Origin of the sequence: Chryseobacterium ginsenosidimutans, assembly GCF_039536845.1 — a bacterium.
Lineage (GTDB): Bacteria > Bacteroidota > Bacteroidia > Flavobacteriales > Weeksellaceae > Chryseobacterium > Chryseobacterium ginsenosidimutans_B.
This window is the reverse complement of record NZ_BAAAZJ010000003.1, coordinates 907,443-965,113: the sequence shown is the minus strand read 5'-3', so window position 1 is coordinate 965,113 and position 57,671 is coordinate 907,443. Positions and strand designations below refer to the sequence as shown.

General features: G+C 33.8%; 52 protein-coding genes, 1 tRNA gene and 1 pseudogene (1 of these 54 only partly in view). 27 read left to right on the top strand and 27 right to left on the bottom strand.

Going from position 1 to position 57,671, the window contains the following annotated elements:
- From ABD745_RS04465 to ABD745_RS04455, 3 genes are all read left to right on the top strand, one after another.
- Positions 1–376, top strand: the 3' portion of a protein-coding gene (locus ABD745_RS04465; protein ID WP_344825854.1) for a hypothetical protein. Its footprint begins 14 nt before the window's first position; the window shows 376 of its 390 coding nt (coding positions 15–390); its start codon lies beyond the left edge, outside the window; the stop codon is at positions 374–376.
- A gap of 94 nt (positions 377–470) precedes the next feature.
- The gene (locus ABD745_RS04460; protein WP_344825850.1) at positions 471–2,759 is read left to right on the top strand and encodes a cation:proton antiporter; all 2,289 of its coding nucleotides are present in this window, start codon (positions 471–473) and stop codon (positions 2,757–2,759) included.
- A gap of 287 nt (positions 2,760–3,046) precedes the next feature.
- Positions 3,047–3,892: a prephenate dehydrogenase gene (locus tag ABD745_RS04455; RefSeq protein ID WP_344825847.1), complete on the top strand. Its 846-nt coding sequence runs from the start codon at positions 3,047–3,049 to the stop codon at positions 3,890–3,892.
- Between the two features lie 485 nt (positions 3,893–4,377).
- Here the strand turns inward: ABD745_RS04455 and ABD745_RS04450 are convergent, their stop codons facing one another.
- The 7 genes from ABD745_RS04450 to ABD745_RS04420 form a co-directional block, all read right to left on the bottom strand.
- Positions 4,378–5,796, bottom strand: a complete 1,419-nt coding sequence (locus ABD745_RS04450; protein WP_344825844.1) for an L-serine ammonia-lyase — start codon at positions 5,794–5,796, stop codon at positions 4,378–4,380.
- Between the two features lie 126 nt (positions 5,797–5,922).
- On the bottom strand, positions 5,923–7,266 hold the full coding sequence (locus ABD745_RS04445; protein ID WP_344825841.1) for an ammonium transporter: 1,344 nt from the start codon (positions 7,264–7,266) through the stop codon (positions 5,923–5,925).
- A 107-nt stretch (positions 7,267–7,373) separates the two neighbouring features.
- Positions 7,374–8,015: an alpha/beta hydrolase gene (locus tag ABD745_RS04440; protein ID WP_344825838.1), complete on the bottom strand. Its 642-nt coding sequence runs from the start codon at positions 8,013–8,015 to the stop codon at positions 7,374–7,376.
- An 86-nt stretch (positions 8,016–8,101) separates the two neighbouring features.
- Positions 8,102–8,731: a YceI family protein gene (locus tag ABD745_RS04435; protein WP_047402520.1), complete on the bottom strand. Its 630-nt coding sequence runs from the start codon at positions 8,729–8,731 to the stop codon at positions 8,102–8,104.
- Positions 8,732–8,809: 78 nt separating this feature from the next.
- A complete protein-coding gene (locus ABD745_RS04430) occupies positions 8,810–9,376 on the bottom strand; it encodes a YceI family protein (protein ID WP_344825832.1) in 567 nt (188 codons plus the stop codon).
- Between the two features lie 154 nt (positions 9,377–9,530).
- A complete protein-coding gene (locus ABD745_RS04425; protein ID WP_344825829.1) occupies positions 9,531–10,580 on the bottom strand; it encodes a glucokinase in 1,050 nt (349 codons plus the stop codon).
- A gap of 114 nt (positions 10,581–10,694) precedes the next feature.
- The gene (locus ABD745_RS04420) at positions 10,695–11,258 is read right to left on the bottom strand and encodes a hypothetical protein (RefSeq protein WP_344825826.1); all 564 of its coding nucleotides are present in this window, start codon (positions 11,256–11,258) and stop codon (positions 10,695–10,697) included.
- A 292-nt stretch (positions 11,259–11,550) separates the two neighbouring features.
- On the opposite strand from ABD745_RS04420, the gene ABD745_RS04415 reads away from it, so the two are divergent.
- Entirely contained in the window at positions 11,551–12,933 is a 1,383-nt protein-coding gene (locus ABD745_RS04415; protein WP_344825823.1) for a DUF1800 domain-containing protein, read from the top strand.
- Between the two features lie 105 nt (positions 12,934–13,038).
- Positions 13,039–14,223 carry a DUF1501 domain-containing protein gene (locus ABD745_RS04410; protein ID WP_344825820.1) on the top strand — a complete coding sequence of 395 codons (1,185 nt, stop codon included), beginning with the start codon at positions 13,039–13,041 and terminating at the stop codon, positions 14,221–14,223.
- A 61-nt stretch (positions 14,224–14,284) separates the two neighbouring features.
- Here ABD745_RS04410 and ABD745_RS04405 read toward each other — a convergent pair whose 3' ends face one another.
- The 4 genes from ABD745_RS04405 to ABD745_RS04390 form a co-directional block, all read right to left on the bottom strand.
- Positions 14,285–14,422, bottom strand: coding sequence for a hypothetical protein (locus ABD745_RS04405; protein ID WP_344825817.1), 138 nt, complete (start codon positions 14,420–14,422; stop codon positions 14,285–14,287).
- A 60-nt stretch (positions 14,423–14,482) separates the two neighbouring features.
- The gene (locus tag ABD745_RS04400; RefSeq protein ID WP_344825814.1) at positions 14,483–15,502 is read right to left on the bottom strand and encodes a helix-turn-helix transcriptional regulator; all 1,020 of its coding nucleotides are present in this window, start codon (positions 15,500–15,502) and stop codon (positions 14,483–14,485) included.
- A gap of 112 nt (positions 15,503–15,614) precedes the next feature.
- Entirely contained in the window at positions 15,615–15,947 is a 333-nt protein-coding gene (locus ABD745_RS04395) for a hypothetical protein (protein WP_344825811.1), read from the bottom strand.
- Positions 15,948–15,992: 45 nt separating this feature from the next.
- A complete protein-coding gene (locus tag ABD745_RS04390) occupies positions 15,993–16,325 on the bottom strand; it encodes a HopJ type III effector protein (RefSeq protein WP_344825808.1) in 333 nt (110 codons plus the stop codon).
- Between the two features lie 679 nt (positions 16,326–17,004).
- Here ABD745_RS04390 and ABD745_RS21530 point away from each other — a divergent pair.
- Together ABD745_RS21530 and ABD745_RS04380 are read left to right on the top strand one after the other, a co-directional pair.
- Positions 17,005–17,805, top strand: coding sequence for an RtcB family protein (locus tag ABD745_RS21530; protein ID WP_425549786.1), 801 nt, complete (start codon positions 17,005–17,007; stop codon positions 17,803–17,805).
- 147 nt (positions 17,806–17,952) lie between these two features.
- The gene (locus ABD745_RS04380) at positions 17,953–18,699 is read left to right on the top strand and encodes a nucleotidyltransferase domain-containing protein (RefSeq protein WP_344825805.1); all 747 of its coding nucleotides are present in this window, start codon (positions 17,953–17,955) and stop codon (positions 18,697–18,699) included.
- 59 nt (positions 18,700–18,758) lie between these two features.
- Here ABD745_RS04380 and ABD745_RS04375 read toward each other — a convergent pair whose 3' ends face one another.
- Entirely contained in the window at positions 18,759–20,387 is a 1,629-nt protein-coding gene (locus ABD745_RS04375) for a reverse transcriptase/maturase family protein (RefSeq protein ID WP_344825802.1), read from the bottom strand.
- 357 nt (positions 20,388–20,744) lie between these two features.
- Between ABD745_RS04375 and ABD745_RS04370 the strand changes: the two genes are divergently transcribed.
- Positions 20,745–21,929, top strand: coding sequence for a hypothetical protein (locus ABD745_RS04370; protein WP_344825799.1), 1,185 nt, complete (start codon positions 20,745–20,747; stop codon positions 21,927–21,929).
- 16 nt (positions 21,930–21,945) lie between these two features.
- Complete coding sequence (locus ABD745_RS04365; RefSeq protein ID WP_344825796.1) at positions 21,946–23,034, top strand: nucleotidyltransferase domain-containing protein; 1,089 nt, start codon at positions 21,946–21,948, stop codon at positions 23,032–23,034.
- Between the two features lie 67 nt (positions 23,035–23,101).
- On the opposite strand, the gene ABD745_RS04360 is transcribed toward ABD745_RS04365, so the two are convergent.
- Complete coding sequence (locus ABD745_RS04360) at positions 23,102–23,536, bottom strand: cold shock domain-containing protein (RefSeq protein WP_047402505.1); 435 nt, start codon at positions 23,534–23,536, stop codon at positions 23,102–23,104.
- Positions 23,537–23,967: 431 nt separating this feature from the next.
- On the opposite strand from ABD745_RS04360, the gene ABD745_RS04355 reads away from it, so the two are divergent.
- Both ABD745_RS04355 and ABD745_RS04350 read left to right on the top strand, forming a co-directional pair.
- Positions 23,968–24,408 (top strand): MarR family winged helix-turn-helix transcriptional regulator, encoded by a 441-nt coding sequence (locus ABD745_RS04355; RefSeq protein ID WP_344825791.1) that lies wholly within the window; start codon positions 23,968–23,970, stop codon positions 24,406–24,408.
- 5 nt (positions 24,409–24,413) lie between these two features.
- Entirely contained in the window at positions 24,414–26,840 is a 2,427-nt protein-coding gene (locus tag ABD745_RS04350; protein ID WP_344825789.1) for a TonB-dependent receptor domain-containing protein, read from the top strand.
- Between the two features lie 59 nt (positions 26,841–26,899).
- Here ABD745_RS04350 and ABD745_RS04345 read toward each other — a convergent pair whose 3' ends face one another.
- From ABD745_RS04345 to rpsO, 3 genes are all read right to left on the bottom strand, one after another.
- Complete coding sequence (locus tag ABD745_RS04345; protein ID WP_344825786.1) at positions 26,900–27,253, bottom strand: hypothetical protein; 354 nt, start codon at positions 27,251–27,253, stop codon at positions 26,900–26,902.
- A 94-nt stretch (positions 27,254–27,347) separates the two neighbouring features.
- Positions 27,348–29,612, bottom strand: coding sequence for a polyribonucleotide nucleotidyltransferase (locus ABD745_RS04340; protein WP_344825783.1), 2,265 nt, complete (start codon positions 29,610–29,612; stop codon positions 27,348–27,350).
- A 238-nt stretch (positions 29,613–29,850) separates the two neighbouring features.
- Complete coding sequence (gene rpsO, locus ABD745_RS04335; RefSeq protein WP_034704056.1) at positions 29,851–30,120, bottom strand: 30S ribosomal protein S15; 270 nt, start codon at positions 30,118–30,120, stop codon at positions 29,851–29,853.
- Between the two features lie 173 nt (positions 30,121–30,293).
- Here rpsO and ABD745_RS04330 point away from each other — a divergent pair, with 173 nt between their 5' ends.
- The 3 genes from ABD745_RS04330 to ABD745_RS04320 all read left to right on the top strand — a co-directional run bounded on the left by ABD745_RS04330 (position 30,294) and on the right by ABD745_RS04320 (position 33,317).
- A complete protein-coding gene (locus ABD745_RS04330) occupies positions 30,294–30,845 on the top strand; it encodes a pyruvate decarboxylase (protein ID WP_344825774.1) in 552 nt (183 codons plus the stop codon).
- A 385-nt stretch (positions 30,846–31,230) separates the two neighbouring features.
- Entirely contained in the window at positions 31,231–32,553 is a 1,323-nt protein-coding gene (mgtE, locus tag ABD745_RS04325) for a magnesium transporter (RefSeq protein ID WP_344825771.1), read from the top strand.
- A 26-nt stretch (positions 32,554–32,579) separates the two neighbouring features.
- A complete protein-coding gene (locus tag ABD745_RS04320) occupies positions 32,580–33,317 on the top strand; it encodes an ABC transporter substrate-binding protein (RefSeq protein WP_344825768.1) in 738 nt (245 codons plus the stop codon).
- Positions 33,318–33,604: 287 nt separating this feature from the next.
- Here ABD745_RS04320 and ABD745_RS04315 read toward each other — a convergent pair whose 3' ends face one another.
- The gene (locus tag ABD745_RS04315; protein WP_344825765.1) at positions 33,605–34,054 is read right to left on the bottom strand and encodes a GAF domain-containing protein; all 450 of its coding nucleotides are present in this window, start codon (positions 34,052–34,054) and stop codon (positions 33,605–33,607) included.
- A 12-nt stretch (positions 34,055–34,066) separates the two neighbouring features.
- The gene (locus ABD745_RS04310; protein WP_344825762.1) at positions 34,067–35,494 is read right to left on the bottom strand and encodes a TonB-dependent receptor; all 1,428 of its coding nucleotides are present in this window, start codon (positions 35,492–35,494) and stop codon (positions 34,067–34,069) included.
- 54 nt (positions 35,495–35,548) lie between these two features.
- Here ABD745_RS04310 and ABD745_RS04305 point away from each other — a divergent pair, with 54 nt between their 5' ends.
- From ABD745_RS04305 to ABD745_RS04280, 6 genes are all read left to right on the top strand, one after another.
- Complete coding sequence (locus ABD745_RS04305) at positions 35,549–36,316, top strand: MBL fold metallo-hydrolase (protein WP_344825759.1); 768 nt, start codon at positions 35,549–35,551, stop codon at positions 36,314–36,316.
- Positions 36,317–36,391: 75 nt separating this feature from the next.
- A tRNA-Leu gene (locus tag ABD745_RS04300) sits at positions 36,392–36,471 on the top strand.
- 179 nt (positions 36,472–36,650) lie between these two features.
- A complete protein-coding gene (locus tag ABD745_RS04295; RefSeq protein ID WP_344825756.1) occupies positions 36,651–37,274 on the top strand; it encodes a phage integrase SAM-like domain-containing protein in 624 nt (207 codons plus the stop codon).
- Positions 37,275–37,607: 333 nt separating this feature from the next.
- Positions 37,608–37,862, top strand: coding sequence for a hypothetical protein (locus tag ABD745_RS04290; protein WP_344825753.1), 255 nt, complete (start codon positions 37,608–37,610; stop codon positions 37,860–37,862).
- Between the two features lie 24 nt (positions 37,863–37,886).
- On the top strand, positions 37,887–38,312 hold the full coding sequence (locus ABD745_RS04285) for a hypothetical protein (protein WP_344825750.1): 426 nt from the start codon (positions 37,887–37,889) through the stop codon (positions 38,310–38,312).
- 130 nt (positions 38,313–38,442) lie between these two features.
- Entirely contained in the window at positions 38,443–38,961 is a 519-nt protein-coding gene (locus ABD745_RS04280; protein WP_344825747.1) for a hypothetical protein, read from the top strand.
- A 152-nt stretch (positions 38,962–39,113) separates the two neighbouring features.
- Here the strand turns inward: ABD745_RS04280 and ABD745_RS04275 are convergent, their stop codons facing one another.
- The gene (locus ABD745_RS04275; RefSeq protein WP_344825744.1) at positions 39,114–39,551 is read right to left on the bottom strand and encodes a hypothetical protein; all 438 of its coding nucleotides are present in this window, start codon (positions 39,549–39,551) and stop codon (positions 39,114–39,116) included.
- A gap of 77 nt (positions 39,552–39,628) precedes the next feature.
- The gene (locus ABD745_RS04270; protein ID WP_344825741.1) at positions 39,629–40,087 is read right to left on the bottom strand and encodes a hypothetical protein; all 459 of its coding nucleotides are present in this window, start codon (positions 40,085–40,087) and stop codon (positions 39,629–39,631) included.
- Positions 40,088–40,627: 540 nt separating this feature from the next.
- Between ABD745_RS04270 and ABD745_RS04265 the strand changes: the two genes are divergently transcribed.
- A complete protein-coding gene (locus ABD745_RS04265; protein WP_344825738.1) occupies positions 40,628–41,632 on the top strand; it encodes a terpene synthase family protein in 1,005 nt (334 codons plus the stop codon).
- Between the two features lie 18 nt (positions 41,633–41,650).
- Positions 41,651–42,643 (top strand): terpene synthase family protein, encoded by a 993-nt coding sequence (locus tag ABD745_RS04260; RefSeq protein ID WP_344825735.1) that lies wholly within the window; start codon positions 41,651–41,653, stop codon positions 42,641–42,643.
- A gap of 190 nt (positions 42,644–42,833) precedes the next feature.
- Here the strand turns inward: ABD745_RS04260 and ABD745_RS04255 are convergent, their stop codons facing one another.
- Positions 42,834–43,709, bottom strand: coding sequence for a hypothetical protein (locus ABD745_RS04255; protein WP_344825732.1), 876 nt, complete (start codon positions 43,707–43,709; stop codon positions 42,834–42,836).
- Between the two features lie 160 nt (positions 43,710–43,869).
- Positions 43,870–44,880: a phage tail protein gene (locus tag ABD745_RS04250; RefSeq protein WP_344825729.1), complete on the bottom strand. Its 1,011-nt coding sequence runs from the start codon at positions 44,878–44,880 to the stop codon at positions 43,870–43,872.
- Between the two features lie 210 nt (positions 44,881–45,090).
- Here ABD745_RS04250 and ABD745_RS04245 point away from each other — a divergent pair, with 210 nt between their 5' ends.
- Positions 45,091–45,501: a hypothetical protein gene (locus ABD745_RS04245; protein WP_344825726.1), complete on the top strand. Its 411-nt coding sequence runs from the start codon at positions 45,091–45,093 to the stop codon at positions 45,499–45,501.
- Between the two features lie 740 nt (positions 45,502–46,241).
- Here ABD745_RS04245 and ABD745_RS04240 read toward each other — a convergent pair.
- The 4 genes from ABD745_RS04240 to ABD745_RS04225 form a co-directional block, all read right to left on the bottom strand.
- On the bottom strand, positions 46,242–47,255 hold the full coding sequence (locus ABD745_RS04240) for a hypothetical protein (protein WP_344825723.1): 1,014 nt from the start codon (positions 47,253–47,255) through the stop codon (positions 46,242–46,244).
- Between the two features lie 154 nt (positions 47,256–47,409).
- Positions 47,410–48,423, bottom strand: a complete 1,014-nt coding sequence (locus ABD745_RS04235) for a hypothetical protein (protein ID WP_344825720.1) — start codon at positions 48,421–48,423, stop codon at positions 47,410–47,412.
- Between the two features lie 717 nt (positions 48,424–49,140).
- Complete coding sequence (locus ABD745_RS04230) at positions 49,141–49,770, bottom strand: response regulator transcription factor (protein WP_344825717.1); 630 nt, start codon at positions 49,768–49,770, stop codon at positions 49,141–49,143.
- A 6-nt stretch (positions 49,771–49,776) separates the two neighbouring features.
- Entirely contained in the window at positions 49,777–52,767 is a 2,991-nt protein-coding gene (locus ABD745_RS04225) for a sensor histidine kinase (RefSeq protein ID WP_344825714.1), read from the bottom strand.
- A 775-nt stretch (positions 52,768–53,542) separates the two neighbouring features.
- On the opposite strand from ABD745_RS04225, the gene ABD745_RS04220 reads away from it, so the two are divergent.
- The 4 genes from ABD745_RS04220 (at position 53,543) to ABD745_RS04205 (ending at position 57,257) form a co-directional block, all read left to right on the top strand.
- Positions 53,543–54,121 (top strand): TetR/AcrR family transcriptional regulator, encoded by a 579-nt coding sequence (locus tag ABD745_RS04220; protein WP_344825711.1) that lies wholly within the window; start codon positions 53,543–53,545, stop codon positions 54,119–54,121.
- A gap of 81 nt (positions 54,122–54,202) precedes the next feature.
- Positions 54,203–54,991: an SDR family oxidoreductase gene (locus tag ABD745_RS04215; protein WP_344825708.1), complete on the top strand. Its 789-nt coding sequence runs from the start codon at positions 54,203–54,205 to the stop codon at positions 54,989–54,991.
- Positions 54,992–55,626: 635 nt separating this feature from the next.
- Complete coding sequence (locus ABD745_RS04210) at positions 55,627–56,466, top strand: helix-turn-helix domain-containing protein (protein WP_344825705.1); 840 nt, start codon at positions 55,627–55,629, stop codon at positions 56,464–56,466.
- An 80-nt stretch (positions 56,467–56,546) separates the two neighbouring features.
- Positions 56,547–57,257, top strand: coding sequence for a siderophore-interacting protein (locus ABD745_RS04205; protein ID WP_344825701.1), 711 nt, complete (start codon positions 56,547–56,549; stop codon positions 57,255–57,257).
- Positions 57,258–57,435: 178 nt separating this feature from the next.
- On the opposite strand, the pseudogene ABD745_RS04200 reads toward ABD745_RS04205, so the two are convergent.
- A pseudogene (locus ABD745_RS04200) lies at positions 57,436–57,671 on the bottom strand (hypothetical protein); the annotation flags it as partial.

Genomic DNA, 57,671 nt, shown 5'->3' with positions numbered 1-57,671 from the left:
TTATGCATGCGGAATTCTCATATCCGGACTCTGCTTTTCACAGGAAACTGATTCTAAAATCAAAGCGTCTTTTTTTGATGGAATTATTGTAGCAGGATATGTGGATCATGGAGCTTTTATTAATTTTACAGGTCCGAATATCAGTTTTAAAAGCAAAGATTTAAAAGTAATTTTAGGAATGCTTCCTTCACTCAGAATCAAGGAAGACCAATCGGAAGGAACAAAAAACAGCCCGATTACACCGAATCTCGGAGCCGGTTTGACGATAGTTTACAAAAAAATTGCACTGCAGCTTCCATTCTATTACAACACCAAAACTTCTATACAAAACGGAGTCTGGAAAATGGGAGTCGGACTAGGTTATTCATTTAAGTAGTTTCATTACATTATTCGTGACATTTGTTACATTTCGAATAAAAAAACATTTACCATAATTATATTCTTATCAACTTTGCAAAAATATTGGAATTATGAACTTGGGGAAATATAAAAATATTATTTTTTACATCAGTACAATTGCATTTTTTTCATGCTTAATGTATTGGTTTTTCATTGAAGGAAAAACATTAGAAATAGGAGAAAACATTACTCCAAGCAAAGCGACAGGCTCTACAATGTGGGAGAATTTTGCAGATTCTTTCATGACGAATCTTCACCACCCTCTAGCCCTCCTTCTTGCTCAGATCGTTACCATTATTATGGTGGCAAAACTGTTTGGGTGGATCTGTGTAAAACTAAAACAGCCTTCCGTAATCGGTGAAATGATTGCCGGAATTGTTCTTGGCCCATCACTTTTCGGATTGTATTTTCCGGAGCTTTCAGCCTTTATTTTCCCGAAAGAATCTCTTCCCAACTTACAGTTCCTGAGCCAGATCGGCCTGATTCTCTTCATGTATATTGTCGGAATGGAACTGGATTTAAGTGTTTTAAGAAAAAAAGCGCACGATGCAGTTGTGATCAGTCACGCAAGTATTATTATTCCTTTTGCATTAGGAGTCGGGCTTTCATATTTTATTTATAAAGAATTTGCACCGGACGGAATTCAGTTCAGTTCATTTGCATTATTTATCGCCATTGCGATGAGTATCACCGCATTTCCTGTTTTGGCAAGAATTGTTCAGGAAAGAAATCTTCACAAAACAAAAATAGGAACCGTCGTTATTACCTGTGCAGCAGCAGATGATATTACAGCGTGGTGTATTTTGGCAGCCGTTATTGCTGTTGTAAAAGCCGGATCTTTTTCAGGATCGGTATTCGTTATTCTGATGGCAATACTGTATGTTTTCATTATGATCAAAGCGGTGAGACCATTCCTTATCAGAATCGCCGAATCTCAAAAAGGAAAAGGTTTCATCAGCAAAGCATTGGTTGCTGTATTTTTCTTAATATTGATTATCTCATCATACGCAACAGAAGTTATCGGAATTCATGCTCTTTTTGGAGCATTTATGGCAGGTGCAATTATGCCTGATAATGTAAAATTCAGAAATCTATTCATAGAAAAAATAGAAGATGTTGCATTGGTTCTCTTACTTCCGCTTTTCTTTGTTTTTACAGGATTAAGAACTCAAATCGGATTACTGAATGATCCTCATCTTTGGAAAATAGGAGGATTCATTATTCTAACTGCCGTTACAGGAAAATTTGTAGGAAGCGCACTTGCAGCAAAATTTTTAAAGTTAAGCTGGAAAGACAGTCTTACCATCGGCGCATTAATGAATACAAGAGGGCTTACCGAGCTCATCGTACTGAATATCGGTTACGATTTGGGAGTTTTAGGTCCTGAATTATTTGCTATGTTGGTTATCATGGCACTTTTTACAACTTTTATGACAGGACCTTGTCTCGACCTTATTAATTATCTTTTTAAAGGAAAAAAATCAATGATAGAAGATGAACAGGATGATGATAATGATGCAAAATACAGAGTTCTTGTATCTTTCGAAACGGCAAAATCCGGAAGTACCCTCTTGAAACTTGCAAATAATCTCACCCATAAAATGAATGGCAATAAAAGTGTAACCGCCATGAATATTGCTCCTGTTGACGAACTTCACGCTTTTGATATCGATGATTTTGAAAAAGAACAGTTTAAAAATGTAATTGAAACTTCGCATGAGCTTCAGCTTGAAGTCACCACCCTTTTCAAAGCTTCAACAGACGTTGAAAATGATCTGACGAATATTACCAACAAAGGGAATTACGATCTTCTTTTAATCATGCTTGGAAAATCGATGTATGAAGGAAGCTTACTGGGAAGATTACTAGGATTTACTACAAAAATCATTAATCCTGAAAAATTATTAAATACCGTAAAAGGAAAAGGAAATATTTTCAACAACTCTCCTTTCGATGATGCGACTTTACAGGTTTTGGATAAAGCAACCATTCCTGTTGGAGTTTTGGTGGAAAAAAACTTTACTTCTGCGGACAGAGTTTTCGTTCCTATCTTCAATTTAAGCGATTTTTATTTGCTTGAATATGCAAAAAGACTGATCAATAATAACAATTCACAAATTATAATTCTGGATGTTGCAGGACAGATCAGAAATAATATTGAGGTGAAAGAACTCATCAGAAGTATAGAACAAGTTGCACCCAATCATATCACCTTATATAACGAGAAAAAGATCGAAAAGGAATTCCTTAATTCACAAGACTTAATGTTAATCAGCAGCAAAAGCTGGAAAAACCTGATCGATACGAAAAGCCTTTGGTTATCGGATATTCCTTCAACATTGATTATCTCAAACCCATAAATTTGTTTTTAAGAGTGAATTGTGAATTTTGCAACTCAAGTGAAATATCAAACTTGATTCTACAATAAAGTTAATTTCATATTCAAAAAAAAATAAAACCTGACTGCAAAATTCACTTTTCATTTTTTTATTTCAATTAAAAAAAAATTCATACCTTCGTTTGGTGATTACAAATAACAAAGCATATTATTACGGAATTTTTAACTCAGATTTGGGATAAGGATTTCTTATATACAGAACAAAAACCTCGTCCTTGGGCGGGGTTTTTTATTTTAAAAATTTAAAAGATGAAAATAAGTATTATAGGTGTAGGGTTGATCGGAGGCTCGATAGCTTTAAAATTAAGACAAAAGGGCATCGCAGATTTTATCTATGGAATTGATAACAGCAATGAACACCTCAATGAAGCATTAGACCTAAAAATAATTGATGCAAAAGTTGATCTGGAATACGGAATTAAAAATTCAGATCTGATAATTGTTGCGATTCCGGTAGATGCTGCGAGACAATTATTGCCCACTGTTTTGGATTTAGTTTCAGACAATCAAACTGTAATGGATGCAGGATCTACAAAAGCAGGAATTGTAAATGCTGTAAAGAACCACCCGAAACGATCAAGATTTGTTGCTTTTCATCCGATGTGGGGTACGGAAAACAATGGTCCGAAATCTGCTATCTCAGACAGTTTTTCCGGGAAGGCGGGAGTGATCTGCAATAAAGAGCAATCTGCTGCTGATGCTCTACAATTGGTTGAAAAAATTGTTGAAAGCTTAGATATGCATTTAATTTATATGAATGCAGAAGATCATGATCTTCATACTGCTTATATTTCACACATTTCACATATCACATCTTATGCTTTAGCGAATACTGTTTTAGAAAAAGAGCGTGAGGAAGAAACGATTTTCCAATTGGCGAGTTCAGGTTTTTCGAGTACAGTTCGTCTCGCAAAATCCCATCCTGAAATGTGGGTTCCGATTTTTAAACAAAACAAAGAAAACGTTCTGGATGTTTTGAATGAGCATATTTCCCAGTTAAGAAAATTCAAAGCCGCTTTGGAAAAGGAGAATTATGAATATTTAGGAGAATTGATTTCTAATGCTAATAAGATTAGAGGAATTTTGGATAAGTAATTCCATTTTCCTTTGTCTTGAAGCAAATATTTTAAAACAATTTGAATAATTAAGAGCCTGTTTAAAATATGGTTTTTATATTTTCTTAAAAGTGAAAGCTTTTTGTCTCGAAAGACTTAGGACCTTTTCAAACGGAATCCATTGTTCTTTTTAACGCAAAGATTATATTTACATTCCTCATTATTTTTAGAAGGCAAAGGCAAATAAAATTTGCTTCGCGAAGCATGAGAACAGCGCTTCATCAAATCAACTTGTTGATTCATCTTTGCTCACTTCAATTAAATTAACATTGAATTAAAGCTTTGCGTTAAAAAATTAGTCGTGATTTTTAAAATGTTTGAATTAGCTTTAAAGTATAAAACCAGTATACATTTTTATTTCTAATCATTTTTTAGTCTTGTTGTTATCAAAAAAGAATTTAATATTATCTTAATAAAAAATCCTCAGTCGTTATTGATCTGAGGATTTTTCTATTATGAATATCTTTAACATTCCGGAACGTTCACCGCAATCGCCAATCCGCCCTCGGAAGTTTCTTTAAATCTGTCACTCATCGAAAGTGCTGTTTCCCACATGGTCTGAATAACCTGATCCAAACTTACTTTTGCTTTTGAAGGATCACTTTCCAATGCGATATTTGCTGCTGTAATTGCCTTTATGGCACCCATTGTATTTCTTTCGATACAAGGAATCTGAACCAATCCTTTGATCGGATCACAAGTTAAGCCCAGATGGTGCTCCATAGCGATTTCTGCCGCCATTAAGACCTGTCCGACACTTCCACCAAGAATTTCCGTAAGACCTGCTGCTGCCATTGCCGATGAAACACCGATTTCCGCCTGACAACCACCCATTGCTGCAGAAATTGTTGCATTTTTTTTGAATAAAGTTCCGATTTCACCTGCAACGAGTAAAAATCTTACAATATCATCTTCACTTGTAAAATCTGTAAAAGCCTGAGAATACATTAAAACCGCCGGAATTACACCACTTGCACCGTTGGTCGGAGCCGTGATAATTCTTCCGAAGCTTGCATTTTCTTCATTTACAGCCAGTGCAAAACAGGCGATCCATTTATTAATATTGGTGAAATTTTCTTCAGCTTCAACAACCTGCTGAAACCATTCATCTTTATTTTTATAAATTTTTTCGCCTAATAATTTTCTGTTCATTCCGGCTGCTCTTCGGGTAACATTCAAGCCACCGGGAAGGATTCCTTCCTTATTGACCCCTTTATAAATACATTCTTTGATCTGCTGCCAGATATAAAGTGCTTCCTTCCTCGTTTCTTCTTGCGTTCTCCAGCTTTCTTCATTAATTAAAATTAAATCTGAAAACCTTTTAAAACCAAATCTCTCGCAATATTTTATAATATCAGAACCGTGATGACAAGGATAAAGTGTTCTCACACATTCTTTCTCAATAGAATTTTTCTCCTGACTGGCAATAAAACCACCTCCAACAGAGTAAAAATCCTGAATAAGCTCGGTTCCATCTTCAAAAATAGCTTTAAAAATCATTCCGTTGGGATGAAAATCAAGGGATTTCTGCATGTTTAACACCAAATGATGTCCATACACAAAAGGAATTTCCTTTTCTCCACCAAGATTAAGGATCTGAGTAGTTTTTATTTTTTCTATTTTCTCATCAATTTTTGAAGTGTTGATCGTTTTAAAATCTTCACCATTCAAACCAAGCATTCCTGCGATATCAGTTCCGTGACCGATACCCGTTTTTGCCAGTGAGCCAAAAAATTCAAGGAAAACCTCTTTTACCTCAGCAATTGATCTTTCTCTTTTTATAATTCTGATAAATGCAGAAGCTGCATTCCAGGGTCCCATCGTGTGTGAACTCGACGGACCTATTCCTACCTTAATAATCTCAAAAACTGATATTGATTCCATATAGAAAATTCCTCATTTTTTCCTAAACACAAAGATACACGATAAATCGAAATGCAAAAGCCGGAGATGAAAAATCAGCTCCGGCTTTCTAATTAAAACTATATGAACACTTGTAGATAACTATTTTTAGCAAAGACTTTCTTCATGCTGAGAGATATCAAGTCCCAATTCCTCAGATTCTTCCGAAACTCTTAATGTGATGATTCTGTTTGTAATTTTATATAAAAGCAATGATCCGAAAAAAGTAAATATCGATACCAAGAGTAGTGCGATCATGTGATGAGTAAACACTTCCAAACCGCCGTGAAGAAGGCTTGCATTTTCACCATGAGCAAAAATTGCCGTCAGAATCATTCCCATAATTCCGCCAACACCGTGACAGGCAAAAACATCCAAAGTATCGTCAATTTTCTTTAAAGCCTTCCAATTCATCATGATATTAGAAACAATAGCTGCAACAAAACCAATGAAAAGACTTTCTGCAATTGAAACAAAACCGCATCCCGGAGTTATTGCCACTAAACCGACAACCGCACCTATACAAGCTCCCAAAGCCGAAACTTTTCTTCCGTTTATCCTGTCAAAAAATATCCAGGTCATCATCGCTGAAGCTGAAGCTATCGTTGTCGTTCCAAAAGCTATTGCTGCCGTTGCATTGGCACTAAGCGCAGAACCTGCATTAAAACCAAACCAGCCGAACCAAAGCATTCCTGTTCCCAATATGACATAAGAAATATTTGAAGGCTCATGATGTGGTTTTTTTCTGTTTCCTACAACCAAAGCTCCTGCTAACGCCGCAAAACCGGCACTCATGTGAACAACTGTACCTCCTGCAAAATCTTTAACTCTGAAATATTTATTTAAAAGTCCGTCCGGATGCCAAACCATGTGACAAAGCGGTGTGTAAATGAAAAGGCTGAAAAGCACCATAAATAAAAGGTAAGAGATGAAACGTACACGCTCAGCAAATGAACCTGTAATTAAAGCCGGTGTAATCACCGCAAATTTCATCTGAAATAAAGCAAAAAGTATAAAAGGAATCGTAGAAGCCATTGCTTTATGCGGTAATACTCCTACTCTGCTGAAAAACGGATAACTCAAAGGATTTCCAATGATTCCGTAATGTTCTCCATTAATTGTAAAACCAATGGAATCACCGAAAGATAAAGAAAAACCAACCACCACCCACAAAATGGAGATCACTCCCAAAGCAATAAAACTTTGAAGCATTGTAGAGATTACATTTTTCTTCCCGACCATTCCTCCATAGAAAAAGGATAAACCGGGAGTCATCAAAAGAACAAGACCTGCAGCAGCGAGAATCCAGGCTACATCTGCTCCTACAATTTTATCTTCACTCAAAAATTCTCCGGTATTCGGAAAATCTACAATGGGACTCCAGAATAATCCACCAACTGCAACTAATGCAATGATAGAAAATGAGACGATCCATTTTAAACCTACTTTCATGAATTTTACGCTTTACCCCCTCAAAAGTAAGCATAAATTTTTAAAAACAATAATTATTTTAATAAAAACCCCTTTAATTTTAATTAAATTTAAAAATAAATTAACATTTAATCTAACACACCCCTTAAAATATTAGATACTTCTTTAAATTTCATGATGGGAAATAAATGAGTCCCTCCTTTAATGATAAAATCAGGTTTGGAGTTTTTTACAGGAAACACAATATCTCTGTCGCCTAAAATCTGGATAACATCAGGATTTTCTTCAAATTTCCATTCGGATATTTTTTCGATGGACCATTTTAAATAATAAGGATCTCTTACCATGAAATATTGTAAGACCTTAGGATTTTTCGGATCAAAGAATTTTCTGACAACAGAATATATATTTGTAGTTTTTTCGTTGAAGAATCGTATTGGTAATATTTTAGGAATTCTTGTAATTTGTCCGGTTTTTATTAAACGTGATTTTTCTTTGTCGGATTTTATACTTCCGAGAATCACGATTTTTTGGGCAGGTTTTAATCTATTTATTTCCTGAACCATGATTCCGCCAAAAGAATATCCGAGTAAATAAAAAGGCTCTGAAACATCAACTTTTTCGGCCATTCTTTTTACATATTGCGGAAATTCTTCATTCTGATCGGGAATTAGCCAATCAATAAAAACAATTTCATGATGTTCCGGAAACTGAATTTTTTCCAAAACCTTGAAATCTGCACCGAGACCGCTTACTACATAAATTTTCATATTACTAAAATAAAAAAATCAAATAAAAAAAGAGCAACTTCACAGGGAAATTGCTCTTTTAAATTTATCAAAACAGACCTAATGTCTTATTTTTTCTTTTTTACAGGAACTCTATTTTCGTTATCCAACACTGCAGTTGAAAGCTTAAACTGGATATCCATTTCATTTTTGATGAAATAATCTTTCAATGAAGACTGATAGAATACCTTGAAATCTCTTCTGTTTAAAGAGAATTTTGCAGACTCGATCACTACTGTAAACTGTGTAATATAAACGTTTGCAGGGAAAGTAATTGTTTTTCTCACTCCTTTAATCGTAATATCTCCGTAAACCGTAGAGTTGAACTCACTGTTTGCCAAAGGAATAATTTTCGTTAAATGGAATTTCGCAAGGGGGAATTTTTTAACCTCGAAGAAGTTTGTACTTTTAAGGTCATCCGTTAATTTTACCTGATCTTCATCAGAAACATCACCCGCCATGATAGACTTCATGTCGATTACAAATTCACCATCTACCAAAACGGTTTTATCGAAAGTGAATTTTCCACTTTTCAGCTTTACTGTTCCGGAATGCGACGAAGCAACCGTTTTTACAACCTTGTAACCCCACCATCTGATCTCTGATGATGTTACCTTTACCACTTTATCTCCTTTCTTTTGAGCAAAAACAAATGACATGCTTACACACACCATAGCAAACAATAGTAATCTTTTCATTCTTTTTTATTTACAATTCAACAAAAATAAAAAAAAGTGTAGAACTTCTACACTTTTAACAATCTTTTTTTGATTAAATTATTTTGCTGTTACTTTTACAAGCAAATCCATATCATCTTTCACAAGAACATCCTGCATTGTAGATTTGTAAGCAACATCGAATTTTTGTCTGTCGATCGTGAATTTGTTTGAAACTAAACTAACTGCTCCGTTTGCATAAGAAATCTTAGCAGGGAAAGAAATTGCGTTAGTTTTTCCTTTTACTGTAAGGTTTCCTGTTACTAAAGAAGTGTAAACTTTATCGTTGTTCTTCTTAATACCTGTAATTTTGAAAGTTGCAGTAGGGAATTTTTCAACCTCGAAGAAATCTCCGTTTTTAAGGTGACCGTTCAATTTTTGTTGATATTCACCTGTAAGGTCTGTAGAAGTGATAGAAGTCATATCTAAAACGAAAGAACCTCCAATCAATTGGTTTCCTTTCATTACCATATCACCAGACTTTACTTTTACAGTACCGTTGTGAGAGCTTGCTTCAGATTTTGCAATCTTGTAACCCCACCACTGAACATCAGAACTAACTACTTTTTTTGATTGTCCGAATGCTAAACCACTAGCTAAAACTGCTAATAAAAATATTTTTTTCATGTTGAATAAAAGTTATTTACTTGTTTTATTATTTACTGATGCAAATGTAGTCAACTTGTTTAATAGATTTCATTGATGTACATCAATAAAAACAATTATTTTCATAAATAATATTATCCCATAAAAAACTCCGAATTTCTTCGGAGTTTAAGTTTTAGTCTTGATAATAAGCGGTATAAAGCGCCGCACCGTTCAATCCTGTATTTTTATCTTTAATCAGATAGATCGGAATGTTTCTCAACATCTCTTCCATTTTATCACTGATCTTATATTTTTCGTAGAATTTATCTTTATTAATGTATTCTCTGATTTCCTGAGGAATATCTCCGGCAATTAATAAACCTCCCGTTGCTTTCAGCTTCAAAGTAAGGTTATTGGCTTCTCTTGCCAGGAATTCCAGGAATGTATCTAATGCAATTTTACAGATCAATACATCTTCTTCAACAGCTGCCTTATAAATTTCCTGAACAAAGTTTCCGTTTGTCAGTTTTTCAGACAGCCATTCCGGTTCAGGATGTCTTTTTACATCTCTTAAGAATCTGTAAATATTGAATAAACCTCCTTTAGACAAAACATTCTCCCAACTTACAATTCCGTAGATGTTATTTAAAAATTGATAAAACTCAACCTCAACGTTGGTTCTCGGAGAAAATTCTGAATGACCTCCTTCCGTTGCAAACGGTCTCAAATATTTTCCGTCGAAGAAGTATCCTGCTTCACCCAATCCATGTCCGGGTGCTAAAATTGCTACATTTCCGTTTTCAAGATGACCACTTGTGTAGATAGGATCTAGATCTGCATCTTCCAGAATTGCCATACCGTAAGCTGAAGCTTCCTGATCGTTAAGCATATCTATTCTTTCAAATTCAAAATCTTTTTTAAATTCTTCTACATCAAGACTCCAGCCTAATCTCGCAGGGTGACTTTTCCCGTTGATTACAGGTCCGGGAACTGCCATTCCCAGTCTTTTCACATTCTCCAGCTGATTATCCTGAATAAACTTTTTTAAAATATCTGCAAAAGAAGCATATTCTTTGGTTGGATAATTATTTTGGATTTTAATCTCAAGACCTCCGTTACTAGAAACAAAATAGCCTAAAGTTGTAATATCTTCGCGAAGGTTTGCACCAATGATAGATACATTATCATTGTTCCCGTTGTTTACTCCCGGTAAATAAAGTGGAAATTTTGGATTTAAAATCATAACCTCAAATTTTATCAAATATAATAATACTTTTCGTAAATTTTCGTTAGAAATAAAAAACCTTCTCAAAAAACAGAAAAGGTTTGGCTAATAATTGCTTATATTTAAATCTAACTACTTCCCTAATGGAATATTGTAAGAAAATCCGACTCCAATGTTTCCCACATTATAGTCCTGATTCGGCAAATCTCCTTTGCTTCCTACAAATACTTTCTGATATTGCACAAAGAAATTCCAACTCTGGTTGTGATATCCTATCTCCGGTTTGATGTAAAAACCACCGTCGGGTCTGTCAAGTGTAGAGTTTGTCGCCACTTTATCATCACCAACCAAAAATCCGTATCCTAAGTCAGTACCAAAATAAAATCCTGTTTGTTTCGGATAAATTCTAATCAAAGCACCTACAGGAACTACTCCAACATCGTTATTATCATATCCGTTATTTTCTTTACCAAAATAATGAGTATACCCTGTTGCAATACCTAAACCGAAGCCAGGAGTAATAAGGTTCTGATAAGCTACATCCACACCTACTGCCATAGAAGTATTATCAGAAGGAACTGCTAAACCAACATTTGCTCCTACCTTAATCATATTATTCATTTGTGCGCTTTGTGCACTCAATGCTCCTGCGGTCAAAATTCCGGCAAATAAAATTGCTTGTTTAAACATTTTCATAACTCTGATTTTTTAATTTTACTAAGCTGAAAGATGTAAAAATCGTGCCAAGGAAAGCCTTCTGTTTAATTTTAACATTGATTAAAATCACAAAATAATGACTATCAATTGATTAAATTTAGTTAGAATTTAAATGATTGTTTAATAAAAACACACTTTTCAATGGTATATTTCAATATTTTTAATTAAAAATCGCTGATGCGGCATAGTGCTTGAAGCAATATTAACAATTCTTAACCCGTTATTATTTTAACCTTTCTACACCAAATTCATCAAAAAACAAAGTATTGACATGACAACTTCATCACTCATCAATAATAAACATCTTCTCTGGCGCGCAGGTTTTGGCGCGGGAATCAACCAGTTTGAAGATCTTCATAAGAAGGATATTAAAAGTTTAATTACTGATTTATTTAAAGAAGAAACTTTTATTTATATTAATTATGATACACCCGATATTGTAGAAACTGTCGACTATATGAATGATAAAGCTCCTGCTGAAAAGAAAAAGGAAATGCAGAAGATCAACCGTGAGCAAAACGAAGAGCTCAATCTTAATTTTCTCGATAAAATGGTCAACAGCAAAGAGCAATTAAAAGAAAAAATGGCATTTTTCTGGCACGGACATTTTGCGTCGAGAGTTCAAAATCCTAAATTCAACAGACAGATTTTAAATGTAATCAGAAAAAATGCATTGGGAAATTTCAAAGACCTCTTATTTGAAGTAAGTCAGGCTCCGGCAATGTTGAACTTTTTAAATAATCAACAAAATAAAAAAGATCATCCCAACGAAAATTTTGCTCGTGAAGTGATGGAACTTTTCACAATGGGGCGAGGAAATTATACCGAAAAAGATATCAGAGAAGGTGCAAGAGCTTTTACAGGTTGGGGTTATGATAAAGAAGGAAATTTTGTAGAAAGAAAAAAGCTTCACGACGAAGGTTCAAAAAGTTTTTTAGGAAAAACAGGAAACTTTACAGGAACCGATGCTTTACAAATCATTCTTGAACAAAAAGCAACATCAAAATTTATTACAACTAAAATTTATAAGTTTTTCGTTAATGAAAATGTAGATGAATCTATTGTTGATAAGTTAAGCCAGAATTTTTACCAATCCAATTATGATATCAAAAAGCTGATGATGGAGATTTTTTCCAGCTCATGGTTTTATGATAAAAAAAATATTGGGAACAGGATAAAATCACCAATAGAATTAATGGCAGGAATGATGAGAACCCTTCCGATGAATATTCAAAATCCGGAAAATCTTATCGTTTATCAGAAATTATTAGGTCAAATGCTACTTTATCCTCCAAATGTTGCAGGATGGCCAAACGGAAGATCATGGATCGACAGCTCTACTTTGATGTTGAGATTACAAATTCCTCAGATCTGGTCGGGTTTACGACCGCTCGATTACCGTCCAAAAGAAGATGATGATTTGGATATGGGTTTAAAAAACAATACAAATACATTGACGAAAAGTTTTAAAAATCCTAATATCACAATTGATTGGGCAAGAATTGAAAAGGTGTTTACCGAAAAAAATGTTGAGGATTATTTAATCCAAAACTCAAAATCTCTGGATATGAGTTCCGTGAAAAATTTCTCGGACAACAGTGTGAAAATGAATGTCATTAATCTAATGTCAACGCCAGAATATCAATTGATGTAGTTTGTTGAGAGGGCTTAGGAACCAGGTTTTAGGACTTATGCTTTAAATATTTTCTGAAAAACTATAAAACTAATCCCTAAATCCTAACACTTAAAATCTAACTTTATGTTAATAAAAAGAAGAGAATTCCTAAAAATAAGTTCATTGGCAACCGCATCTCTACTGATGCCGAATTTTTTGAAAGCAATGACATTCGATGAAGCGCTTGAACCGAATCAAAAAATATTGATTGTGCTTCAGTTCACAGGCGGAAACGATGGTCTGAATACGATTATTCCTACCCGAAACGACATTTATTTTAAAGAAAGAAATAAAATAGCAATCCAGGATTCTTTACAGTTGAACGACGAAACGGGAATTAATCCCGCACTCTCTTATTTTAAAGAGCTTCATGATAATGGTGAGCTTTCAATTTTAAATAATGTCGGTTATCCGAATCCTGATAAATCCCACTTCCGAAGCATGGATATTTGGCATTCTGCGAGTAAAAGCGACGAATATCTGGAAACCGGATGGCTGGGAAGATTTTTGGATGAAGAATGTTATAACTGTGAGCATCCGACTCAGGCTTTGGAAGTTGATGATATGCTGAGTTTAGCTTTAAAAGGTGAAAATAATAAAGCTTTTGCCTTTAAAGATCCAAAAAGACTGTATCAGACAAGTCAGGAAAAATATTTCAAATCATTGTATGACCATCATCATGACGACGAAACGGTTTCTTATTTATATCAGACTTTGGGTTCAACAATCAATAATGCTGATTACATTTTTGAAAAAAGTAAAGCTAAAAAGACCGAGCAAATCTATCCGAATTCTCAGTTGGGAAAAGACTTTAAAACCGTCGCTTCTTTAATTAAATCTGATATTAATACAAGAGTTTATTATTTATCGATCGGAAGTTTCGATACACACGTCAATCAAAATGAAAGACAGCAAAAATTGTTCGGAGACATTAATGAAGCTGTAAAATCTTTTGTTGCAGACATGAAAAGCAACGGACTTTTTGATGATATTTTATTAATGACTTTCTCAGAATTCGGTCGAAGAGTTGCCCAAAATGCCAGTAACGGAACCGATCACGGAACAGCTAACCAAATGTTTTTTATAAGTGGCGGTTTGAAGAAAAAAGGACTATTGAATGCACTTCCGGATTTGACTAATTTGAATGAAGGAGATTTAATTTACACCGAAGATTTCAGAAAAGTATATGCAACCGTTCTTAGAAACTGGCTGAAAGCGGATTCGTCTAAAGTCCTCGGTTGGAAGAATGGGATTTATGATTTTGTTTAAAAATAAAAGAGACTGTTGCAAAATGAACAGTCTCTTTCTATAATTTCAAATTTAAACTACTTTAATTAGATGCGGGAAGTTGTTTTGGTTCAGCTTCCGGTTGTTTTTTATCCAGTTTTTCTGATATTTTCTTGACGATAAATTCAATCACCAAAGGTGCTACAATAGCTATTACGGCTTTTAATATTCTTGATTTCATAACGTTTATTTTTATGAATTAATTATTACAATTTTTAAGCCATAACAATTAATTAACATTTTAATCTTCATCATCAATAACAAGATTTTCATAATTTCTATTGGCCGCATTGAATTTTTCCTGTAGTCGGATTCTTAATTTTCTTGGCTTGTGAACAATCAAAGATTCACCAAATCCCAACAGAAGCCTTTCCAATTCGTAATTCAACTGAACACAGATTTTAAAAACCGTTCCCTCATTGGATTCACTTACAATTTCCTGGCTCTTGTGTAAAGGTTTTGTTTTTATATACGGAGCATTCGAAGAATCAACAAAGAAAACAACATTTCTCGGAGCCATCGTCGGAGAAACCGTCACTCCCACAATATCTTTAAAATATTCGTCGCCATCGAGATTTTTATCGATATAGACAATATTTTCGTCAATTTGAATATTTTCCATTCTGTCCAAAGCCAAATTGTAAACATATTGCTTGTTAAAACATATTAAAAACCAACGGTTATTAAACTCCTTCAGCAATTGCGGATGAACAATATAAGAATCTGATTCTCTGGCTTTAAAACTTTTATAAGTAATATTTAAGACCTTTTTATTCAAAATAGCATCATACAGAATATCAATATGTTCCAAGCCTTTTAACTGCTCATTTTTATCTAAATGAATGATGGATTTCTGGTTCGTCGCATGAATAGAATCTTCCAATTTCTGAATCACTCCATTCATGTCTTTAAACATCGAAAAATCTTTGAACTGCTTTAAGATCTGAACGGCATTATTCATCGCTTTCAGATCACTCTCATTTACTGAAATATTATGAATACTGTAATCCGGATCGCTGTATCGATAGTATTTTCTTTCATAAACCTCAATCGGCGCTTCATACCCAAATTTTTCACTGCGCATATTCTGCAGATCAAGTTGTACGGTTCGTTTGCTGACAAAAGATTCCTTGCCTTCAAATTCAAACAAGGCTTCGGAGCATTCATCTATCAGATCTTCCAGGGTGTATTGTCGATATTTGTTTTTGAGACATTTATCTAAAGTTTTGTAGCGAATTAAAGCGTTTTTATTGGATGACATCTTGTTGAGTTTTAAATTAATAAGATAAAGGCTGAAATACACTTAAAGTTAAGTTTACACTTCACCAGCCGGAAAAAATAGGTTATATCAGTATATTTTTTTATAAAAACGATTACTTCCACTCTTCTCCTGTAATAGTTTTTAAAAAATTGTCTGTTGAATAAATTTTGTCTTCATATACAAAGCTTTTCAAAAATGGATTTATTTCGACTGCATAATGTTGTAACCCATTTGGATAAATTCTAAACTTTATTTTTAAAACTTCTTCATTAACCTCCTCAATGTCATCAAGATTGAAAATTGAAATTACTGGAATAATTTCCTCACCTGTCAATGCATTTTCCAGTCCAAAACCATTAATCCATAATGCCATTCTGAATTCATTTAATTCTGTAATGAGTTTAAATTTCCCTTTACAAAACATTTTTTCTTGTCTGTATTCCATCATTATAGTTTTAGCTTTCTCTTTGAAAATTAAGCAAATCTCAATCTATTTTCTTTTCAAAGCTTTTCCTTCAAAAGAAATCCCATCCCAACCGAACTCTATAAAGTTTCTGATATTCTGGTGATCTGCTCCTTCAGGATTTTTCAAAACGTCTTCTCTGTAAAACTCCCCGAAAAGATGTAAAACCTCTTCTTTTGACAAATTATTCAGCTTCGCAAAACTGAAAACTTTGCAAGAACCGTTATTCTGGTTGGCTTCATTTACTGTGTTTCCGTTAGTAAATTTTGTCGGGATAAAATCATAATGCTCATCAATAAAAGCCATAACATCTTTAAACTTGATTTCTTCCGGCGAGTTTTCTAATTGTTCAAATAACATTCTAAATATTTTTTCAAAAATAATTAAAATAAATTTATCTGCGCAAAAACATTGCACACTTTAGCAATTACTTTGCATTATCAAAATGAAAGAACACATGGAATTTAACGGAAATAATTTAATAGAATTAGGATATAGATCAGCAAAATGGTTCAAAGAAGCCATTGTGCATATCAACGAAAATAATTTGGATGAAACTCAAATCAAAGAATATCTGGAGCAGTTCAAACAGCCGGAATTGATTCCGCTTCATGAAAATCCAAAAGATTTTATCATTAACATCAGAGCTGAACACGAAAACGAAAATGATAACGTGGAAAAGGTAATCAACACGATGAAAGTTTTGATGAAAACTCCGACTTTAATTGAAGGTGCGATCATGCCCGATGCCTGTCCGACAGGTCCGGAAGGTCAGATTCCTGTTGGTGGAGTTGTTGTGGCAAAAAATGCGATTCACCCGGGATTTCATAGCGCAGATATCTGTTGTTCCGTCATGTTGACAGATTTTGGAAAAGCTGATCCTAAAGAAGTTTTGGATACAGCGCATTCAATTACGCATTTTGGGTACGGAGGAAGACCTAGAGGTGAGCAAATGGAAATGTCTCAGGAGTTGATAGATGCTTTCAGAGAAAATTACTTTTTGAATGATGAAAAATTAATCAGCATTGCCCGTTCGCATATGGGAACTCAGGGAGATGGAAATCATTTCTTATTCGTAGGAATTTCTAAAAATACAGGAAATACCATGTTGGTGACTCACCACGGATCAAGAGCTCCGGGAGCCGCTTTGTATAATAAAGGAATGAAGGTTGCGAATAGATTCAGATTGGAAATTTCTCCTGAAACATTAAGAGAAAACGCATGGATTCCTTATGAAACTGAGGAAGGAAAATCATATTGGGAAGCCCTTCAATTGATAAGAACATGGACTAAGGAAAACCATACTTCAATTCATGATGCCATTTTACATAAAATGAACATCGAAAAAGAAGACAGATATTGGAACGAACATAATTTTGTTTTCAAGGATGGTGATTTATTTTACCATGCAAAAGGTGCGACTCCGCTTGATGATAAATTTATGCCAGATATTACGGGGCCAAGATTGATTCCGTTGAATATGTCAGAACCCGTTTTGATCGTTCAGGGAAAAACGAATGAGAGAAACTTAGGTTTTGCACCACACGGAGCAGGAAGAAATTTCAGCAGAACGCAACATAAAAAATCTTTAGCTCATAAGACCATTGAAGAAGTTTTTGAAGAAGAAACCAAAGGATTAGATATCCGTTTCTTTTCGAATGAAATTGATATTTCTGAACTTCCGACTGCCTATAAAAGTGCCAAAAACGTGAGAGCGCAGATTGAAGAATACGAACTTTGCGAAGTCTTGGATGAAGTGATGCCTTACGGATGTATTATGGCGGGTGATGTTCAGAAGAATGCGCCTTGGAAAAAGAAGAAAAAATTTAGAAAAGGATAGGTTTTTTGATAAACACCTTATTTTAAAAATCTTCAAACAGTTTGTCATTCCGCAGGAATCTAAGCAATTAATAACAGAAACTTTGCAGAGATTCCTACGGAATGACAAATTTGAAGTGTAAATTTTTTAATAATTAAAACAAAAAAAATGACACCAAAAATACTAGAAAAACTAAAAGAAGTTGAAACAGAAAAAAATATAGAAATACTCCTTGCCGTAGAATCAGGAAGCCGAGCCTGGGGTTTTGCGTCGCCCGACAGTGATTACGATATACGATTCATCTATCGACACGAAAAAGACTGGTATCTTTCGCCGTGGGACAAAGATGAAACCATAGAATTCATGACTGAAGACGATCTAGACGGTTCGGGATGGGATTTGAGAAAGACTTTTTATCTCTTGTTAAAGTCGAATGCGGCTTTGTTGAGTTGGTTCTACTCTCCTATCGTTTATGTAAAAAATGAAAAGTTTTATGAACTTTTTAAACCTTTGGCAGATACTGCTTTTTCTCCAATAGCGGTTTCTTACCATTATCTGAGCATGAGCAAAAAATATCTCGAAGCCTGCAGAACCAATGAAGTAAAACTGAAAAGTTATTTCTATTGCCTTCGAACAGCCTTGATAGGAAAATGGATATTAGAAAAAGGAACGGTTCCTCCAGTTTTGTTCAGTGAATTGTTGGTTTTAGTTGATGATTTTACAAGAACCAAAATAGAAAATCTTGTTGCCTTAAAAGCCACAAAAGGAGAATCTTATTATCATGCGAATGATTGGGAACTTTTTGGGTTTTTGGAAGAGATGGTGAAGGATAATGAGGAAAGAACGAAGAGTTTGGTTGGAGGAAAGGCAGATAAGGGTGAAATGGAGAGTGTTTTTAGGGAGATATTATTATAAAAACATTGTACTATAAATTATAGTACAATGTTTTATTTATATTTTTAAATCCTGAAAAATTATTTCAAATGTCTTTTTATTGCTGTATGAACTATATGCTTCCTTTTTCTCAATTGCTTTTCAAAATGATCAGACTTAAATATTTCACAACACCTTTTTACATATCCCATGTAGTTAGAATTCTGTATTTTAGATTTCACTTCTTTCTTAATAAAAGAATACTCGCCCTTCTCATTTAATTCTAATACCGATTTAGTTCTAAATTTCTGTTTTAATTCATTACTTTCTGAATCAATTTCTCGTAAAGGTTTATTGTAAAGTTTTTTTATTTGATTTAAATAAATTGCTTTTTTTTGCAATGGATCCTTCTGATTTACTTTAATAGTTCTTCTGGCTCTTCTCTTTACTATACTTATTATTCTCCTATAAAACTTAGCAAGATTTGTAGATTTGATGACAACATTGTAGCCCCTAAACTCGAAACCAAGGTAAATTAGAGGTGAATTGACTGATTTTGTTCCATCGTTATTTAGTTTGATGGAAGTTAATCTTTTCTGTCCTGTAGTATTAAATTCTCTATGCTCAAATATGAAAACTTCTGTTTTCGCTGTGCTAATCTGAACTTTACTTTCCTTGATTAGATTTTGAATATAATTTTTTATGAGATCAATCTCATCAGTTTTACATATTATAACAATATCATCCGAATATCTTCTGTAATAAACATTATTATTTTTAACAAGATTCTCAATAATTGTTTTATCAAAATCATAAAGGTATATATTTGCCAAAACCGCACTGATAGGTAAACCTTGTGGAATACCAACAAGTTGCTTTTTATTATTAGAATCTACTTTTCTGAATGGATTTTTGAAGACTCTTAAATATCCATTCTTTATATGATTTCTGAAATCTTCATTAGATTCAAAAAAGCATTTAAAACCCTTTTCTTTTCTAATCCTCGCTAATTTTGATTCATCAAATTGGGACTTTCTTCCTGATTTCCTACTGAATTTTCTTAAATCATCTTTGAGAACATAACTAAAATTAGTACAAGATTTGAAAACGTTATAATGATCATTTGGAAGTTTTTTCTCATCAATGATAAATCCCCATTTTTCTTTTAGAATTTGATGATCAAGGGAAGAAAAGAATCCTTTGATATCAAAAGTTAAAACTGCTATCTTCTCATTATCATAAGCTCTTAACTTTATTTCATCAAAGACTTCTTTTGCGAAATGTATTGTACTTTTACCCTTGTCAGAGTCATTTCCAATTTTTATTTTCCTGTAAGCGGTGACACAATCAGAAAGTTTAGGAATAGCTGAAAGTTTTTCCTCATATTTTGCATTTAATAAATTAGCGTAATAACCATATATTAAAGCATCATAGTGACTGGCATAATGCAAAGGTCTTAATTTGGCTCCTTTTTCTGTCAATCCTGTTTTTTCAATAGTATGTTTATGAGAACGACCTACAGTAATATGTTTGGTAGAATCATGCCTTTTAAATTTTCTTTCTTTAATAAATGAGTGTATTAATGGATAGAAAGCATATTTCGATACAAATTCTTTATCCTCGATTTGTCTTTTATAAGTTCGCCAATTCTCACCAATTTTTAAACTTGGTGATATGTGTATGTAACCCTTTGATTTTAACCAATCTGGAATATTCTGAATATTATTCATAAAAAAAACACTTGTGCATCGAGTTCTAGCGATAATAATATTTTATTTTACATACATCCCGAAGGAGCGGACCAGTACCCAATAACTGAGTCATCGTTTGTTTCGTAAATTATAACATAACAGCAAAATCAGTAGATATGACCTTGACTTACATTCAATTATTTAGTATCTTTACAGTTGGCTTAACCCAAGTGGGAGAGCTACTGTTGATAAATTACATACCTGAATATCTCAAATATTCAGTAAAGCTAAAAGCCCTTTAGTCCTAACTAGCTGTAAAAAATTAACTTTCTGCACAAGCATAGCAAATATAGGATTATAATTATTAAATTTACTTAAAAGCAATAATTATAATCAATGAAAAAAATTAAACTTGGGGATTTATATTCTCTTAAAAATCATCCTTTCGAATTGGGTTTCACTGATGTGAAAATTTCAGCACTTGCTGTAATGACGCCACCCATATTAGTAGTTTCTGAAATTCTTAATTCTCCAAAAGAATATGATTCAGAAACAGGAAAAGAAAAACACAAACAAATAAGATGTATTTTTTATTCTCATAAAACACATCGCTTTGAGAACATATGGTTTGATACTAATATTCTTAAAGAAATTTTTCAAGAAGAAGAAGAAAATGAGGTTGAACCTAACGGTGAAATTAAGACTACCAAAAAGATTAAAATTGAATATCCAAAATCACTTTCTTTAGAGACTATCAAAGAAAAATTTCTCCATACTCAAGTTATTTTAAAATCTTGTGATTATGAACTCGGTAAACTTAAAACAACATTTATTAAAACAGACCATAAATCATCTCAAAAAATAAATGCTCATCTTGACTTTTTACCACCAGTTCTTACTGTAATTGATGTGAAAATAAATGATGAAAAGGCAAATTACAATCCTAAAACAGGAAATCTCAGAAAATTATCTTCTGTATTTTTACTAAAATGTAAATGGTACAATCCATCATCAGCTTCTTTCTCCGAAGATTTCATCCCTATCGAGGCTGTTCAAGTTATACAAATTGCAAGTTCTTTAGAAAATATTTCAAAATTAATTACAGATAAAGAATTTATAAAACATGATTTAAGAGAACCAATTATTCTTGAAAATGGCTTAAAACTAACTCACACTTACAAACAACCTCTCGAACTAATCTTCAATCATTATAAATACAAACTGAAATACTTTGATTTTTTTAGATCGAAAATTTCAGAAATGGATTTATCTGAATTTATTACCGATGATGATAGTGCGCAATTTAATGATTTCATTATAAAGAAAATCCCAGAGTATGATTCAAGTAACCCAAAATTAGCTTCTGTTGTTGAATTTGATTTTGATGAAAACAAATATTACCGAATAACTTATAAGGATACTTTTGACAGAATAACTGTGAGAATCATTTACATAAAAAAATTTATATCTAAAAAAATTATTATTGCTGATTGTTTACTACGAAATGGGGAAGAAAGGCACTTTAGAGTTAACGCTTCGAGTATTTTAAAAATTGAAATTTTAGAGCAAAAATACTTTTAATAAATTACCACTTTCAATGACCATCCAAACCCTAAAAAATAAAGACCTCATCCTCTTCCAATCCATCTCCGGAAGTCGCTCTTTCGGACTCGCCACGGAAAATTCAGACATAGACATCCGTGGAGTATATTTCTTACCAAAAGAAGATTTTTTTGGTTTAAATTATATTCCACAGATCTCCAATGAAACGAATGATATTTCGTATTATGAGATCGGAAGATTTGTAGAATTATTACAGAAAAACAATCCAAATATTTTAGAAATTCTGGCAAGTCCGGAAGATTGTATTCAGGAGAAAAATCCGTTGATGGATTTGCTGAAACCGGAAGATTTTCTTTCCAAATTATGTAAAGATACTTTTGCTGGTTATGCAATTTCACAAATCAAAAAAGCAAAAGGACTCAATAAAAAGATTTTAAATCCTATTGATAAAGAAAGAAAATCTATTCTTGATTTCTGTTATGTTTTACAGAATCAAGGCTCAATTCCGTTGAAAAAATGGTTACGAGAATTCCCCTCCCCTGGAGGGGTGTCCGCAGAACAGGGTAGTCTTATGCAGGAAAAATGTGGTTTGGTAAGCATTGATAATACAAAAGGAATGTTTGCACTTTTTTACGATGATTCAGGAGATTTACATTATAAAGGAATTATCCAGAATGAAGAAGCCAATCAGGTTTCCGTTTCGTCTGTCCCGAAAGAGGAAAAACCTGTTGCTTATTTGTTTTGCAATCTCGACGCTTACTCTACTTACTGCAAAGATTATCGCGAATACTGGAAGTGGGTTTCCGAGCGAAATGAAGACCGCTACAATGTCAATCAGAATCACGGACAAAACTACGACAGCAAAAACATGATGCACACGATTCGTTTATTACAATCATGTGAGCAGATTTTTAAAACAGGGTCATTGAATATCCGTGTGGAGAACAGAGATGAATTATTGGATATCAAAGCCGGAAACTGGTCATACGAAGCTGTGATGGAAAAAGCAGAAAGCCTGATAAAATCTATTGAACATTACCATTCTGTTTCCAAGCTTCCGGATCAGCCGGATTTGCAAAAAACAACCAGAATTTTAATTGAAATAAGAGAAAATCTTTATTAATCAAGTGATATAAAAAAAATAAAAGAGCTTCGATGGAAGCTCTTTTTATCTAAATATTGTTGTGTAATTATCTTACAAGCTTAATATCAACTGCAGAAAAACCTTTTGGAGATCTTTCTTTTTCGAATGATACTTTGTTGCCTTTTTTTACAAGTTCTGTACAGTTGTTGCTGTGGAAAAACACATTTTCCTTGCTTTTATCTTCTGTAATAAACCCATAACCTTTCTCACTGAAAAATGTGATGATACCAGTTTTTCTTATTTCCTCGGCTTCGATAGGAGCTGCACCCAACTGAATGTTATTGATATCAAATTCCTCAACATTGCTGTTATCGGGTGGTGTAGAAGTCAATTGACCGTTTGCGTCTACGTACATAAACATTTCGTCAAGAGCTTTTCCTTTGTTATTGCTCGTCTTACGTTCTTCACGTTTCAGAGCTTTTTCTTTTGCTTTTTGAACTTTTTTCTTGAAATTTTCTTTTTTAGAGAAAGAATCCGCCATATATTTCTTTGTATTAATTTCTACTTTTTATTTTATCTTATCATTCATGACCTTCAACTTAACATTGCCTTTTTTCGGAAATTGTTCTCAGCTTTCTGAGTCATGATTAATAAATACTATTAAAGGTTTTCTGAGTTCTTTTATTAATGTGAATGCCATTCATTTAAAGAATAAGCAAATAAAAAATTGAAACGGAAGTAAATAAAATGTTCTAAACTATCACAGAAGTAAAGACAGAGATTTCTTTTAATAAGTAAACAAAGATACGGAAAATAAGCTTACCAAACAAATTTGTCGCAATTCAAATCCCTGAAATTCAATTATTTTATTTTTTTTCTATGAAGATGTAACAAAATAAAAATCTCAACAACAAATTAATTGATATATCAATAATTGATAAATCATATTTAATTTATAATAAAAATCAAACTATGGAAAAGTTAGACTCAATCATATTTTACAACATTGATAAGGCCATCAGATCTTACAGAAACTATGCGCAAAGACAATTAAAAGCGAATGGTTATACAATTACAATCGATCAATGGCTGATTATTAAAGCTATTTTAGAAAATCCCGGGATTACTCAAAACGAAATCGGTGATCTTGTTTTTAAAGACAATGCTTCTGTCACCAGAATAATAGATTTGCTGGTAAAATCCAAGTATATTATTAGAAATACCAATCTCAAAGACCGCAGAAAAACCAATCTGGGCGTCACGGAATCCGGAAAAGAAATCATTCATAAAGTTCAGGCTCTTGTGGAAGAGAACAGAAAACTTGCTCTGAAAGATGTCTCAAAAGAAGAACTGGAAATCATGAATTCAGCATTGCTCAAGATATCAAAAAACTGTCTTAACACTAAAAAATAAACACAATGGCAAGAATATTTTTATTCATTTTGGTTTGGGTTATTTCAATTTTAAGCCTTTTGAAAGCCCAAAATACACAGCAATTTTCTCTTTCAGGAAAAATAGATTCTGAAAAAGTAACTCAGCTGGAAATTAATTTATTCAATTTTGAGAACAAACTGGTAAAAACCGAGATTACAGATTCTAAAGGAAATTTCAGTTTTAATGAACTTACTTCGGGAAATTATTCCTTAAAAATCAATAAAAACGGAGCAGAAACCTACAAATCTGAAAATATCAACATAACCGGAAACACTACTCTACCTTCGATTTCATTAAGCGAAAAATTAATTGAAGGAATAACCATCACAAAGGCAAAACCTTATATCGAAAGACAGGACGGTAAAATGATCCTGAATGTCGAAAACAGCATCGCAAGTACCGGAAATTCAGCATTCGAAGTTCTGGAAAAAGCTCCGGGAGTAAAAATTGATAATAACGACAACATCAGTCTTCGCGGAAAAGGAAATCTGTTGGTACAAATCGACGGTAAAAATACGCCTATGAACGGAACTGATCTTGCCAATTATCTTCGTGGAATTCCCTCTGCAAGCTTAGACAAAATAGAATTTATCACCAATCCGTCTTCAAAATATGATGCGGCAGGAACTTCAATCATCAATATTAAGCTAAAAAAAGACCAAAGAAAAGGCACAAACGGAAGCATTTCAACAGCTTTGGGAACGGGAAAATATATTAAAAACAACAATAGCTTCAACATTAATCACAGGAATAAAAAGGTGAATTTGTTCGCGAATTACAGTTTTGCTTACAGAGAATTTTACAACAAATTGCTGCTTGACAGAAGTTTCTATGAAAACGGAGATTTTAAACAGGCTTATGTTCAGAATAATTTTCTGAAAATGAATTTCCGGAACCATATCGCCAAAGTCGGAATGGATTATTATATGAATGATAAAAATGTTCTAGGATTTTCGGTTGGTTTTATCAGCAACAGATTCGATCCGACAAGTAATAACAATACTTCAATTTTAGACAATAATTATCAGTCTGCAGGAAGTTCAAATACAACAAGCAATAACCGCGATCATTGGAAGAATGTTTCTTTCAACCTTAATCATAAACTGAAAATTGATTCATTAGGCTCAGAATTGACGACAGATTTGGACTATATCAATTATTCAAACACATCTTTGCAGAATTTTATCACGAGTAACTATGATGTCAATGGAAATCTTTCCACTTCAATGCCTAATCCTTATCATTTGAAAGGTGATCTTGGCGGAAATCTGAATATTTATTCCCTGAAATCCGACCTTACAAAAGTTTTTAAAAAGAACTGGAAATTGGAAACGGGAGTTAAAACAAGCTTTGTAAAAGCCGATAATGATCTTAAGTTCTTTGATGCAAGCGCAGGAAATTTAGTACTTGATAAGTCTAAAACGAATCATTTTATTTACGAAGAAAATATTAATGCAGCTTACGGAAATTTAATTAAAAACTGGGAGAAATTTAAAGTAAATTTTGGTTTACGAGTAGAAAATACCAACGTTACAGGAAATCAGATTACTACTAATCAAGTCAATAAAAAGAATTATACACAATTGTTCCCAAGCGCCGTTTTTTCTTATGATCTGAATAACAAAAATACAGTTGAACTTAATTTCAGCCGAAGAATTACAAGACCGACTTATAAACAGTTAAATCCTTTTAAATTCTACCTGGATCTCACAACATATCAAGCCGGAAATCCGGATCTGAACCCACAAACCACCATGAATTATGAATTCACTTACAGTGTAAGCAATAAATATTTTGCAACGTTAAGTTACAGCAAAACGAAAAATAATATCACAGATGTTTTAAAACCTACTGTTGAAGACGGAAAGATCGTCGTTGTTCAGGCCAATGAAAATTTGAGCTCTGCATCCTATTTCGGATTGAATCTGATAGCCCCTGTAAAAGTGACAAAGTGGTGGGATATGAACAACAATGCTAATTTTTATTACGGAAGTTATACGGGAAATATTTCCGATACCTACATTAAAAATCAGGGGAATTTTACTTTTGACCTCAACAGCAATAATTCCTTTAAACTAGGAAACGGATTTACCGCTGAACTGACAGGAAATTACAAAGCAAAAGAAGTTTACGCCTATATGTTCCTGAAACCAATGTGGTCTGTAAATATCGGTGCTCAGAAGAAATTTAATAACAACAGTACCTTGAAATTCTCTTTCAACGATATTTTTTTCACAAGCAATCCAGAAGCAAGAAATATCTATACAAGCTATATAGAAAACTTCATTGTGAGAAGAGACACGCGCGTTGTTACGCTTTCTTACACCTATAATTTCGGTTCATCTAAAAACGGACAGCCAAGAAAAACAGGCGGTGCGGATGATTTGAAACAGAGAATAGGAAACGGATAATTTACATTAAAACTAAACAACGAAGCCACCGAGATTCTCGGTGGTTTTGTTGTTATATATTATTTATTTTTCTTCAAAATATAATAAATCGTTTTATCTTTTTCATCATTCATAGTATAGGCAAATTGGAAAGAAAAGCCGTTAGCAGACATAAAATTAAGAGCATCCATCATCGAATTAAATTTCATATTTCTTCCTCTTTCATCTTTAATATTTGTACCGTTTTTAAAGGAAATAGATTTTGTTTCCTGCCCAAAATCGATTTCCACATTTACTTTTGTACTCAAAGATCTTCCTGTTCCTATAATCTGAACATAATCTACATCGATATCTTTGAGAGGAACGTCATTTACGGTTTGAGCAAAAGAGTAAGATGCGAAGCTGATCAGGAAAAGAATAAATAGTTTTTTCATAAGTTTTTGTTTAAAGATAAATAAAATTTTAAATCGATACTCAATAAAAAAATCCCTCAAAATTGAGGGATTTCATTTATATCTAAGAATAATCTTAAGCTTCTGCTGAAGGATTTTGATTTTCAACTGGTTTTTCACCACCTTCAGATCTTGTATTTCCTTCCGGTCTAGCTGGTCTTTCAGGTCTACCCTGCCCTTCCGGTCTTCCTTGCCCCTCTGGTCTTGGTTTTCCTTCAGGTCTTGGAGGTCTTGGTAAAAGAACTTTTCTGGAAAGTTTCATTTTCTTACGGTCATCATAACCCATGAACTTTACTTCCACTTCATCACCTTCATTATAAGGAACTTTGTCTAAACGAGCCCATTCGATTTCAGAAATATGAAGAAGACCTTCAGTACCTTTAGCAATTGCTACGAAAGCACCAAAATCCATTACCTTCACTACTTTACCTTTATAAACTTCGCCTACAACCGGTACGAAAGTAATTTCGTTGATTTTCGCGATCGCTTCGTTGATTTTCTCTCTGCTGACACCGGAAATTTCGATTCTTCCGATTTCTCCAACTTCTTCAATTGCGATAACCGTGTCTGTATCTTTCTGCATCTGCTGAATGATTTTTCCACCAGGTCCGATTACAGCACCGATGAAATCTTTAGAGATCTCCATCATTACCATTTTCGGAGCATGAGGTTTCACATCTTCTCTTGGAGCAGAAATAGTTTCATTCAATTTATCAAGAATATGTAATCTTCCGTTTCTAGCTTGTAGAAGCGCTTTCTCCATAATATCCATAGACAGTCCCTGGATTTTAATATCCATCTGACAAGCAGTGATTCCGTCTGCAGTTCCAGTTACTTTAAAGTCCATATCACCTAAGTGATCTTCGTCTCCTAAGATATCGGAAAGAACTGTAAATTTACCTGATTTTACATCAGTTACCAATCCCATTGCAATACCGGAAACCGGTTTTGTAATTTGGATACCTGCATCCATCAATGCTAAAGTTCCTGCACAAACCGTCGCCATTGAAGACGAACCGTTTGATTCTAAAATATCAGAAACGATACGGATGGTGTAAGGATTTTCTTCAGGAATCATGTTTGCTAAAGCTCTTTGAGCCAAGTTTCCATGTCCTACCTCTCTTCTTGAAGTTCCTCTCAAAGGTCTTGCTTCACCAGTTGAAAACGGAGGGAAGTTATAATGTAAGAAGAATCTTTCGTCGTAATTTACCATTACACTGTCTACCATGTTCGCATCTTTAACCGAACCTAAAGTTACAGCCGTCAAAGATTGTGTTTCACCTCTTGTAAAAATTGCAGAACCGTGAGCTCCCGGTAAATAATCGATTTCGCTCCAGATTGGACGAATTGTTTCAGGATCACGACCATCAAGACGGATTTTATCATTCAAAATCATCTGACGCATCGCTTCTTTTTCCACATCGTGGTAATATACTTTAGCGAAAGGGGTTACTCTTTCTAATTCTTCAGCATCCTCTACATATTGAGCTAAAAATTCTGCCAGAACAGCTTTGAATTTCTCTCCTCTTTCTTCTTTTCCTGAAGGAGTTTTCGCTACTTCATATACTTTATCATATGTTTCTTTCCATACTTTCTCACGGATGGCTTCATCGTGATTTTCGTGGCTGTATTCTCTTTTGGGGAATGATTTTCCTACTTTTTCAGCTAATCTTTCCTGAGCTTCAACCTGTTTTTTGATTTCAACGTGAGCGAAGTTAATAGCTTCAAGCATTTCTGCTTCAGAGATTTCCTTCATTTCACCTTCTACCATTACGATAGAATCTTTAGTTGCTCCCACCATGATATCCAGGTCGGCAATTTTAAGATCTTCAAATTTAGGGTTGATAGAAAGCTCTCCGTTGATTCTTACTACTCTTACTTCAGACATTGGTCCGTTGAAAGGAATATCGGTAATAGCAATCGCTGCAGATGCTGCAAGACCTGCTAAATCATCCGGAATCGACTGTCCGTCATAAGAAATTAATGAAATCATCACCTGAACTTCCGCATGGAAATCTTCAGGAAATAATGGTCTCAAAACTCTGTCTACCAAACGCATCGTTAAGATTTCCTGATCCGATGGTCTCGCTTCTCTTCTGAAAAAGTTTCCGGGAATTTTACCCCCTGCGTAGAATTTTTCTCTGTAATCTACTGTTAATGGTAAGAAATCTACACCATCTTTTGCTTCTTTACTTGCGACAACAGTTGCTAAAAGCATTGTTCCGCCCATTTTTACGACAACAGCTCCGTCAGCCTGTTTTGCTAATTTTCCTGTTTCAATTGTGATTTCTCTGCCGTCTGCAAGAGTAATCAACTCTGTAATTGCTTGAGGTATACTCATAAATTGTTTTGTGTTGCACTCCGTATTGAGTGCTTTAATAAATTATATTTCGTCTAAAATTTCGTTGCAAAGATAGGGTATTATAATGATTTATCGAATTCCAGACATAAATATGTGCTAATGAGAATGATTTTTATCGAAATAATAAATCATTTTCAATTTGTTTGGCATATTTAATAAGCAAGCACAAAAAAAGCAACTTCTTTCGAAGTTGCTTTTATTTGAAAATCTCTGTAGATTATTTTCTTAAACCTAGTTCAGCGATGATAGCTCTGTATCTTGTAATATCTTTTTTCTTAAGATAATCCAATAAGCTTTTTCTCTTACCTACTAATTTCACCAAAGATCTTTCAGTATTGAAGTCATGACGATTAGCCTTCAAATGCTGAGATAAGTGATTGATTCTGAAAGTAAAAAGAGCTACCTGTCCTTCAGCGCTTCCTGTGTCTTGTGCAGATTTTCCATGTTTTGCGAAAATTTCTGCTTTTTTTTCTGTTGTTAAGTACATTCCAATATTGTTTAATGATTATTATGTAACGGGTGCAAAATTACGACTTATTTTTGATTCTGCAAACATTATCGATTTCATTTATCAATTTTGATAGAAAAAAATGTTAAATATTTCTTAAAAAAAATTATGCTATCCCATTAAAAGGCAGTAATTTTGCATTTGAATTAGTGATGAGAAAAATTATAACTTTTACAACCCTTACAGCCATTCTTTTCGTAGGTATTTCTTCTTTAAAAGCACAGAAAAATACCGATGATAAGATCAAAAAAGTCTTATACTTCAATCCTGAGGTAGATCCCGATATTGAGGAAATTAAAGAGCCTACCAATACTGCTTTCTTCAGTGCTGTTTCTGATAATTTAAGCGAAAGGAAAAACAGAATGCTTAAGACGGAAACTCAAATTTCTTTTGACAGTATTGATAAAAAAACAATTGCAGATTATTGTGATAATAATGATGCAGATTTTGCCATTGTTCCAAAAGTAAAATACTTCAAAGTAGGAATCGGAAAATATGTTTTCTCTAATCAGGTCATTGTAAGCATGAAACTTTTTGATGCCGAAGGAAACCTTCTCACAGAAACGGATTACGACACGTATAGAAAAAACATGCGACTTTTGGGTTCTACCACCAACTCGGTAAAAATAGGAACAAACGGAGCAATAAAAGGAATTCTAAAACAATTAAGAAAGTTAAAACCATCAGCAGAAGCTGGATTTTAATTGAGTAAACTAATTATTTTCATGTCATTTTCATGTTCGAAGTCTGGCTGTTAAAAATTTTTCAATATTATTATAGCCTTAATAATTCTCGCAAAATTTATCATTTGAAATAATTAATTTCTACAATTATTTTAAAAACCTTATGCATCTCATTGAATTTCATTAATTTAAAATCATTAAATAGTGAATAATCCAAATATTTTTATTAATTTAGTTTGGAACAATTCATTCAAACTATCTCAATTGAAATTCTTCGACACTCACAGATTCTTGTGAGTGTCTTTATTTTAGTTCCTGCAACACTTTAATAAATCCTTAAATTTCTCTGTTCATTGGTCTGTTTTAAAAATTTGGGCTATTTTTGCATATCCAAAAAATTGACGTTTTGAATTCTAAAGACGAACTTATCTTCAATCCTGCCGATATTGCCGAAACTCTTAGCGAACTTCATGCTGATGAGAGGCTTTTGGCATTTCTGAAAGTTCCGAAAGAATATAAAGCAGATGTTTTTTCTCATCTTGATCCCGATTTCCAGGAAGAAACCATCAGAAGTATCGGAAGCGACGAAGTTTCCGAAATTTTGAATGCCATGACTCCGGATGACAGAACTTCCCTGTTTGAGGACTTTCCTGATGAGCTTATTAAATATTCCATCAATCATCTTAATCCGCAGGAAAGAAGAATTGCCTTAAAATTATTAGGTTACAATTCTGATTCTATTGCCCGACTGATGACTCCTTATTATATCCAGATTCGAAAAGAATGGACCGTAAAAAGATGTCTTCAACAGATCAAAAAAGTCGGCAGCAAGGTAGAAACGATGAATTATCTTTATGTTGTTGATGAAAGAAACCGATTGATCGATGATATCGCACTGGGAAGTTTATTATTGGTTGAAGAGGACACTTTAATTTCAGATATAACTGATAATCATTTTGTTGCCATTACAACCACTACTTCAAAAGAAGATGCCGTACAATATTTTGAAAAATATGACAGAGCTGCTCTTCCGATTATTACAGAAGCCGGAGTTTTGGTAGGAATTGTTACCATCGATGATATTTTAGATCAAATTGAATCACAGAATACCGAAGACATTCAGAAATTCGGTGGACTTGAAGCGTTGGATCTTCCTTATACCCAAACTTCTTTGATCGAAATGGTTAAAAAAAGAGGGATGTGGCTTATCATCCTTTTCTTCTCGGAAATGTTGACAGCTTCAGCAATGGGGTTTTTTGAAGATGAAATTCAGAAAGCGGTAGTTTTGGCTTTATTTGTTCCATTGATTATTTCCAGTGGAGGAAATTCCGGTTCACAGGCTGCAACCTTGATCATCAGAGCAATGGCGCTTCAGGAAATAGGCTTGAAAGACTGGTGGTATGTGATGAAAAAAGAAATTTTCACCGGACTTTTATTAGGGGGAATTTTGGGAATTATCGGATTCTTAAGAATTATGATCTGGCATAAAGCAGGATTCTTTGATTACGGAATTCATTGGGCTTTTGTAGGATTAAGTGTTGGAGTTTCTTTAGTTATGATCGTACTTTGGGGAACACTGTCGGGATCAATGGTTCCATTTATTCTTAAAAAATTAAAACTCGATCCGGCAACATCTTCTGCTCCATTTGTAGCAACTTTAGTGGACGTAACTGGACTTATTATCTATTTTTCTGTGGCAGGACTTTTCTTAACGGGCAAACTTTTGTAATTTTAGGCAACATCTAAAATATTACAATGAAAGTTGTTTCTCTTGTTCCCTCTATTACTGAGGCTTTATTCGATTTGGGTTTAACGGAAAATGAAATTGTCGGACGGACAAAATTCTGCATTCACCCTAGAGAAAAAGTAAAAAACGTTGCCATTATCGGCGGCACAAAAAATATTAATATTGATAAAATTAGAGCGCTACAGCCTGATTTAATTCTTGCCAACAAAGAAGAAAATATTAAAGAGCAGGTAGAAGCTTTGATGGATGATTTTAAAGTGATTGTCACGAATGTTGAAAATATTGAAGACAATTATTATTTACTTAAAAATCTGGGGAAAATATTTAATAAAGAAGACAGAGCACAGCTTTTTAATCTTAAAATTTATGAAGTTTTAAACGAAGCTAAAATCAAATCTAATATAAAAGTAGCTTATCTTATCTGGAAAAATCCTTATATGACAATAGGTTCAGATACTTTCATTCATAAAATTCTGGGAGAAATCGGTTTTGAAAATATTTTTAAAGATAAAAAACGTTATCCTGAAATTAAAACTGAAGATTTAGCTGAAGCCGATATTATTATGCTTTCTTCCGAACCTTTTCCTTTTAAAGAAAAACATATTGATGAATTAAAGGCATTTTATCCTGATAAAAAAATCATGATTGTGGATGGTGAAGCTTTTTCCTGGTACGGAACACATATTGCAAAGTGTGAGAATTATTTTAAGGAATTGATTTCTGAGGTGGAATCGATTAAAATTTGATTCTTTTTTAAATACAAATTTCACTAATCTTTTCACAAATAACACTAAGTTTTGGCTAAAGCCGTCAAAATTATTCGAATTTGAAAACGGGCTAAAGCCCGCAATTCTAGTATGAAATTTCTTCGATAAACATAAAAAGACTCCGGATCTTCGAGCCGGAGTCTATATTTTAAAACCACAAAAGCCTCAAAAATGATGATGAAGAAAATCTAAATTTGCTCCTCAATAATGACACTCTTAATAAACGATACTTACTTTCGTGACTTTTGTGATTAAAAATGCTTTGATTATAAAATCTTTGAAACCTCATTACAAAGCCATTCCAGCAACTCTCTGTCTTCTGCTGTAAAAGGATCAATCGTATGAGAATCAATATCAATCTGACCGATATTTTGTCCGTCTTTAAAAATCGGAACTACAATTTCTGCTTTTGTATCGATTGAACAGCTTAAGTAATTGCTTTCCTGATGAACATCCGGAACTACAAAAGTTTCATTGGAAACCGCAACCTGACCGCAAATTCCTTTTCCATACGGAATAATATCATGATCTGTCGGTGCTCCAACATAAGGTCCTAATTTCAACTCATCCTTATCTCCATTTTTAAAATAGAAACCCGTCCAGTTGAAATAAGAAATTTCCTGGTCTAAAAGGTGACAAACTTTTTCAAGTTTTTCCTCTGTATTATGTTTTGGACTTTCAAGAATCGATGAAAGTCTTTTCTTTAATTCTGACATTATATATTGTTTTTAAGAGAATTGTTTTAAGGAAAGTTCTCCCTTGTAACCAAACATTCCTCGTTCTTTAATCATTTCTGCAACACCTTCCGGAAGCTGATTTTCCCAACCTTTGATGTTACAACCTATTTTTTTCAAAATATCTCTTGAATAAATTTCCAAAAACTCCGGATTGTAGTTCGTAATATCTACAATACGTTCGTTGTGTTTGAAATATTTATACAATTCCTTTAAATTTTCCTCGACCTTTAATGTTGAAGAATCCAGTAATTCGTGAGTTTCAGGATCTTTGTAAGGATACAGATACACTCTCATTCCGTTTCTGAAGAATTTTCCGAAAGCTTCCAGAATTCCTCCAGAAAGATCTTTATAATATTTCTCATCAAATACCATCAACAGGTTATTTACTCCCATCGCAACACCGATATCTCCGGTAGTATAGGATGCAAAATAATCAATTAAACGATAATATTCTGAGTAATTTGAAACAATAACGGTATATCCTAATTTTGCAAGAACATCCACCCTGTCTAGGAAATCCCTTTCATCAATATCACCGTCTGCACGAAGATTTGAGATGGTAATTTCAATTAAAACTTCTGTTTCATCCTGGGTACATGTTGCATCTTTCATGAACATTTCCATACCGTTTTTCAGCATGTCAATATTCACTTTCGTTACAGGTCTGAAACTTCCTCTTACCGCAAAAATATTTTTTTTGTATAAAATATCAGCAGGAAGCATATTATTCCCTTCTGAATTGAAAATAACAGCATCTGTCATTCCGTGTTTTACCAATTGCAAAGACATCAATCTGTTGTCTACATATTCAAAAGCCGGACCGCTGAAATCGATCATATCAATCTCAAGGTTGTCTTTTGCAACGTCGTCGTAAAGAGATTCAACTAAATTTCTCGGATTATCATAATAATGGAATGCTCCAAAAATAAGATTCACCCCAAGATTTCCTAAAGTTTCCTGTTGTAAAGTAGCATCATTTTCTTTGAACTTTACGTGGATTACAATTTCGTTATAATCTTCATTTTCTTTTACCTGAAAACGGATTCCTACCCAACCGTGACCTCTTACAGTCTTATCAAAATTAATTGTAGTAACCGTATTCGCATAAGAAAAAAATTTTCTGTTTGGGTTGTTTTCTCTGGAAATTCTTTCTTCAATCAAAGCAACTTCATAACGAAGCATTTTGCGAAGTCTGTTTTGGGTAACATATCTGTTTTTTACCTCTTTTCCATAGATCGCATCACTAAAATCTTTGTCGTAAGCCGACATTGCCTTAGCAATTGTACCCGAAGCCCCTCCTGCTCTAAAAAAGTGTCGAACAGTCTCCTGCCCTGCTCCAATTTCTGCGAAAGTACCATAAATAGTAGGATCTAGATTAATTGTTAATGCTTTTTGTTTAGGAGTTAGTTTCTGATACATTAGGACATTAAATTTTTCGTAAATTTACCAAAATTAAACCAACCTCAAAAGAAAATGAAGTTGAAATTTTTAGGAACGGGAACTTCTCAAGGTGTACCCGTTATTGGCTGCACTTGCGAAGTGTGTACTTCAAAAAATCCCAAAGACAGTCGATTGCGATCTTCTGTGATGGTGACGACGGATGAAAACAGGAAAATCCTCATCGACTGTGGTCCCGATTTCAGGCAGCAAATGCTTACAAATCAAGAAAAAACAGTTGATATTGCACTTCTTACCCATGAACATAATGATCATGTAATCGGTCTTGATGACATGCGACCTTTGATTTTCAAGAGTGGAAAAAATATGCCCCTTTATTGTTATCAAAGAGTAGGAAATGAAGTTAAAAATCGTTTTCCGTATGCTTTTGCAGACGTAAGATATCCGGGAGCGCCTGCTTTTGATTTACATGAAATTGAAAATCAACCTTTCACTGTTTTAGATACAGAAATTACTCCGGTTGAAGTGATTCATTATAAAATTTCCGTTTTCGGGTATAAGTTTAAAAATCTTGCCTACATTACCGATGCAGGTTTTATTTCTGATACCGAAAAGGAAAAATTAAAGAATCTTGATGTTTTGATTTTAAACTGTATCAGAAAATTTGATCCGCATCCTGCCCATTTTATACTTCCTGATGTTATCAAACTATTTGAAGAGTTAAAACCTAAGAAATTATTTTTAACTCACATCAGCCATCATCTGGGATTGCATGATGTTGAAGATAAACAACTTCCAGCCGGAATGCACCTTGCCTACGATGGTTTGGAGATAAATTTTTAAAAAAAATTCTTTAAAAAGCTTTTGAGTATTAAGAAAAGTTTATATATTTGCACACCAATTTAAAACAAACATCAAGCCCAGGTGGCGGAATTGGTAGACGCGCTGGTCTCAAACACCAGTTCTTAGGAGTACCGGTTCGATCCCGGTCCTGGGTACAAAATGGCTCAAAAAGCCGGAAAATTACAGAAAACAGAGTAAGTAGATTTTAAATCGAAAACTCTGTTTTTATCGTTTAATACAGAGGTTTTCATAGGACTTTCGAAAAAATCGAAAAGAGAATGAAAACTAAAAAAAATCGATTCCAGACACAAAATGGGGCACAAATACAGTCTTTGTGTCCAGTAAGAACAATTTCGCCCTTAGAACCTACGTAAACAAAGAGAAAAAGTCTTTAATTTATCTGGTTATTTCAGATGAAAAAGACAAATTCAGAATTAATACTCACATCAATGTTGAGCGAAAATCGTGGGATAATATCAAAAAACGGTTAAAACCAACAGCTGAAAACTTTGAAGAAACGAACCTGATTCTAGATAATATAGAATCACGTCTCACGTCAATTAAAACTCAGTACATTTTACAAAAGAGATATTTATCTGCTAACCAGCTTTTAAAACAGTTTCAGGCAGAAACTCCTGACTTCGATTTTATATCTTTTTACCGGCATCGTTTTAAATATCAGAAATATAAGCCACAAACAATAAAAAACCACAATACGGTTATCAATAAGCTAGTAAAATTCCAGTCTGAAATCCCTTTCCATGATATCACTTTAGATTTCTTCAGGAGGTATCGTAAATTCTATGAAGGTACTAATGCAGATATAAGTTATAATAGTGATCTAAAATGCATAAAAACTTTTTTAAATCTCGCAGTCGAGGAAGGTATAAATCTGAATTTAAATCTGAAGCATTTAAAAGTTAGTGTAGAATCCAATCATACTACATACCTTTTCTAACATGAATAGCATTCTCATTTGTTTATTAACATCTAATGATCTTAGATATTCTAAAAACTCGTCCATTGAAAAGTTGTAATATGGGTTCATATATTCTTACAAAAAATTATCACTTGAAAAATACACCACTCTCACTATATTGAGGTGCATGAGTTATTACTCATTATTTTAATTGCCATGAAATTAAAAATTATTTGTGAAAAAGGGTCAATTGATAAAATAATTGTGTAATCTATTCGATTTAGTATATTTGAAAAATTTACTCATCTTTAAAAAATTTCACATGTGTGCATGATGAAAACAAACTTAAATAAAAACTAATAAACTTTTAACATGGAATATGATTATATAATTGTTCAAAGTGTTCTAACAAACGAAAGAGGAAAACATGGTCCTATACACATCAGACCTCTTCCCGGACAAGATCCTTATGATGAAAATATGTATGTGCAATGTTCAAAAACTATGTCAAATAATTATCCAGTTGGAACAAAATTTAGAATAAAAGCTAAAATTGTTTACCCTGAAAATAAACGACCATTTATCTCTACGCATTATACTTGGGCGTTTGACATTGTTGAAGATTAGTAATTGTAATGTAAATTTTTTGATATGGATAATCTTTTAAAATCATTTAAGTTTGAATCTGAGAATATTATATTGTTTTTAGATTTAAAAAAGGAGATTTCTGATACAGCTATAAAAATGATAATCAGAGCTCGAATAGAAAATAACAATCCTGAGGTTACTATGACTGAATCTTTTAATGGTTCGTCTCATGATATACATCTGAAATATAAAACAGGCTCTTTTTTGTATATTGGATCAAATGATTGGAAAGGTGTTCGCTGGGATAAGTCTAAAAACGAATCTAAGTACATAATTTATCGAAGCATTAGTGAAATGAAGGAAGCTTACATAAAGCAAAGAGAGTTTATTACCCTTATCTCAAACTATTTTTATGATTCGATAAAAAAATTTAAAAACCTAAAGCTTCTTTTTGAAACTCCATTGGAGGATATATATTCAGATGAATGAAATCAGTTATAGAATTTTTAAACTAAAAAGTACTTTTGGAAAGATACTTTTTTAAGGTAAATTGTATTTTTAGTTTTACTAGACTCTCACTAAAATATCTAAAACTCATATACTAATTATCATTTGTACCATGAAATCATCAGATATAACAGCCATACTAACCACACTAATTTCAATTTGTGCTCTCGTTATCGCAACACTTAGTTATCAAAGAGATCGTAATAAGTCAAATCAAGATTTTCTTTTTCAAGAAAAAGTTCTTGCATACAAAGAATTGATTTTTCATGTAAATTTTATATTCGAATCATTTTTTGATATAATGGATGAAATGCTAGATCACGAGGGTTCCACTATAAAATGGGAAAAATTTTTGAATAAAGAATCAGAATATTATGATGGTCTAGTTGCCGATCTTTATAAATCAATATTCAAAGCTCTACCAATGATTCCGAGCGACATTTACAAAGAGCTTATAAAATTTGGCCAGGATTCAATGCAATTTATAAACTCTGCATTTGACAAGAATGAAGCTCTCACAATAGAAGCGCATGAAAAGCTTGACAAAAATTTGAGAAATATTATCAATCTTGTAAGAAAAGATTTAAATGTAGATCAATTGAATCTTTCTTTATCCAATAGATTGAAATAATCGAAGGTATAAAATTCTTAACTTAATAAATTGCGTGAAAATCTGTAAATAAAATCTCGGTTCACTTTTTGGAGTGTGGTACGACAACGAGAGCAAAGAAAATTTTAATCCTGATCATTATGAAGATATAATTTTTCCATGCCCTAAAGAAATCATTCAATCATATGTCTCATTAATTCATAAAAAGGGTATAGTTCAGAAAAAATTTTCAGCACTTCCTTAGGAAGGTTATCAGTTGACATTTCATTGTCAGTGATATGATAATCCTTACCTATAATAAAATACAATTTATTATCATCCTTTCTACAATAGGTGTGAAGGTCATTAGAGCTACTGAAGCTATTACAAGATCTTCTTTCACCTCCAACGGAAATAAAGTACAGACCATCAAGAGATGTTAACATTTTAAAGAATTTTTCTTTAAATTCAGGATTTCTCATACTATTTTTAAAATGATCTCTATCAAACAATCCTCCATCATTTTCTTTGGCAAAAAGTAACCAAATTCCAATATTTTTAAGATCTAGTCTTATCTGTAATCTTGCATGATGAATAAACGTCTGTTTAGATTTTTGGTCGTTTCCAACCATTCGTTGATATTTTCTAATCTCTTCCTCTGATTTGCCGTAACTGAGCCAAAGTGCATTAATTTTCGGCAACGATATACTTAAATGTACCAAATCAAAAAAATAAGATATTCTTTGTTTGATAATTGATCTAATTTATTTTTTAGAGTGGTAGAATTCACATTTTTATACAAATATGGTTTGGTATATCGTTGCTTAAATAATATACTTTTTATATCAATGAATAGCTTAATGTAAAATTGGTAGTCTCCTATATAACCCTGCTTTTTCGAAAAAGGTAAAGGATGCCTCCTTCCAATAATATCGATATATTCTGTAATTTGCCTTCTCATCAGGTCCTTCTGACGTTGAATATCTTTTTCTGACATCAGCAACTTTTTCATTGGTAAGATCTCTTTCTCCAATTTTGCTATTTCATTATTTACAATTAACGGATCAAAAAATCGAGGATTTGTTAGTTTTTCTTTCTCTATCTCCAGAGCATTAAATTTATCTTCAATCTGATGAAGAACTAACAGAATATTCTCTATGTTACCCATGTATAAGTCGTCGTAAAGTTTCCCAAATTTACTAAAAGCACACTATATTATTTACTACCCCATACTATCTTCCATAAACACACCCAGAATAAAGTACTATCTTATAATGTATAAATTTTTTTAAAAAAAGATAGGCATTGGGGAAAAAAAACTAATTTAGTACAACAAATCACCACCATAAAAACATTAAATATTAATCAATGAAAAATTTACAAAAAAACTATTCTCTGACCTAATATTCTGAAACTCACGCATTCAGAATACCCCGGTCAACCACTAATATATAGCCGTACTGTTAATCAATCCTTGTTTACCGTCAACAGCGATTGATTTGAAATTGAAATTCCTCCAATCTCTTACATATCTAAAACACAGAAAGGATAAAATTTTAAATTAAGTTGTATTTTAAATAGAGGCTTCTTGCTGATATATGCACACTTGATTTTAAAATATAATCTTTTATATATCTGCTTGTTTCCACGTAAAAACACAAGTTGGAAATGGCTATTGTCCTATGTAAAATTAAAAACAATAAAAATCATGAACACACTTGAATTACTTAACAATCAGTTTAAGTATCCTTTCCCAGCTTTAAAGAATCCTAATGCAGAGTTACTGCAGGAAATCACCGAAAATCAATGGATTGATGGAGAATACCTCTGGCTCTATGAGCAAAACCCCGACCTTCGCAAAAAATACAAGAAAACTAAAACAGCACATATTGCTGCACAATGGTTTCCTACAGCCTCACCTGACCGCTTCAGACCTATTTGCAGACTGATGCTGTGGACCCTCTACAATGATGATCTTTATGAAGAGAGCGGACCTGAGAATATTGATCATATCAGTCAACAATCAATAGCAGTGCTAAAAGGTGAAATAAGTGGTGAAGATTCAGGAATATCATTAGGTAAAATGCTGGCTTCTCTCAGAGAGGAATTAATACAGTTTGTGCCGGAAGAATCTATTTCCCGTTTTACAAAAATGATTGAGAGATATTTTACAGGACTGAAAACAGAACTTATATATAAAAAAGAGAAAACTTTCCCTACCGTGGAAGAATGCATTGCATTGAGAGAAAATTCAATTTGTCTCTATCCGTTTTTACAGCTTACGGAAGTGGAAACCGGTATCATCCTGCCTCCTGAGATCCATGAACATCCTGTAATTCGCCGCTTACAAGCTCTCGCCTGCCATTTGGTAACTTATTTTAATGAAATCCAATCTGTAGCAAAAGACGAAGCTACTGACAGTATCTATTACAATATCGTGAAAGTAATACAGCATGAGCATCAAATTTCGCTTGAAGAAGCGTGTTTAGAAGATCTTCGTCTGCATAATGAAGACTTAAAAGAATTCATTTCTCTTCAAGCCTCCTTACCTGACTTTGGTATCTGGCAAGATGCTGTCGTGAATTGGATACATTATATGAGCATGGTACTGAGCGGATGGAAAAACATTTCAACTAAACTTGATCGTTATAATAAAACCGAATTTCCAAGCGCATTAGAATTAAAGGAAAGACTCAATCAAAACCAACATTAATCTAAATATTATAGTATTATGAAACCGGAAGATTTTAATCCACAAGATTATTTACCATTAAACTACTATCCCTGGCCAAACCGTATTAATCCTTTTTCAGAACAGGTGGGCATTGAGCTGAACAAATGGATTGATAATGATTATACCAGCCTAACATTAAAGCAAAGGGAAAAATACAAGAAAATGGGATTTCATTTATGCACAGGAAGGATGGCTCCAACTATAAGCTATGAGCAGATGATCCCGTGTACAAGATTTCTTGCCCAAATTGTTATTTTGGATGACCAGCTTGAGTTTTTGTCCCGTGAAGCTGCAAAATTGGCTTTAGATCGTTTAATAGAAATACTTAAAGGCTCAGAGCCATTGAATGATGAAAAATCATGGTTCCATCAAATGGCCATTATAAGAGATGAATTTTCTGCACTAATGCCAGCAGAATGGATGGCACAATTTGCAAAAACCCTGCAACGCTGTGTAAAATATGGTGCCGAAGAAGAAATGCCATATAAATCAACAAAAAGCTCGCCCCCTCTGGAATATTTTATGATATTGCGGGAGTATTCAATAATCATGTACCCGTTCTTTATTTGGTCTGCACTGGAAGTAGGCTTTGTTTTGCCTGAAAATATTTACGAACACCCTGTAATACAACGGATTACCGCCTTGGCATCCAGGATAGTAGGATGGCAAAATGACTTTTACTCATTACCGAAAGAGCTAAGATTGGATTCTGAAGTAATTAATCTTATTTTAATTTTACAAAAAACACATAATATATCGCTGGAAGAAGCTTGTATGCAAGCGAAAAGCATTAATGATAAGGACGTAGCGGAGTTTGTGTTGCTTCATGAAAACTTGCCAGACTTTGGCATTCACCAGCAAAAAGTATATGATTATATAGCTTGTATGGGTACTACAATACAGGGAATCAATTCCCATTATATATTAGATACACTACGATATGCTACTGATGGTTTTGCATGGCCGGAAATAAATGGAAACCAGGTATAGTCTTCTCGTAACATTAAAAACCTTTGAAAAAGACACTTATCACCAAGTGTCTTTTTTTGGATATACCAATCAAAAAATATTAAATTACTACCAGCTTTATAATCAATTTTACTGTCTATAGAGAAGTAGATTGATTTTTTTTATTGTCAAAATAAATCTGGTGCATTTAGGTATATAGTAGCCTTTCTTTTTATCTGGAGATTTGATAAAAATCTATAGTAGGCATTACCGATTGGTTACCTACACCAAGGTATTTGAATTCAATAAGATTTCCAGGGAGTGCATAGATGACGGTTGTACCTTCTGCTTCTATACCTGAACCTGAAGACGAGCTTCCTACTGCTAAAGTACGGTTAAGAAAACCATTGACAAAAATCCCGATACGCCCACCTTGACCGGTTGATGGCAAAGGCTCTGTAACATAAGATGCATTAATTTGATAAAGTCCTTGTCCATATTGAGGAATTGTAAAACTGTCTGTGGTAAGATCAAAATTATTAATCATTTTCTCCAGAATTTTAGTGGTAAAATCAATTTTGGTCCATACATTATCAGGCATGGTTTGATAGATAACTCTTTTAACGGAAAAATAAGCTTCTGCATTTTGAGCACCCAAGGTAGAATTTTTGCTTACCCAACCAGCACCGTCCCAATAATATTCTCCGACTCCTTTGGCTGGATAATTCGTTGAGCCCGCTTCAATATTTGGATTTGTATTATACACCGTCATACCGTGAGAAGCAGTAGTGAAAGTTGTTCCTGACATAGGAGCCCAAAAGATAGTGTTAGCTAAGAAAACCTGGGGTAATCGCAATCCTTTACCGGTGCTGCTGAGCTCTAATAAACTTCCAAAATAAGGTGTTGATGTTCCGATTGCAGTGCTGCCCTGAATGATAGCTCCGTTTGTCGGCGCAGCGATTCCTGTATAGCCGGAGCCTATTGATTGATTGCCATTAACGGTTAAAGTATTCGTAGGGGTTGGAGTATTGATGCCTACATTTCCTGTTTGAGCGTTAAGTATAGCAAAATATCCTACCATACTAAGTAAATAGATAATTTTTTTCATGTTTTTTTCATTTGTTTCTGAGCCAAAAGTAATTTTTTTTTTGAAAGTATTGATAATAAATGTGGTACCAATTACACTACACGCTTGTACTAAAAATACTACAAAAAAACACCGCAATTTATTTGCGGTGATTTATGAAACAACTCTATGAAAAAATTGATTAGTATTTTATAATAGGCATCATAGCTACATTTCGTGGACGAGATACTCCATATGCGTAATCGCTTCCATTATCGCTTACATTAATTAATTGTGTATTTGTAGAATTATCGCTATTTCCGTTGTTTGCCTTTACTGTGTTAGGGTAATTTGCTGTATACACATCATTATGCAGAAGATCCCAACCCAATCCGTTTACCAATGTAGGCATTAATGTTCCTGTACTGGCAACAACGAACGGAATAACGGAGTCCATATTAGGTCCTGCTCCTCCTGCAATGAATGATCCTTTTTGCCAGGTTCCTATTACTCTTCCGGTATCTACCCCTCTGCTATTGTCATATCCACGGATGAATTCTCCTCGCAGATCAGGTAAATTAAAGGTTGTGCTTCCATTACCTATTCCATATCTTGTTCCTAAAACGGCAAATAAATCTGCATAAGTAGTTCGGCTAACGGCAGAACCATCACATTCAAGATATCCGTCTGGGAGAACGTTTGTGGCATAATAAAGGACTCCACCGACAGGAACACTCCCTGCTGCAAGGGCAGCTACTTCTGCTTGTGCTTTGGCTTCTTTTATTTGTTTTTTAGATGAAGCTAAAGTCATTAATTGTACCCATTCGGTTCCGTTGTTAATGTATAATCCCGGTGTAAGGTCTCCAACTTTTGCAGTATTGTAGATTACCATTCCCGCAACATGCTCTTTTAATGGAGCAGGGCTGTCGGAGGATTTTAAACTGATGCTTGGGAATTTTACTCCTTTATTAGCGCTGGCAATATCCAAAGCGGCATCTGCATTTGGGGATATTGTACCAATTCCTAAATTTCCGTTGGCTGTTACGACTACGTCGTTAGCCTGTTGTAAGTTCGTTGGTTTGTCTTTTAATGGGTTGTCTTTTCCTCCGTCAATATGGAGGGTTGCTTGCGGATTAGTTGTATTAATACCGACCTGAGAATAAGCTAGAATACTTCCCTGAAGAAGGATTCCTAAGATTAAAGTTTTTTTCATTTTTTTGTTATTTATTAATTACAGTATTGTATTTAAGGGGATTAAAAAATTTCATTTGTGTAATTCTTCGTACGGTGAAGTTATTGGTTTTGCAAAGAATACAAAGAATAAAGTTTGTACTAATATTACTACATGCTGTACTAATAATATGACAATTACTATGCTCAGATCAATGCTGCAAAAGATTCCCTTACCGCTTTAGAAACTGCTTTGCAGGATATTAATATAAACCTTACCGCCGAAGACCGCAAGAGATATGGCAGTATCAACGAGCAGAATAAGCTTTTAGTAAACAAAGTCTACGATTTCAACAGAAACCAACCTGCTTTAAGTGCTTCGGATGTGGACTGGGCAGAGTTTGAAAAAGACTACAACTCCCGCCTTCATTATGAAAATATGATTGTCCGACTGGAAAGCCTTGTATTGAGACTGAAAAATGCCAAAACACTTCATGATTACGATAATTATCAGGCTGCACTTACAGATTATGGGTTTACTGCTTTTAAGACGGGAACTGCTTCTCCCGGATTTGAAGTAAAGCAAAATGAGCTGAAACAGTTCTTCAACAGAACGGGTAAGACTGTAGAAGCTACTCCCGAAGCGAAAGGAGAATCACTTTAAAATTATTCACAGTACATCGTATCAAATAAGTCCGGGACATAGGTTCCGGACTTATCTTTTGGTATGTTTTAGTGATCTGTTGCAGTTCGGCAATCCTCCGATGAGGTTCCGGAATCCAAATTTGACATTCCGAGGTGGAAGTTTGGCGTTCAGCAACTGAAAGTTTGGCTCTCGAATCCCAAGTTTGGGGTTAGCTTTGTCAAAATTGGGCATCATCAACCTTAAATTTGGGCTTCGGAACGTCAACTTTGGTCTCAGAAACCTCAATACTGCACTTCGGAACCTCAAACATGAGAGTCAGATTGTTATTGGATGACTTCGATAGAGTAACGCTTAATAGAAGAAGCACAATGTCTTAAAATTTTTTCAAACCTATCTCCAGTAAGTTGTCATCCCGTAGAGATCTAAACAAAGTATTTATCATTATAATGGAAAGATTCGAGCCTACATTCCTACGGAATGACAAACTTATGTATTGATATACAGAAAAAACGATTCTAAAACGCAAACAGAAAATTAAATCAGAAATAATGTTGTGTTATATTTTTGTAACACTAAATTTTAACATCACTGTTCTATATTGATAAAAAAATACCACAGGAGGGAACCTGTGGTATTGAAAGGGTATTAAGTATTTGATCTTTACATCCTATGATTTATTTCGCAAAGACTTAACAAGCTGAATAAACTTTTTTTCTTACTTATCTGTTTGTATGTTTTTAAAATCGTTCTTTCCAAAATTATTTCTGATATTCTACGAAGATATATCCTTGTCCTCCAAAGCCCAATTGATCTCCGTCAGCCGCATGAAAATTAACTCTGTAATAAGTCTGGTCAGTATAAGAAAAGAACATGAATTGAATATGGCCATCATTATAACAGTCTACGCCAAATACTCCCGGAATGTTTGAAAAGGTAGTTCCTATTGCACTGGCATTATTATATTGTAGTGCAGTCGGACCGGAACCTTGTGATGTCATATACTGCCCATGAACGATTCCAATATTAGCGGCTCCGGTAATTGATCTGCCCTGTATAGTTGTATATGGAAGCGCTCCTCCTGAAGAACAGTTTCCCGGTATTACTTTAAATTCCAATGTTCCTATCTGAAGTGTTGGGCTTTCTGTAACCGTCGCATTAATAGGGAAAGAAACAAATCTTGTTTGTATTGGTGCAGAACTCTGAACTACTACATTTCCTGTAGCATCTATTCCTAAAGCAGAAGCGTTAGCTGTTGCCGCCGTAGTACTGTTGATGTTAGAAAATTTCAATCCTGAAGTACCCGCAGTGCCCGATGCAATTTCCAATTTTGCCGTTGGAGTAGCAATACCAACACCTACATTTCCGGTCCCTGTGAATCCTAAATTATTTCCGTTTAAGTTTACATTTCTTACCCCGGCAAGGCTTCCGTCTGCATTGTAAATATTAACTCCGTTTCCTGTAGCCATTTTTACCCATGCTGTCCCGTCGAAATAATAAAATCCTATGGCATTTACATTGGCAGTTGTTCCTGTAGCGGTTCCTGTGGAAATGTTGTTGACGTAGATCATAGTGGAAGTAGGTACTGAAGTCATGCTCTGGGCACGTTGTCTGTCTACTCTTGGTACCAAAACACCGTCTACGGTATTAAAAGTTCCTGTAGGTTCTTTAGCAGTAATGTCTAATGTAGCGGCAGGTGTGGGAGTATTAACACCAACTTGCGCAAAAATCTGTGCTGAAAATGACACGAAAGCAAGTAAAAATAATTTTCTCATTGTATAAGGTTTTAAATTTTAGGTATAACAAAGGGAAATAGATGGCTATTATCAATCCAGGGCTTATTGAAAATAAACTGTTATTTTATAATCTCCGCAGTTAATTTCTGTAACCGCAGATGAATGCCTTTATATATGTGTTTTTAGAATCTATCTACTGAATTCTTGTAATAATGTAGTTGGAATCAGCTAAATATCCGTTGGTTCCTGAAGTATTATTATAATAAACGGACATTGTTTCACCTGCTGCCATTGTTTGAATGGTAAAAAATGCGGCTCCGATTGTACCATTAATAACAATTCCTACAGCTGTACTTTGTACGATTGTGGTTTCATTCTTTTTGAAAGAAAATATCATTCTATTTCCGGGGTTATTAGTATTAATCATTGCGCATGAAAAATCAAAACGGTAAACTCCTGCTGTAGGCGCTGTAAAGATCCCTGCATTTGTCAAAGCTGCTGCTGGTGCACCACCATATCCTGCTGTTGTAGTATAACTCACGGTTCCTGTTGAGCCTTCTCCACCATAGCTGAAAGTGGTAGGATTTACGCCATTTACTACATACAATCCAGTATATGTATTTTCGGTACCCATGGATATAACATTTCCGCTACTATCTATACCAAGTGCAGTTTTAGTACCTGTAAATGCCGGAGTACTGCTATTTAGGTTAGAAAATTTCAATCCTGAGGTTCCTGTTGTACCCGATGCAACTTCCAGTTTTGCTGTAGGTGCTCCAATACCAATACCTACATTTCCGGTTCCAGTGAATCCTAAGTTGTTTCCGTTTAAGTTTACATTTCTTACCCCTGCAAGACTTCCGTCAGCATTGTAAATATTAACTCCGTTTCCTGTAGCTATTTTCACCCATACTGTTCCATTAAAATAATAAAATCCTACCGCATCTACATTGGCAGTTGTTCCTGTAGCAGTTCCTGTAGAAATGTTGTTAACGTAGATCATGGTGGAAGTAGGCACTGAAGTCATGCTCTGTGCACGTTGTCTGTCTACTCGTGGAACCAAAACACCGTCTACGGTATTAGCCGTTCCTGTAGGTTCTTTAGCAGTAATGTCTAATGTAGCGGCAGGTGTGGGTGTATTGATACCAACTTGAGCGAAAATCTGTGCTGAAAATGACACGAAAGCAAGTAAAAATAATTTCTTCATTGTATCAAGGTTTTAATTTTAGTTATAACAAAGGAAATAGATGGTTATTATCAATCTGAGCTTATTGAAAATGAACTGTTTTTGATAAGCTACACAGTAATTTCTGTAGCCCTAGATTCCGTGTTTTTAGAATTGACTCAAGAATATTTTTTCTATTTATATATTAGAAATATTCTGTTGATAATTGCAAGAACGTAGGTTGATAATTTTATATGCAGTGAAATAGTGTATTTTTTCATCATCTTTTTTTTCAAATCCTGATCCAAAAATATAGGAATTATTATGTTTTTCATAATAAGATTTGTACTAATAACACTACAGGTTTGTACTAAAAATACTACAAGAAAAATAACTGATGATACATTGAGCCTGTAGTTTTATTATTACAGCTTTGTAGTAGACTTATTACAGGCTTTATGATAAAAAATGTAAAGTAATAAATAAATTTGCCTCGTAGTTAGTATAAGGGTTTATTTTAAAATATAAGCTACAACACAGTGAGACACTTATTAGTGATAATTGTCTTTTTTTCATCCCGATCTGTCGGATGTGAGGTTCGACAGATCTTTTTTTAACTGTTCAAACAGCTAGAGGCTGTGATTCTAAAAATACTTAAAGAAATTTTTCTGACACTGATGGAATGTTTGTCCTTCTAGCCCACCGGTACATCAGGGCTGTTGATCTGATGTTTTCATGTCATTTGTTAAAGTCTGTTTTTTATATTTTAGGAAGGTTAAGATAGTTGTTATAGATTTTCAAAATATCAATAACGTTGTCTACTCCTAGCTTTGCGTAGATTCTTCTTTTGTATGTGCTGGCAGTCGTCATTTGGATATTGAGGATATTTGCAATTTCAAGGTTTCCGTTTCCTTCAGCGAGAAGCCTGAATACCTGAAGTTCTCTTTCTGATAATGTTTCAATAATATCTTTTTTCTGTCGATAAGCCGAGAGTTGCTCAATCAACTGAGGAGTATAATAGAATCCGTCTTCAAATATAGTCTGTACGGCTCTGATTAAAGTGTGCTCACTGCTTAGTTTATTTAAAAAACCTTCTGCTCCTTCCTGAATATATTCAACGGCAATATTTTCTTTATAGGAAGAAAAAATAAGAATAGGAAGATCTTCCTGAATCATTTTCAGTTCTTTAATCATCAGCTTGAATGTGCTGCCTTCCATATCGATATCAAGGATCAGCAGATCAAATCTTTCTTCGTGAAGTTTTTTCTTTACTTCCCCGTAATTTTCTGCACAGTCACAAAAAATATTAGAGAATTGATTTTCTAAAACCAATGCAGTACCTAATCTCACTACAGAATGGTCGTCGGCAATTAAGATTTTTTTGTTCATAATGTGTTATTTTTTTAAAAAGAGTTTTACAGCAGTTCCTTTCGGCATATTTTCATGGAAAGTGATTTTTGCTTCTAGTTTTTTACTTAGCTGAATTACCATGTGTAAGCCAAGCCCGTAGTTTTTAAATATAAAATTTTCTGTTCCTACTCTTTCGAAAACCTTGGAATAATATTCTATCTGTGTTGGAGACATTCCTTTTCCGGTGTCAAATATACCAATTTCTACTTGAGCATTTTCTTCTCTGGTTTTAATAGTTATTTCTCCGTTGTCGGTATTCTTTACTGCATTGTCGATGAGGTTGTGGAGAATTGCCGAAAGTATGTTTTTATTCGTTCTTAGCTTTATATGGGGATCGCAAATATTGATGATCGTGGTACTATGCTCCAGAGCCATTTGCTCAAAAAGAAGTTTTTTGCTTTCTACAATTTCATAGATTGAAGTGTCTTCATCATCCAGTGTATTTTCTTCTTTGTAAAGCTCATTGTATTCTTTTAATCCTAAAGTGAATTTAAAAAGCTGTTCGGAAGTTTTGTAGATACTGTCAAAATATTTCTTCTGAATAGTAGCATCTTCCGTTTCGCTTAATTTTTGAGACATCAGCGAGATAAAACGTACCGGAGTGGTAATATCATGGCTTATGCTTTCCATGATCTTTTGCTGATATTCGGCTTCATTTTTCAGTTTTGTTTTTGTGATCTCCAGATTTTCACTGGTTTCTTTTAATTGCTGATCTTTGTTATATACAATACTTTTTAATTTTTCATTGGTAATCCTCAGAAAATTGGTTCGCATTTGTATGATGATAACAATAATGGTAAGTCCTACTAATATAATTAGAATTTTAAACCAAAGTGTTTGATAGAAGAAAGGCTCTATTTCAATGCGGATTTTTTTATAAGCGAATTTCCCTTTATCCGAAGTCAACATCCTAACATGTAAGAAATAGTTTCCGGGAGGAACATTAGCTAAAATGAATTTTCGCCCGTTTTTCGATTCCTCCCAATTGTTGTTCTCACTATTTTCAAGCCTGGTTTCTACATAAATATTTTCAATGTTGTGATAATAAGGAAAATCAAAATAGATATCAGCGGTTTTGTAATCGCTTTTCAATTTGAGCGTGTCTTTGAAAAATATTTCATTTTTCCCATTTTTAGCACGTTCAATAAATAATTGACTTGATTTTGGATAATAGGTTTTAATTTCATCAGGTTTAAAAAATACAAAGCCCTCCATTGATGGGAATACAAAATCTCCGTTTTCAAGAATGTTTCCGCTCGGATTAGCTTTACCATTGAATTCATTATTCAGGAAACCGTTTTCTTTGGTATAGCGATAATAGGTGACCTTTATATCTTTGTTTTGAGAATACTCCAAAAGCATGTTTTTTGCCACTTTGAATAATCCATTGTTGGAAGAAATCCAGAAAAACCCGTGAGAGTCTTCTAAAATATGATGAGCATTGGAAATGTAGCCATTTTTATCATACGGCATTGCAATTAATTTATTATCGCGTAATAAATGAATGCCTTTTCCATAAATCAAAACCCAAAGATTCCCGTCTTTAGTTTTTTGAATTTGTTTTACCGTAAGCCCTTTGGCGAAATGTTTCAGAATTTTATGCTGAGAAATAGAAACAGAATAAATTCCATCGTCGGTTGAGACATATAACTGATCATTATTAACGGCAAATACATGATAAATATAACTTTTAAATCTGAAAATATTTTTAGGGTGTTTTAATTTGTCATCAGGATATATGTACAGATAGTAATAATAGAATTCAGGATCTGCCATACTTACACTGTAATTCTTATTTATTTTAAAAACTTCTTGGACCTTCCTTTTATTAAAACTGGAAGAATCTATTTTTTTATATTGTGAATTTTTATATCTCTTTTTGATTTGGTTGAATTCGGGATACAAAAGATTGGAAGAATTATCATAAATGAGACAGCGTTTATCCGTTTTTATATTTGATAAAAACAGTCTGCTCACTTTATCCCGGGAAAACTCGAATCCTTGCTTGGTAATAATTGAATGTTGGGTAAACGGCTGCGCTTCATACACTACTTCACCTGTAAACGGAATGTTTTTTTGGGGAACGTAGAAATTGGAAAGACTAATAATGTTTAAACCTTTCACGACATTTCCAAAATACATTTTATCAGATTCTTCATCATAAAACATACAATACAACAATTCTTTTTCAATTTTTTTGTATTTCATTAAAAAAGAAAGTGTGGGTTTTCCATTTTTATTTTTACTGATGTAGATATTTCCATCATTAATTATGAATATCTGTTTGGTTCCCTGATGCCAGTAGATTTTTGTTTTGGGATCGTTGTAAAGTGATGGCTGATTATCATAGGAAATTTTTCCTTTATTGAAGAGAATGGTTCTCCTGTTTTCAGGGTCCCCCATATAAACAATGTCATTACACTCAAATGAGTTTCCCAGTAATTTCAGAGGGAAATTTTCTGAAATAGTTTTTTTTATCCCTTTTCTGGTCACAAACTGAACATTTTTTCCATTAAAAAAATAAGTGTCCGAAGTTGTTTTGATGTAATAAGAATCTATATCAGGAAAAAAATTGTTGATAAAGCTGTTTTTGTAAAATCTTTTATATTGTTTGCCATTTTGTATAAAAAAAGTTCGAAATACTTTTGTGTTAGGTCGCTGTACTGTTCTGTCTTTTATAAGAACACAATCTTCTTCCCAGTTGTTGAAAATAATGAATCCGTCTTTTCCATATCCCAAAAAATCTTTGAAACTAATGTTTTTAACCTTATGATTGTTATATGGAATAAAATGTGATCCGTCAAACCTTAAAATTCCGCTGTCAGTTGCCAGCCAGATAAAGCCATATTTATCTTTGACGATGTCTTTTACACTATTTTGCGGAAGCCCTTGATCCATACCATACCATCGTGAAGTGTACCGTTGAGCATTAAACAACAGTGAGAAAAATAAGGAAATAAAGTAAAAATACTTCATTAATAATATTTTGGCAATCTTAGTTTTACGTCACAAATATATTACAAGTTTGTAGTAATGATAATACAAAATATTAATTTTTTTATTAAATTTAGTATTGTATTTAGTAAATAATTTTTGATTGCTGCTTATTTACCGATACAGAAAGTAACAATCCTTTATTAATAAGGCTTCATAACACTTAAGGTGTACATATTGAAATCTTACTGAACCATCATTTTTTAGGTTTTTTTCAAAATTTCGTCAAACTAAAAACCTCGATGAATAGGAGTTTTCATACCTTATCAATGATATTTTATATTAAAAAACATACACCTTAAAAATACAAGACATTAATAATAATCAACTTACAATCTTATATGGATAATCAGTGATATACTGACAGATATATTAGGTAACAATATTCATTTTAGGTGTTTGAAAACTTTTTCCGTCAAATTCAACTTTTTGGGAAAATATCAAACACTCATCGTTCTTTTTATCTGAATCCCCCTGCTGGCAAAGGTTTACAAGGTTTTCCATTCTATCATGCGCATTTTCTATTTTTGTCCTTATGTCGAGTTCTTTGCTTTCTGAAACGATCTGCTTAAGTGTTTACATAGACTGACAGTATCGAAGATTATATGGCCTTCAAAGGCAAAGCGTTAGCTGATAATGCTTTAAAATTGTATGGTAATGCCTGTTAGAGAAGATTTAGGAAAATAGTTATTGAATAAATTTAATTATGAAACGATTGTTTCATAATTTTTTATACCTTTGCTTCAGAAAGTTACTGATGGCTAGAAATATTGAATTCAATGAAGAAGTGGCAATCCAGAAAGCGATGGACGTTTTTTGGGAGAAAGGTTATTATGCGACTTCCATGCGGGATCTTACGGATGCTATGAAAATCAACAGCAGCAGCCTTTATAATACCATTGGCGACAAACATCAATTGTTTTTGAAGTGTATCGATCATTATATTGAAATAAAGAAAAAAAATCTGACTGACAGGATTATTGAGGGCAAATCGCCACTTCGAATTCTAGAAGATTTCCTACATGATTCTGTTATCGCAATTGCAAATGATTCAAATCCATGTATGGTGATAAAAACAGCTTTTGAAGTTGCCCAGAAGGATAAAACTGTACAATTGCTGCTTCAGAAGGACACGACGTTTACACATTCTTTTTTAGTTGATCTTATTGAAAAAGCTGTAGCTTCAAAGGAAATGAATATTCACACTACCCCTGCAATTTTAGCCGATTTTCTCATCAGCTCATTTTCCGGTTGGTACGAAATGTACCTCATCAATAAAGATCCCCAACAGATTAAAAGTATAGCCGGGTACATCATAAAGCAAATCTTACAATAAAAAATTTTGAACAATTCTGAAACAATCGTTTCATTATTTTAATTAATTCTGAAACAATCATTTTAAAATAAATCATTCAGTATGACAACACAGAAAAACAAATCAGACTTAACGGGTAAAATTGCCCTGGTAACGGGAGGAACAAAAGGAATTGGTTTAGCAATCGCAAACAGGCTTGCTGAATCGGGAGCAAAAGTTATTGTCACAGCGCGCCATCAGCCAAAAGAAAATTTAGAACATTATTTTATTGCCTCAGACCTGACAATAGCTGAAGATGTTTCCAGGCTCACGGAACAAATCACAGAAAAATTTGGAACAGTTGATATCTTGATAGACAATATCGGCGGACTTACAACACCCGGAGGAGGCTTCAGTACCTTGACGGATAAGCATTGGGAGGACGAGATCCGATTCAACCTTTTGACCGCCATCCGGTTGGACAGAGCAATCCTTCCCAAAATGATCGATCAGAAAAGCGGCATAATCATACATATTTCCACCGGCAGCAGCAAATTACCGATCTGGGATATCAATATGGCCTATGCCGTTTCAAAAGCAGCGTTGAACAGTTACAGCAAAGCCCTTTCTACGGAAGTTGCCCGTCATGGGATTCGTGTACTTACGGTATTGCCGGGAGCGGTTAAAACACCTATGATGGTTGAATTTGTAGAAGGTATTGCGAAATCGGCAGGTATTTCGGTAGAAGAGGCCACTGCAGGATTATTCAGTAAAATAGGAGGCGTTCCATTGGAGAGGATGGGCGAACCTGAAGAAATTGCGGAACTGGTAAATTTCTTGGCATCACCGGCAGCATCTTATATGACGGGATCCACCTACGCAGTTGATGGCGGTAGTACGCCAACGGTTTAATTTTAAAAATGACAACCAATTGAATTGCAATTGGTTGTCATTTTAATGAGCCGATGGTTTGAATTTCAATGTGAACTATCAATCTACTGAGCGTCATATGAATTCATTGATATCAAAATCATTCAGCTCGTCTTTCCGCATTACGGAAGAACCGTTACCAGACCGTTATTCTTAATATTCTGCAATAGAAATTTTACTTCTTCATCTAATAATTCCTCTACATGTTTCTGTCGAGCAAATTACATCTCAGTGATTTCTTCTTTTGACTTGATCGACTTTTTAAACAGAGTAATAAACCTTTCCTCCCACTTTGATATCATAATTCATAATGGCGGATTAAGTGCTAAAATTCAGTTTCGGTGATTCTATTCCGCCAATTCTGTCCACCTTGTTTTTTTCTTAATTCAGCCAACGGCTTACATCATTGACTACTGTATTTAATGTCTATCTCCACCACTACGCAAAGCTGTAAACCATTTATAGGCACCTTTAAAGACAACAAGTGCAGACATCATGAAACAGCCCCGCAATTTGTAACAATTTGACACGACTAAATGCTAATTGGAATATTTATTTCTAAATTTGAGACAGAATAACAATCAATGCCGACAAAATCTTCCATACCTGTAAACCCAATGATAACCGAATTCGGTACAGGTGTCTTTATTAGGAAAATGGCGAGCAAAGATTTTCATTTATACGAACAGATGGAACAGTTCACCAGTATAAAAGAATCTCACAGAGACGAATATCATTTATTTTTCTTACAGGAAAAAGGTACAACAACTATTGAAATTGACTTTAAGCAGCACATCATAAAGTCCTCATCGGCTATTTTCGTCCATCAAAACCAAGTGCATAGATTTATGGAGTTTAAGAATGCAACGGTAAGCATTTGGGCTATCAGTAATGAAAGTCTGAATTCCGAATATTTGAAACTATTGGAAGATATTACACCTGCAAAACCTCTGACATTACAGAAAGAAACATATTCGCTTATTTCGGAAGCGGTATCTCTTTGCTTAAAGTTATCTGAACGAAAAAACGAAAAATTATACCATTCATTGTTTGTAGGAAGTTGTGCTACTTTGACAGGTTTGGTGATTTCACAGTATTTAGTCCAATCAAAACCCACAGACAAACTTTCGCGGTTTGAAATCGTAACAAAAGCATTCAAAAGATTGCTGGAAAGAAACTTTGTTACAGCCAAAAGTCCGACAGAGTACGCACAACAATTAAACATTTCTTCACCTTACTTGAACGAATGTGTAAAAAATATAACAGGATATTCCGTTTCGCACCACATACAACAACGGGTAATTTTAGAAGCAAAACGTTTGCTTTATTATTCTGAAAAATCGGTAAAAGAAATTGCGACCGAATTGGGATATGACGACTATCCTTACTTTTCCCGACTGTTTACTAAAGTGGCAGGAATGTCCGCTTTGGAATTCAGGAAAAAAAACCTCGATTAGTCCAATACTTACTTTTTTTCTTGCATTGTCTGACATGGCGATTCATTGTTCCTTTGCATTAAACTTTAATGTACTAAACAATGATTTCAAACATACCCAAATGGATGATCGGTTTATTTGGAAACAAATTAAGCCCCAATGTAAAAGTTGTGGAAACAACTTTCTTAAGCCCGCAGGTAAAGAAGGTTTCTTTTCAAGGTGATGTATCTGACTGGGATTTCACCATTGGATATGCTTCTGTAATTCGGGTGAGTGAAACGGAATTTAGAAATTATACAGTTGCGCATTACGACAAAGAAAACGGCGTTTTTGATATTATTTTTCACATTCACGGCAACGGAGCCGGAAGCAAATTTATAGAAGGCCTAAAAGTAAGCGATGAATTGTTTATCAGTCCACCAAGGGGAAAAAAATTATATGAAACCAACAAACAACAACAGTTCTTTTTTGGCGATGAAACTTCATTAGGTGTTGCTTGTGCATGGTTGCCTTTGTTGAAAAAGAACCAGCAACAATTTCAATTTTATTTCGAGTTGGACGAAATTAACAAAAGCGTTCCCGAACGTTTAGCGTTAGAAAATTATACTGTTTTTCCAAAAAACAATTCGTTTAGAAATGAAAAATGGATAAGCACTTTACCTTTATTTCAAACACAGGAATGGAACACTGCAAATATTGCATTAGTTGGAAATGTCAAATCTGTTCAGGTATTCAGAAAAGTTTTGAAAGACAAAAAGCAAGGAAGTATTTACTCACAAGGTTATTGGCTTGAAGGCAAAAAAGGACTATAAAACTCAAATTTAAAAACAATGACGGGTACAAAGTTGCGTCTTTGAAGGAGGCAACAGTTAGCCACAATTTCCCTATGAGTTATCAATTTTTCTCGTGTCTTAAAAATTTCTTTTCATTGAAACATCAATTTATAGTTCATAACGGAAAAAGTCCCTGACTTATAAAGGGCTTTACTTTTTAGACAAAATTGTCCGGAAAAATCAATTTTAGATTAAGCCTGACTTTAACGATTTCACCGTTTTCCTTTACCTCGACAAATTCTTCTATCCTGTCTTCATGGTCCACAGAATAATCTTTCTGTTGGTAATAATCTGTCCGCCCACCATAGCCGTTATAACCACTGCCTGTATATTGATTATAGGTGCCGTAGTGTGTATAGCCAAGAAATCCCTGCAGAAAATATTTTCCCGGCC

Coding starts and splice junctions, on each gene's coding strand:
- ABD745_RS04270 (WP_344825741.1), bottom strand. CDS start 40,087: ATGGGTAACATAGAGAATATTCTGTTAGTTCTTCATCAGATTGAAGAT.
- ABD745_RS04225 (WP_344825714.1), bottom strand. CDS start 52,767: ATGAAGTATTTTTACTTTATTTCCTTATTTTTCTCACTGTTGTTTAAT.
- ABD745_RS04290 (WP_344825753.1), top strand. CDS start 37,608: ATGGAATATGATTATATAATTGTTCAAAGTGTTCTAACAAACGAAAGA.
- ABD745_RS04460 (WP_344825850.1), top strand. CDS start 471: ATGAACTTGGGGAAATATAAAAATATTATTTTTTACATCAGTACAATT.
- ABD745_RS04430 (WP_344825832.1), bottom strand. CDS start 9,376: ATGAAAAAAATATTTTTATTAGCAGTTTTAGCTAGTGGTTTAGCATTC.
- ABD745_RS04260 (WP_344825735.1), top strand. CDS start 41,651: ATGAAACCGGAAGATTTTAATCCACAAGATTATTTACCATTAAACTAC.
- ABD745_RS04255 (WP_344825732.1), bottom strand. CDS start 43,709: ATGAAAAAAATTATCTATTTACTTAGTATGGTAGGATATTTTGCTATA.
- ABD745_RS04280 (WP_344825747.1), top strand. CDS start 38,443: ATGAAATCATCAGATATAACAGCCATACTAACCACACTAATTTCAATT.
- ABD745_RS04315 (WP_344825765.1), bottom strand. CDS start 34,054: ATGTCAGAATTAAAGAAAAGACTTTCATCGATTCTTGAAAGTCCAAAA.
- ABD745_RS04395 (WP_344825811.1), bottom strand. CDS start 15,947: ATGGAATACAGACAAGAAAAAATGTTTTGTAAAGGGAAATTTAAACTC.
- ABD745_RS04340 (WP_344825783.1), bottom strand. CDS start 29,612: ATGAGTATACCTCAAGCAATTACAGAGTTGATTACTCTTGCAGACGGC.
- ABD745_RS04210 (WP_344825705.1), top strand. CDS start 55,627: ATGATAACCGAATTCGGTACAGGTGTCTTTATTAGGAAAATGGCGAGC.
- ABD745_RS04320 (WP_344825768.1), top strand. CDS start 32,580: ATGAAAGTTGTTTCTCTTGTTCCCTCTATTACTGAGGCTTTATTCGAT.
- ABD745_RS04230 (WP_344825717.1), bottom strand. CDS start 49,770: ATGAACAAAAAAATCTTAATTGCCGACGACCATTCTGTAGTGAGATTA.
- ABD745_RS04220 (WP_344825711.1), top strand. CDS start 53,543: ATGGCTAGAAATATTGAATTCAATGAAGAAGTGGCAATCCAGAAAGCG.
- ABD745_RS04235 (WP_344825720.1), bottom strand. CDS start 48,423: ATGAAGAAATTATTTTTACTTGCTTTCGTGTCATTTTCAGCACAGATT.
- ABD745_RS04450 (WP_344825844.1), bottom strand. CDS start 5,796: ATGGAATCAATATCAGTTTTTGAGATTATTAAGGTAGGAATAGGTCCG.
- ABD745_RS04440 (WP_344825838.1), bottom strand. CDS start 8,015: ATGAAAATTTATGTAGTAAGCGGTCTCGGTGCAGATTTCAAGGTTTTG.
- ABD745_RS04400 (WP_344825814.1), bottom strand. CDS start 15,502: ATGTCATCCAATAAAAACGCTTTAATTCGCTACAAAACTTTAGATAAA.
- ABD745_RS04285 (WP_344825750.1), top strand. CDS start 37,887: ATGGATAATCTTTTAAAATCATTTAAGTTTGAATCTGAGAATATTATA.
- ABD745_RS04275 (WP_344825744.1), bottom strand. CDS start 39,551: ATGGTTGGAAACGACCAAAAATCTAAACAGACGTTTATTCATCATGCA.
- ABD745_RS21530 (WP_425549786.1), top strand. CDS start 17,005: ATGGGAACTCAGGGAGATGGAAATCATTTCTTATTCGTAGGAATTTCT.
- ABD745_RS04355 (WP_344825791.1), top strand. CDS start 23,968: ATGGAAAAGTTAGACTCAATCATATTTTACAACATTGATAAGGCCATC.
- ABD745_RS04240 (WP_344825723.1), bottom strand. CDS start 47,255: ATGAGAAAATTATTTTTACTTGCTTTCGTGTCATTTTCAGCACAGATT.
- ABD745_RS04435 (WP_047402520.1), bottom strand. CDS start 8,731: ATGAAAAGATTACTATTGTTTGCTATGGTGTGTGTAAGCATGTCATTT.
- ABD745_RS04410 (WP_344825820.1), top strand. CDS start 13,039: ATGTTAATAAAAAGAAGAGAATTCCTAAAAATAAGTTCATTGGCAACC.
- ABD745_RS04415 (WP_344825823.1), top strand. CDS start 11,551: ATGACAACTTCATCACTCATCAATAATAAACATCTTCTCTGGCGCGCA.
- ABD745_RS04350 (WP_344825789.1), top strand. CDS start 24,414: ATGGCAAGAATATTTTTATTCATTTTGGTTTGGGTTATTTCAATTTTA.
- ABD745_RS04365 (WP_344825796.1), top strand. CDS start 21,946: ATGACCATCCAAACCCTAAAAAATAAAGACCTCATCCTCTTCCAATCC.
- ABD745_RS04370 (WP_344825799.1), top strand. CDS start 20,745: ATGAAAAAAATTAAACTTGGGGATTTATATTCTCTTAAAAATCATCCT.
- ABD745_RS04405 (WP_344825817.1), bottom strand. CDS start 14,422: ATGAAATCAAGAATATTAAAAGCCGTAATAGCTATTGTAGCACCTTTG.
- ABD745_RS04390 (WP_344825808.1), bottom strand. CDS start 16,325: ATGTTATTTGAACAATTAGAAAACTCGCCGGAAGAAATCAAGTTTAAA.
- ABD745_RS04425 (WP_344825829.1), bottom strand. CDS start 10,580: ATGATTTTAAATCCAAAATTTCCACTTTATTTACCGGGAGTAAACAAC.
- ABD745_RS04375 (WP_344825802.1), bottom strand. CDS start 20,387: ATGAATAATATTCAGAATATTCCAGATTGGTTAAAATCAAAGGGTTAC.
- ABD745_RS04420 (WP_344825826.1), bottom strand. CDS start 11,258: ATGAAAATGTTTAAACAAGCAATTTTATTTGCCGGAATTTTGACCGCA.
- ABD745_RS04215 (WP_344825708.1), top strand. CDS start 54,203: ATGACAACACAGAAAAACAAATCAGACTTAACGGGTAAAATTGCCCTG.
- rpsO (WP_034704056.1), bottom strand. CDS start 30,120: ATGTACTTAACAACAGAAAAAAAAGCAGAAATTTTCGCAAAACATGGA.
- ABD745_RS04310 (WP_344825762.1), bottom strand. CDS start 35,494: ATGTATCAGAAACTAACTCCTAAACAAAAAGCATTAACAATTAATCTA.
- ABD745_RS04445 (WP_344825841.1), bottom strand. CDS start 7,266: ATGAAAGTAGGTTTAAAATGGATCGTCTCATTTTCTATCATTGCATTA.
- ABD745_RS04360 (WP_047402505.1), bottom strand. CDS start 23,536: ATGGCGGATTCTTTCTCTAAAAAAGAAAATTTCAAGAAAAAAGTTCAA.
- ABD745_RS04455 (WP_344825847.1), top strand. CDS start 3,047: ATGAAAATAAGTATTATAGGTGTAGGGTTGATCGGAGGCTCGATAGCT.
- ABD745_RS04305 (WP_344825759.1), top strand. CDS start 35,549: ATGAAGTTGAAATTTTTAGGAACGGGAACTTCTCAAGGTGTACCCGTT.
- ABD745_RS04345 (WP_344825786.1), bottom strand. CDS start 27,253: ATGAAAAAACTATTTATTCTTTTCCTGATCAGCTTCGCATCTTACTCT.
- ABD745_RS04205 (WP_344825701.1), top strand. CDS start 56,547: ATGATTTCAAACATACCCAAATGGATGATCGGTTTATTTGGAAACAAA.
- ABD745_RS04250 (WP_344825729.1), bottom strand. CDS start 44,880: ATGAAAAAAACTTTAATCTTAGGAATCCTTCTTCAGGGAAGTATTCTA.
- ABD745_RS04330 (WP_344825774.1), top strand. CDS start 30,294: ATGAGAAAAATTATAACTTTTACAACCCTTACAGCCATTCTTTTCGTA.
- ABD745_RS04265 (WP_344825738.1), top strand. CDS start 40,628: ATGAACACACTTGAATTACTTAACAATCAGTTTAAGTATCCTTTCCCA.
- ABD745_RS04380 (WP_344825805.1), top strand. CDS start 17,953: ATGACACCAAAAATACTAGAAAAACTAAAAGAAGTTGAAACAGAAAAA.